This is a genomic window from Kosakonia sp. 1610, assembly GCF_050435845.1.
Taxonomy (GTDB): domain Bacteria; phylum Pseudomonadota; class Gammaproteobacteria; order Enterobacterales; family Enterobacteriaceae; genus Kosakonia; species Kosakonia cowanii.
Genome location: NZ_JBNDKZ010000001.1, coordinates 1,550,188 through 1,604,130, shown reverse-complemented (window position 1 = coordinate 1,604,130; position 53,943 = coordinate 1,550,188). Strand labels below are relative to the sequence as shown.

The following is a 53,943-nucleotide window of genomic DNA, read 5'->3' as shown; positions in this document are numbered from 1 at the left end:
AGCCTGGCGGATCTTGCCGGCTGGCGGGCGGTTTACCTGACCTCAGCCTGCCTGATAGTGCTGATGGCCTGCGTGGTGGCGAAAGCGGCGCCTGCGCCATCTGTTGAGAGGCGCACCGCGCCTTATCTCTCTCTGCTGCTCTCGGTTTTCAGGCTCTTTATCACCGAGCCGCAGTTGAGAAGAAGCGGTGCGTTCGCGCTGCTTATCTTCACTGCGTTCAGCATATTGTGGAGCGCAATGGTGTTGCCGCTCACTGCGCTGTCGTTATCCCATACGGAGACAGGCTTGTTTGGCCTGGCAGGGGTGGCCGGTGCACTGGCCGCGGCGAAGGCGGGTGCCTGGGCCGACAGAGGCTGGGGGCGCAGCGTCTGCGGTGCCGCGCTGGTCATGCTGACGCTCTCGTGGTGGCCCATCGCATGTACCGAATCTTCTCTGCTGTGGCTGGTTGTTGGCATCCTGATGCTGGACTTCGCCGTGCAGACGGTGCACGTCATCAACCAGAGCACACTCATCGCCGCCAGGCCAGAGGCTGCAAGCCGAATGGTGGGTGCGTACATGTGTTTTTACTCGACGGGCAGTGCAACGGGCGCAATTGTTGCCACCCAACTCTACGCTCACTTTGGCTGGAGCGCGGTCTGTATCGCCGGAGCGGGCGTCAGCGCCTGCGCATTTCTGCTCTGGTGCGTAAAGAGATAGTTTCATCCGCGCGCGCGAAAAATCACCGCAAGTTTCAACACGGCGGACTCAATTTCCCGCTCGTTGTAGGCGGCAAAGCCCATCAGAAATCCTGTTGAGGCAGGTTGGCCTGCATATAACGCGGTCAGCCCGAGCATATCGACATCCGCGCGGCGGGCGGCGAGGGCAATTTCAGCTTCTGCGATCCCCGATTTGAGGTGGCAGGGCATCTGCATGCCACCCGCTGGCGTAGCCCAGGTGACGAAATCAGCGAGGTGCTGCGCTATCAGGCTGGCCAGTTTGTCACGCCGCGCAACATAGACGCCGCGCATCATCCGCACATAAGCGCCAAAATGGCCGCCCTCGATAAATTTAGCCAGCGTCAGCTGGGGAATGGAGGCGGTATGACCATCCATTAATGTGCGCGCTACCGTCAGCGGCTCTACCAGCTCATCGGGAACAATCATGTAGGCAATGCGCAGGCCAGGAAACAGTGACTTTGTGAAGGTGCCGATATAGATCGTCCGGTCAGATCCATCCAGCCCCTGGACGCAGGCCATTGGCTTGCCCTCATAGTGAAACTCACTGTCATAATCATCCTCAATGATCCACGCCTGGTGTCGGTTTGCCCAGTCGATAACCGCCAGCCGCCGATCGAGAGAGAGCGTGGCGCCGCTAGGGTACTGATGAGACGGAGTAAGATAGATCGCCCTTGCCGGTTCGCTCAGCGCGTTAAGTTGCTCAATCGACAGGCCGTTCTCATCGAGTGCAACCGGCAGGGTCTTTAGCCCAGCGGCTTTGAACGCTTTATGCGCCCCTTGATAGGCGGGATCTTCAATCACCACGCCATCGTTGTTATCCATCAGCACGTTGGCGCAGAGCGCCAGCGCCTGCTGGGAACTGGTGACAATGATGATGCGATCTGCCGTAGCGTGCGCGCCACGCTCCAGGTTGACATACTCAGCGATCGCCCGTCGTAACCGTTCCATACCCTGAGGCGGGCTTTGATCGAGAGCCTGGTGACGATACTCTTTCAGCACCTGGCGTTGCAGGCGCTCCCAGGTATGGATCGGGAACAAACGCGTTTCAGGAATACCCGGTGCCAGTGGGCGAGGCCGGGAAAACTCACGCACCCCTCCGCTTTCATAGATAATCTCTCCCCGGGCGCTGAGCGCGGGTTTGCGCGCTCCAGCACTTGAACGGCGCTGCCGGGCATGCGATTTCAACAGCCGGGTACGGGGCGAGACGAAGCTCCCTTTTCCGGTGTGTCGTTCAATAAACCCCTCCGCATGCAGGCGACTATAGGCGGCTTCAATGGTATCCCGCGAGACCGTAAGCGATGTTGCCAGCGTGCGGGAGGCGGGAAGCGCTTTCCCCTCAGACAAGATCCCGTCGAGGATAAGCGTGCGTATCGCCCGCTGGATCCTCTCATGCAGCGGCAATGATCCGTTGGCAGGATCGATCATCCACGCTTTTACCGTTTCAAGTTGTGCATGCTTAAACATCGGCTCTCCCCGCCATGACGCATCTTAACCGCCAGTCTAAAGCAACAGGGGAAAATGCCGAATCTAAATTGGTCTGCTCTGCACGCCAAAATTGGTGGGGCTAAACGTGCCATTGCCTGCTTATAATCATTTCGCAAGCCTGATTAGCTATTTCCATGCAGTAAGTGGGAAATTACCGCCGGGATCTATTTCGGTGCAGCTTATTTGCGCCTGCCGGGCACGTAACAGATATAAAAAAAGAGAGGTCATTACTATGAGTAATACTATTTTTACGATTGAAGCGGTCATCGAGAGTGATTATGAAGGCTGGTTGCCACTGTGGGAGAAATATCAGGAGTTTTACAAGGTAGATATTCCCGAGGCGGTGACCAGACGTACGTGGCAACGATTTTACAGCCCGGTTGAGCCGGTATTCTGTGCGGTGGCGAAATATAACGGCAAGGTGGTGGGGTTTGCTCACTATCTCTTTCACCGCTCAACCTGGGCGGAGAGCGATTATTGCTATCTTGAAGATCTCTATGTGTGCGAATCCGTTCGCGGCCAGCAGGCGGGCAAGCAGCTGATTGAATATGTGCAGCGCGAGAGCAGAAAGCGTCACGCCAGCCATCTCTACTGGCATACCCACGAAACCAATTATCGTGGGCAGCGTTTATATGACTGGGTGGCGAAGAAGAGCGGCATGATTGAATATCGCATGCAGGTGAGATAGCGATATTTTTTGTACCTTTCATATGCCTTAAAAAATAAAGAGCAGCACTTCGCAGCACGCCACGCGCCGCAGCCGTTTTAATGTGAACAGGATGGAAAATAGTGAAGAAGATACTTTTGTGTGGCCTGATACTGGCCTCTGCGTCATGCGCTGATTTCCAGAAAAGTATGCAGGATCGGATGAATGCGGTGAACGCCGCGCTCACACCTAAAGGCTCAAACGTGCCGCAGAGCGCCTCTGGCAGGAGGGTGGGCACCATCACAAACGAGCAGTGCAAAACCAGCATCGGCAAGAGCCGCAGCTATTTCGAACAGATCATTGGCTTCAAACTTAACGAGTCCAACTCCTCCAGCTATACCTCTTTTTCGCAGACCTACAATCTGAAAATATCCGACAGGAAAGATCGCCTTGGCGGTAACTATGCCATCTGCGTCATTGCCATCGATCCGCAAACGAATAAAGTCACGACATTCTCTATGCCGGTTTAATACCGTGCAGAGAGGGTAATAAAACGGGGGCATACACAGGTGCTCCCGTTTCTATATGCATTACGAACCCGGCCAGCTTATATGTCTTGACTGATGGATAAAGCGATTTACAACAAGGCGCTGAGTGCGATAACTAATTGAAATGAAAGAAGCACTAACGCGACTTTAAACCATGAAAGTTGCCGATGTTTTTTAAAACTGAATTTGCCGAATACGCGGTTAAATTTTGATTTTTTAAGTAAGAGTTTACCAATCAGGCAAAGCCAGAAAAAATTCAAAAGCGGGATTGCGATATAAAGCAGCGGAAAAGCGGGTATGGTGTTGTTTTCTATTAGAGCTGCAAGGATTTTTCCCGGCCAAAAAAATACAAAAGAGACTAAGGATAAGAATTTGAACAGCACACTAAGTGAGTGATTGGAGTGCTGGATTGAATACGTCAACCATGTGAGCATCCAGCTGCCCACCGTGCTTAGCACCACACCTAAGATTTTGTCCCATGCACTATCTGATATGCCAGATGATCCCCCTGAGTATGAGCGGTATGAGGATTGTGAACTGTAATCAGTGTTTTGGTTGCTGTACGAAGATGAAGAATCGTAGCTGTTATTATTCTGTTTATAGCTTTGTTCGGCTTCATCTTTATTATGATAAATACCTCCATCCTTTCCTTCAAAGATGTCAGCACCAAAAATATTCTTACCCTTATAATCTGAGCTCATACTTGCCCCTGTTTCGCGATCAACTTTGCCATTTTTGGCAAAGCAAATTAAATCTATCTTCAGATGTTAACTATAAAAATGACAATACATCATACTGAAAACGTTTCCGGGCCGCTACAAAGCATAAAGGCGATCTGAATAAGGCGTGGGGAAACTGAATTCTGTGAAGCGTAGAAAGTAAAAACCCGGCCTTGGCCGGGTAATCATCAGCTGGCGTTTTCACAGCCCGGCTGAGCACGGTCAATGACCTGAGTGCCTTCAACGAGGTAGCCAAATTTGCCAAACAGGAAAGAGTAGTTAAACTGCGTCACGACAATATCTGATAGTGCGACAGAGCAACGATCCTTTTCAATTGCGCGATCAATAGCGGTTTTTACATTAGGAATACCTAACGGGAAAATCACTACCGGGGCAGAATCCTCGGCTTTCACGCGAGCACCTTTTACAAACTTATTTGAGTTAAGGTTATAATTTTTGGTGCTTGCTACTGTCAGGTCTGCCACGCGGGAACTGCACCCGGTTACCATCATTACGCCAACGACTAAAGCTAAGAACTTATTCATCTTATATTTCCAATTATTGCAATCAGAAATATCTTAACATTATTATGGTGCAATTAAAGCTACCATAATTGTCACTATTGAACAGAGAATAGACAGAAAACAATTTCAAGGCTTATTTGAGGCCGCATATGTGAATACGTATTTAATTCCGTACTGACAAGCGCGCAAATAAAACGGGAACCTTAGGGTTCCCGTTTTGCGTACAATGCCAGCCGCCTGAACCCGTCAGGCGAAGCGCAACTTACTGTGTCGAGGTGGTGGTGGTTGTCGTGGTGCCGGTATTTGAACCGTTATTGCCACCAGCCGCCATCAGTGCGAGGCCGGTAATGGCTGTGGCGACGGTCACTCCTGCAATGGCGGCAGACCCCACGGCAAACTCAGAGGCGTTTGCGCCTGCCGCTTCACCGCTATTGATCTCCAGGGCAGAGCCCGGCGCGGCAACAGCGTTACCTGCCGCTGCAAGCAGAACCACGGCAGCAATTGTCATTTTCATCTTTCTCTTCTCCATTTAACGTTTCCTCCATCAGGGCAATGACACCCACCCATACACTATTTTTATTGTTACTTAAGTGAAATTAATAACTGTATCTATATGTTAAATATACGTTTTGTTCACCCGTGATATGACTATCAAACGACTGATTTCCTGACGCCTCGTTTTTAATCTCAGCGGATATTTTCAGACTATCCGCATCCGTGTCCCCGCCGCTGCTGGCGCTTTTAGCGGCGCGGCCTACGCTTAAAAGGTGTGACGCAGCGGCCTGTAACCGGGCTGCGCGAGAGCTGTGGTGAATGGAAAACAGAACAAGGAGCAAGAATGAACATTGCCTGTCTTGGTTGGGGATCGCTGATTTGGAAAGCGGATGGTTTACCACTGGCCAGCCGCTGGCATGCCGATGGCCCACGTTTACCGATCGAGTTTTCCCGCGTCGGTGATGGGGGCGAGCTGGCAACGGCGCTCTGCATCAACGCGCCGGCTGTTCCGGTCCACTGGGCGTTTCTCAATACCGGCGATCTTGAGCTGGCGACTGCGGCCCTGCGCAAGCGCGAACAGATCCCGGATTCACGGGAAGATGGCGTCGGCTCGCTGGTGCTGGCGGGCAATATGGACGGTGCGCTCGCCACATGGGCGGCGGCGAAACAGCTTGATGGGGTGATCTGGACCGCGTTGCCACCGCGTTTCAATGGCATTGAAGGGCGGATCCCCTGTGTCGATGATGCGCTCGCTTACCTGCGCTCGTTAACGGGCGAAACCCTCAGCCACGCGCAGGACTATATCTGCCGGGTTCCCGCCGTGTTCGATACGCCCTATCGCAGAGCGATTCGTGAGCAGCTCGACTGGCCCTGCTGATTCATCCTTTCACGTAACTCATCACATTTTTGTAACACTTTCATCGCACCCTGGTAGCGCTTCGCCAGGGTAGACTCTGCCTGCTCATTGAATATGGAAAAAAGAGAACTTTAAGATGCCATTACGTTCGATTCAGGCGTTGTGTTTGCTCAGCTTTTTTATGGCGGATGTGCGGGATGGTCTTGGCCCCTTTCTGGGGATCTTCCTGATTCACTATCACTGGAGTGCGGAAGCGATCGGCTACGCGATGACCGCAGGCGGCATTGCCGGGCTGCTGGCGACGCTGCCCTCCGGGATTATGGTGGATGCCTCGGCGCGTAAACGGGCGATTATCGCCGTGGCCGCGCTGCTGATTATGGCGGGCACGCTGCTGCTGTGGTTCTTCCCCGGCTCGTTAATGGTTTACGCAAGCCAGGTAGCAACGGGCATTTCAGCGGCGTTTATCGGCCCGGCAATGGCCGGTCTGACGCTCGGCCTGGTGGGGCAGAAGCGCTTTGCTCATCAACTGGGGCGCAATGAGGCTTATAACCACGGCGGCAATATGCTCTCGGCGCTGCTGGCCGGTGTTGCCAGCTGGTACTGGGGCATCGGCGCGGTCTTCCTGCTGATGCTGGTGATGGCCTTTGGCGCGCTGATGGCGGTGCTCGCGATCCGTGAAAAAGATATCGATCACCGGGTCGCGCGTGGGCTGAATCCTGAAGAGGCCCTCGGTGAGATCCCCTCGCTCTTTACGCTGCTAAAAATCCCGGCGCTCACCATTACCGGGCTCACCCTGATGCTGTTCCATCTGTCGAATGCCGCACAGCTACCGATGCTGAGTATGCAGGTGGCTTCAGGCCATAACGCCACACTGTTTAACCCTGGCGCGTATGCCGCAATGACGGTGGTGATAGCGCAGGGCGTAATGATCCCGGTGGCGCTGATGGTCTCGCGTTATGCCCAGCGATATGGCTATGAAAAACTGATTTTGATCGCGCTGATTATCCTGCCGGTTCGCGCAATGACCGCCGCGCTATGGCCCTCGCCGTGGGCGGCGATCCCGGTGCAGATTTTCGATGGAATGAGCGCCGGTATTCTCGGCGTGGCTGTGCCAGGCTTTATTGCTTCGCTATTAAACGGCACGGGGCACGTCAATGCCGGGCAGGCGCTGGTGATGCTGATGCAGGGCTTTGGTGCCGCCATCAGCCCCTCGCTTGCGGGAACCGTCGCAACGCACTATTCGTGGCGCACGGCTTTTATCACGCTGGCGAGCATTGCCCTGACGGCGCTGCTCATCTGGCTCGGCTTCGCCAAAAAAGGGTCAACGCAACCCCTTCGCGAGTGACCTCTCCTGCGGCTGATGCGCTGTTAACGGTTCCCGGCGCATCAGATCGCGGCAGACATAAAAGAGCCCAATCATGAAGGGAAACTCATACAGCTCTTCTATCAAATCCTGATAGTCGCGCTTGTGCAGGAAGAAGTGGGCAATTGCGCGATGGTGCTCCACGCTGTCGGAGATCAGGAAGGTGACGACCACCAACGCAAAACTCCAGATAAGCAGGGTTTGATGGCGCAGGCGGTCACTAATCTGCTGGCGTAGTGCACGGGAAAAGAGGGGAAACAGTACCAGCGCGCCAATCAGTAACACCGAGATGGCGCGAAAGAGCAGGCGCGGCTCGTGGGGAAAATAGTCGCGGCCCCAGCTGACGCTGCGTCCGAGCAACACCAGCCACCACGTTGCCGCCCAGAGCCAGAAGCGTTTGCGCTCGGGCGTCAGCGGAGTAGCGAGCGCGAAGCGCAAGGTAAAAACAAAAGCAAACAGCAGCCACAGTGCCTGGACATTTTCTATCACTGATACCGACAGCCCGTGATAAAGGGGCAGAGAAAAGTCGGCGAAAAAGGGAATGATGCAGGAGAAAGCCGCCAGCATCACGGTAGTGGGCGTCAGGCGTTTATCGAATTTCATAATATAGCCACATTGATAATAATTAGCGGGCTAACATAGCGGATGAGGGGTTGTGCTGCTTTGCGATTAGTGGCGTATTGACTTATCAGGATGGGAAACGCACCGGCAAAATAGCCGGTTGCGTTATTTTCAGGCGGCCTGAACGGTATTGATAATCTTATGGATGCGTTGTTTGAAGCGCTTAATTGACCTGTCTATTTTCCGGCGATGAAGAAAGCGGAAATAAGATGAGAGCGGCACAAACTCAGCTTCGCCAATATTATCGATAACGACCAATTCATACTCTTGCGGCGCGGTTTTACGCACCAGCACATTGTACTCTTTCAGCGTCATGGTCGAGATGCCGTACTCAACGAGATGAGCGCGCAGCTCGGCGAGTTTCTCCTCCAGCAGCGGCAGAGAAAGACGCTTGTTCTTCAGGTAGAACTCCAGGCTTTTGGAAATTTTCCCATCGTAATCGGTGACCAGATCGAAAACATGGCCGGTACCAAAATTGGTCTGGATTTTACCGTAGTAGTTGGGAATGGCCTGGCATGCCTGAATAGAGCCTGATTTTTTGCGGTAGTAGCGCGTTTCGCGCTTCACCTCTTTTAACCCACCGTCGTCGGGGTTATAGAGGGTTTTGACACATTTTTGTCTATCAAACGGGTGCTGGTAACACCGGCGGTGGCGACCGCTACCTATATTCTCTTTTAGTATCAGCATGGTTACTCTCCTTGCCGGGTACTATGAGATTGCGCGGTTAAATATTTCCTAAACGAGGGAAATGCTTTGATACATTTGCCCGGAAGGCCGGGAATAAGCGCACCACATGTTAAATTTGGTCGCCCGGCGGGGGGAAAGAGCGACCCTGAAATAACGCACGGCGCGTATCACGTCATTGACGTTTACTCCTGAACCATCCACATATCTGCCTCTTCAAACATCTCTTCCAGCATGCGGTTGAGCTTTTCGCGATCGCTTTTGCTGGCATCGCTGTTCAGGCCGTTAGCCTGCATCGGTTTTACCCGCACATCGGCGTCCGGGAAGATGCGGTGTACGCGCTTTGTCAGTTCAGTGAGGATAATCTCGCGCGCGCCGGGTAAACCTTCAACATTACGCTTGTCGTAAACCAGTTCAACAAACACAGGGTCGTCCTATTCAGTCTGAATTTTTCGTGCAGCATTTATACTGGATAAAAAATCAGTATTCAAGATTAAAGCGTGTAAGAGAGGCGCATTCTGCGTACAAGCCCGTAAACCGGGCATATTGGGCAGAGCAGGGGGTGTTTTTTTAGCAGGGGGAAGAAATAAAGGATGGCAGTTTCGACATCAAAACTGCCAGCGAAGAGAGTACAAATTGTTTAAGCGTATATCCGTCACTTGCGCACTTTATAACCTGGTGCCCAACGCGGCACAAACGCAAATTTTTCGCTAGAGAGATTTATAAAATTGATGATCCGTGTATTAATCATCACTTTAATAATTAGTCTGCCCTTATGTTGGCTTTTAACAGTAGGCCAGCGTGTTATCTCTCCAGGCGATGATGAGGATCGGCATGGAGCTGTGCCAGCAGGCGCCAGGGCTTGCTGTCCAGCAGCCAGGCGGGAATATCCGCCGCCGGTAACGGGCGGGCAAAAAGATAACCTTGCGCCTCATCGCAGCCATACTCTTCAAGCATGCGCGCGGTTTCCAGATCTTCCACCCCTTCCGCCAGCACTTCGTAGTTCAACTCTTTAAGCATCATGATCACATTGCGCGCGATGATGCGGCTGTCGTTATCGGTAGCGATCTGGCTGACCAGCGAGCGGTCGAGCTTGATCATGTCAATGGGGATGCGCCGCAGGTAGCTGATATTGCTGTAACCTGCGCCAAAATCATCAAGCAGAATGGTAAAACCGAGCGCATCGAGGCGGTTAAGCTCGCGCAGGGCGGCATCGCTCTCCAGCACTTTCTCTGTTTCCAGACACTCAATGTGAATATCGGCAGGTGTAAGCCCGGCATCGATAATGTGCTGCGCCAGTTCATCGGCGAAACCGCTGCGCGAAAAGTCACTCACCGTGACGTTAATGGAGACAGGAAGAGCGATGCCGATCGCCTTCCATGCTTTGACCTGGGCAATAACCGTTTTAATCACCCAGCGGGTGATATCCGCCATCAGGGTCGTTTTTTCCGCCAGCGTGACGATCACCGCCGGCGAAATCGGCCCAAGCTCGGGGTGGGTCCAGCGCAGCAACGCCTCCACGCCCTCGGTCTTTCCTGTACGCAGTGAGACTTTAGGTTGATAGGCCATATGGAGCTGATCGCCCGATTTGATCGCTTCACTCAGATCGTACAGCAGGCGGAAATCGGTATTACGCTGCTCATCAAGGGCCTGGTTGAAGTGCAGCACCGGAATGTTTTCGCGGATCGCCTCATGCAGGGCGCTGATCGCCTGGCGCACTACCTCCTGCACGCTGTCCGTCTGCGGCGTAAAGGGGACATAACCCGCGTGAATAGAGAGATTGATATTGATATCGGCACCAATGGTCGCCTGAAAACCGTGCATGCTTTGAACCCGCTTAGCCAGCCTGAGCGCCGCGTTACGCTCGGTCAGCACCGCAAAGCGCCCGGTGGCGAAGGCGTAAAGGGTTGTTGCCTTGTTAAGCCGCAGGCGCATCTGTAACAGCGGGCCAAAGCTGCGCAGCAGCGTCTCCAGCGCCTCAACGCCGAGATAGCGGGTCAATTCATAGGCACGGGGAATATCAATACAGTCAAAAATGATCAGCGCATAGTCACCGGTCGCATTTTGCTTCAGGCGCGTCATCTCTTTGATTAAACAGGGGCGATTCGGCAGGCCGGTCAGTGCATCGACGAGGCCAATGTTGTAGCAGGATTCAAGGTAGAGCGTGGCGAGCGCCGCGATGCGCTCAAAACTGGCGAGCTGCCGGGCAGTGGGTTGGTGAATATCCGGATGGGTGACGCACAGTGTGCCGAGCACCGTGCCCTCTTTGGCGATCAGCGGCGCCGAGGCATAAAAGAGGATATCGCCACCTTTGACCAGCGGCTGATGGGAAAAGCGTGCGTCGAGGCGGGTATCGATACAAACAATCGTCTGGCGATCGGCCAGCGAATACTGGCACATGGTGCGATCGATGGCGATTTTATCATGCTCAATCGGCACGTTTTCGACGAACTTGATGTACTGAAACTTATCATCAAAGGTGGTAATAAAGCAGCCTGCTACGCCCATCACTTCGCTTGCCAGACGCGCAAATTCTGCCAGCGCCGCATCGCGGGCCGTATCTGCCTTACTCAATAATTCGAGCGCGGCCAGCTGTCTGCTTTCACTTTTTTTAAGACCCGTAAACATGGTGCGCTCCTGGCCAACAAGTTAAAACAGGGTGTCTTACTCTGAGAACGCCATCAGCGTGACAGGCCCCGGGTTACCCGATGCAGCCGCGTATCACTATTTCCACCAGCCAAGCTGGGTGCCGACCACGGCGATAATTGCGACGATCAACATAATGATGGTGGTCTTTTTCATAGGGGCTCCTCGGTCAGCGGCATGCGCCGACCCTGTTAAGTGTATATGAAAGCGAGGCCATTAAGATTTGCCTCATGTCAGCAACCGAGAAAACGCCATTAATTGAGCTGCTGGAACGCTTTTTTGCTTTTACTCTTCTTCACCCGATACATCACTTCATCGGCCGCGCGCAGGGCGCTGTCCGCATCGTACTGCTCAGGGTTAATTTCAATCACGCCGACGCTGGCGCCGGGGTAATAAAGATGGATATCACCGAGTTGATACTCACCGGCAATCTGCTTATCGAGGCGCGTTTTTAGCGCGCTGAGCAGCACGCCCTGCGGCTGGTGGAGCGGGCCGCCGGGGCAGGCGAGTAAAAACTCATCGCCGCCGAGACGACCAATAATGTCATCTTTACCGCGATCCTGCGTCAGCCGCTTGCCCACTTCAATCAGGAACCGATCGCCAGTCTCATGACCAAACTGATCGTTAATCCCTTTGAAATTATCGAGGTCGATAAAGGCGATAATGACGTGGATTTTGAGATGGCGGGCGAGGGAGAAGAGCGTCGATAGCGACTCAAACAGCGAACGGCGATTGGGCAGGCCGGTCAACACATCGGTATAGGAGTGGGCGATCAGCGCGGCGTTGGCTTCGCGCAGCTGGTCAACCAGATGCTCTTTTTCAATGTATTGCGCGATCAGGCCGGCAAACAGGCGCAGCACCTGCTCGCCGCGCACGCTGAGCATCTTTTTCTGATTGCTGGCCGCACACAGCGTGCCATAGAGCGAACCGTCCGCCAGCTGCACCGGCTGGCTGAGATAGGTGGTGATCCCCAGCGCCTGGGCGGCTTCGCAATCGCGCCAGCGGGTTGCCACATCATTGGCAAACAGGCAGTTATCATCCAGCGCGCGTTTGCACAGGCTGTCGCCAAAGGGGAGAGAGAAGCCTTCAGGGATCTTAAGCTGCTTGCTGTTACGGGAGTAGACAATGTGTTGCTGGCGGGGGTCGTCGCTGATTTTGGTCAGATAGGTCGATTCCATATCGGTCACCATCTCCAGCATTTCCAGAAACTGGCGGACTAAGCTTTCCAGCGAGTGCTCTTTCGACAGGGTTTCCGATACCCGGGCGAGAATGAAATCGGACATGAATATTGGGCTCCGGTGCGTGGGTACCTCGTTGACCCGGCACGTTATTGCTGACTATTTCGACGGCGCGCCATTAAAACATGAACCTAAAAGATTTGATATATCGTGTAACGGACAAAAAAAAGCCCCGCTGATGAAGCGGGGCAAAAACTCATTGATTACGGAATGATGTTCTCTGGTCATGGGTGAGAACAAGGCAGACTATAACGGCGAAAAGTGCATTAAGGATGGAGAAATCATGGAGATATGCTGCTTGCACGGCTATTCTGAAGAGCGTTGTTGGTCACTGTAAGGAAAAGAAGATGCGTTATGGGTTACTCGTTTTACCGCTGCTGGTCTCTGCCTGCACCTCATCACCTGCTCAAAAACCGGATCATCCGCAGGTTGGCATGGCTAACCCGGCGGCAGTCTACTGCCAGCAGCGCGGCGGCGAGCGCGTGCCGGTGCAGAGCCCGCAGGGTGTGCGCACCGAGTGCAAACTACCGGGCGGCGAGGTGATCGACGAGTGGGCGCTGTGGCGTCGCGATCATCCGACACCGGGATCGTGACAGCGGCAGAAAAGCCCGGTAAACTTCTCTTTCAGAATTATCTCATATTCAGCTTTAACGAGATCACGCGAGAGAAGCATGTTTCAGTTACGACCGGGCAGCCAGGCATTAGTCATCGGCGCCCAGACCGCCAGCGGGCGGAGCAATATCGGTAAATCCGTTGAGTTATTTGGTCTCTGCCAGCCGGGTGAGCGCTTTCTCAATCCGGTGAATGGCGTGGTTACCGAAATGCCGAGTACCGCAGCGCGCGCGCTCTGGCTGGTGACGGGCGATGTGACCGCGTTTGACGGTCAGCACGGTTTCGCCTTTGTACGCGCCGAGCACCTGATGCCCCTGCAGCCGGACAGCGCGCCGCAGGACGAGCGCTCGCAGGTGATGAGCTAACGCAGCGCGCGCAGCCACTCCGCCAGCACGACGGCGTGGTTTTGCTCCCTATCTTTTGCCGCATATAACAGCGTGACGGTGCCGTTTTTCCCCCGCGCCGCCAGCTGTTCTCCTGCCTCTTTTTGCGCCTCAAGCTCTTCCCGGTAGCTCTTCTTAAAGGCGGCAAAATCGATCGCCTCGCCGTGAAACGCTTTGCGTAGCTCCGTTGACGGAGCCAGCGTTTTGCACCATTCGTCATAAGCCAGATCGACTTTCTTTATGCCGCGCGGCCAGAGCCTGTCGACCAGCACCCGGTAGCCATCCTCTTTGCTGGCGGCGTCGTAAACACGTTTACACTGGATCATCGCGTTCTCTCCCTATTCGTCTGGTCATTGATTTTAAAGTGTTGTGATTAATGTTAAAGACGTCTAGTGTGATGCGCCTTATGTTAGCCATTATCTACCACGGCATAGGGGCACTTCTCCATGAACCACATTCCGCCTAAAAAGACACTACGCATTGCGCTGATCGGCGACTATAACCACGACACTGTTGCGCATCAGGCGATCCCGCTTGCCATTGATGATGCCGCGGCTGTGCTTGAGATCACCGCTGATTATGACTGGCTGGCAACTCGTGAGATCGACAATCCTGAAGATCTGGTCGGTTATGACGCCATCTGGGTCGTGCCGGGCAGCCCGTATGAGAATGCAGCAGGGGCATTTATCGCCATCAAATATGCGCGTGAAAACGCCATTCCGTTTCTCGGCACCTGCGGCGGTTTCCAGCATGCGGTGATCGAGTACGCCCGCAATGTGCTCGGCTGGGAGGATGCCGCCCATGCTGAAACGCAAACCGCAGGGCAGATGGTGATTACGCCGTTGACCTGTTCGCTGGTGGATCAAACCGCTGCCATTGAGTTAAGACCCAATACGCTGATTGCCCGTGCCTATGGGCGCAATGAGATTGATGAAGCCTACCGCTGTAGCTTTGGCGTATCCCCGGAGTTTGCCAGCGAGCTGGAGCGCGGCGATCTGCGGGTGACCGGCTGGGATGAAGAGGGTGAGGTGCGGGCGGTGGAGTTGATCACCCATCCGTTCTTTGTCGCCACGCTGTTCCAGCACGAGCGCGGCGCGCTGGAAGGTCGCCCGGTGCCGCTGGTGCATGCGATGCTCCGCGCCGCAGGCGAATAAGTCGATTGTGCCGGCTGGCAGAGCATCGGTGCCACCTTCCGACCCGGTACCGCTTTTGTAGGCCGGATAAGGCGCCAGCCGCCATCCGGCAGAGCATAGGTGCCACCCTCCGACCCGGTACCGCTTTTGTAGGCCGGATAAGGTGCCAGCCGCCATCCGGCAGAGCATAGGTGCCACCCTCCGACCCGGTACCGCTTTTGTAGGCCGGATAAGGCGTCAACCGCCATCCGGCAGAGCATGGGTGCCACCCTCCGGCCCGGTACTGTTTTTGTAGGGCGGATAAGGCGTCAACCGCCATCCGGCAGAGCATGGGTGCCACCCTCCGGCCCGGTACTGTTTTTGTAGGCCGGATAAGGCGCCAGGCGCCATCCGGCAGAGCATAGGTGCCACCGTCCGACCCGGTACCGCTTTTGTAGGCCGGATAAGGCGCCAGCCGCCATCCGGCATTTACCTGCCACCCGGTATCTACCCGGAAACAATCTCCCGATCCCGTCCGGCAAACGCGCCGCACAGCGCCATCACCACCGACAAGAGCGCACAGGCGATCAGCGGCAGATGCCAGTCGCCGCTGGCGTCATGCACTTTCCCCATCAGCGGCGGCCCGCAGGCGGCGAGCAGATAACCCACCGACTGTGCCATCCCCGACAGCGCGGCGGCCTGATGCGCCGAGCTTGCCCGCAGGCCAATAAAGGTGAGGCCAAGGATCATCGTCGCCCCGGAGCCAAATCCGTACACCACCGTCCAGATCGCCGCATGACCCGGCTGTAGCCACAGTCCCAGTGCACCCGCAGCACACAGCAGTGCGACCAGCGCCGCGATAGCCCGCTGATCCCGCAGGCGGTGCAGCACCAGCGGCACCAGTAAACCGGGCGCGGCGGTAGCCAGTTGCAGCACGCCGTGCAGCGAGCCGGCCTGCGCCTCGCTGAAGCCCTGGCTTATCAGAATCGATGGCAGCCAGCCGATCACAATGTAGTAAATCAGCGAGTTGATCCCGAGGTAGAGCGTCACCTGCCAGGCCAGCGCCGAGCGCCATATACCGCGGCTGTGAAGTGCTCCGCTGGCACTGAGCGCAGCCGGCGCACCGTGTCGCAGGCGCGGCAGCCAGAGCAGCAGCGCCAGCAGCGGGAAGATCATTAGCGTCAATAACGCGCCGTGCCAGCCCGCGCCGCTCTGCGCAATCGGCACCATTGCCGCGGATCCGAGCGCCGCCGCCGCGCCCATGGTGAGCGAATAGGCTCCGGTCAGTTTGGCGACATGCTGCGCAAAATCTCGCTTCAGCATGCCGGGCAGCAGCACATTGCCAAGCGCAATGCCGCAGCCAATCACCGCCGTACCGATAAACAGCAGAAGAGAAGAGGGCAGCGAGCGCAGGGCGATGCCAGCGCAGATCAGCAGCAGCGCGGCAAACAGGCTGCGCTCCATACCAATCCGGCGCGCCACGCCCGCCGCCAGCGGCGAAATCAGCGCGAACGCCAGTAGCGGCAGCGTGGTGAGCATGCCGGTTTGCGCCGTGGTTAAGCCATAGTCGGCGCGAATGGCATCCAGCAGCGGTGCGGCGCCGGTGAAGGTGACGCGCAGCGTGGTGGCAATCATCAGGATGCCAATAATCAGCAGCACACGCTGTTTGCCGTTTAAAGAGGGAGTGGTCATGGTGTTCTCATTAATAAACAGAGGACACTACGATAGCGTTTTTCACCGCTGTTTGAATCAAGCTAAAATGACACTTTATCGCTAAATTCGGACAACTTTATGCAGGACTTAGCCTTATCGGGCTTCGATCCCGACAGCCAGCAGGAAGCCGCCGTCGCCTTTCACATCCGCATGGCGGCGCACGAGCAGCGCATTCCCGCGCATCATCACCGCAAAGGGCAGTTGATCCTCGCCTTAAAAGGGGCGATCACCTGTGAAGTGGAGAATGCCCGCTGGATGGTGCCGCCGCACCACGCCATGTGGCTTCCGGGTTTTGTGCCGCACAGCAATCACGCCACCGCCAATGCGCAGCTCTGCTTTCTGTTTATTGAAAGCTGGGCGGTGGTGATGCCGGAGCACTGCTGCACCCTCAAAATCTCGCCGCTGGTGCGCGAATTGATCCTGCAACTTGCTGCCCGTTCAACCGCTGCACGGCGTGAGCCGCAGACCCAGCGCCTGATCCAGGTGCTGTTTGATGAGTTACCCCGTCAGCCGCAAATGCAGCTCCAGCTTCCCGTCTCCATGCACCACAAGATCCGCCAGATGGTCGAGACGATGGAGCAGGCCCCGGCGGAGCGGCAGACGCTGGCGCAGTGGGCGCAGCGTTTCGCCATGAGCGAGCGCAACCTTGCTCGCCTGGTGGTGAAAGAGACAGGGCTGAGTTTTCGCCGCTGGCGACACCAGTTGCAGCTGATCCTCGCCCTGCGCCTGTTGATTGAGGGGCATAGCGTGCAGCATATCGCCCAGGCCTTGGGTTATGACTCAACCACGGCGTTTATCACCATGTTTAAAAAGGGGTTAGGGCAGACGCCGGGGCGTTATCTGGCAACGCTTGGCGAGCAGTAATATTTTTTCCTGCCAAGTCCACTTATGTTGTGTGGACTTAAATCGTTTATAGCGCCCGAAACAAAAGGATAAGTCATTAATATCGCGAAACTGTTTTTAATAACTTTTTCAGATATTCAATGCACTTTTTGATATTTGTGTGATGAAAAACCTTATGTGACTTTAACGCGGCAATAACACAATAACCGGGCATAAGGATTAGCATGGCAACTTCATTACACACAAAAAACATCGTTGCGCTCAGCGCGCTGGCGCTGCTTTCGGCGCTCTCCTTCTCCGCGCAGGCAGACAAGCTGGCAGATATCAAAGCCGCAGGCGTCGTTAAAGTCGCCACCTTTGACGCTAACCCGCCCTTTGGCGCGATCGATCCTAAAACCCACGATATTGTTGGCTACGACGTCGATTTTGCAAAAGCGCTGGCGAAAAGCCTCGGCGTTAAGCTGCAACTGGTTGCCACCAACCCGGCGAACCGTATTCCGCTGCTGCAATCCGGCAAGGTCGACCTGATTGTTGCGGACATCACCATTACCCCTGAGCGAGCGCAGGTGATTGATTTCTCTACGCCTTACTTTGTCACCGGCCAGCAGTTTCTCGTTCCGGCCTCTTCACCAGACAAGCTTGATGCCTATAGCAAAGCGCGCATCGGCGCGGTAAAAGGCACCACCGGCGAGCAGGCGCTGCATCAGCGCTTCCCGCAATCCCGCGTGCTGGCCTACGACGACATCCCGCTGGCGTTGACCGCACTGCGTAACGGCAACGTGCAGGCGATCACCCAGGACAGCACCATTCTGGCGGGGCTGCTGGCGGACGCGCCGGACAAAGCGAAGTTTAAGATCCTGCCCGATCTGCTGTCGAAAGAGGAGATTGGTGTCGGCGTCAGCAAAGGGGAGAGCGCCCTGCTGAACAAAGTTAACGAAGAGCTGGTGAACCTCGAAAAGAGCGGTGAAGCAGCGAAAATTTATGACACCTGGTTTGGCCCGCAAACTAAAACTCCGGCTCCGCGTAGCTTTACCATAGAAGCGAAATAACGATGTTGGCAGGTCTCTTCTCTTCCTCTGCGGCAGATGCCGCAGGGGCGTTGCCCGTGCAAAAAGGCACGGTAGTGTTTCGCCAGGCGAGCAAACGCTTTGGCGACAACGTGGTGCTGAAAGCGATTGATTTACAGGTTGCGGCGGGAGAAGTGGTGGCGGTATGCGGCCCTTCCGGCTCCGGGAAATCGACGCTGATCCGCCTGATTAACCAGCTCGAAAACCTCTCCAGCGGCGAGATTTTTGTTGATGGTCAGCCCACCAGCCAGCTCACCGGCCGTAAGTTGCGTGAGTTGCGCCGCCATGTTGGCTTCGTTTTCCAGCAGTTCAACCTCTACGCCCACCTCACCGCGCTTGAGAATATCACCCTCGCGCTGCGCCACATTCACGGCAAAAGCGCTGCCGAAGCGCAGCAGATTGCGCTCGCGCTGCTGGCGCGCGTTGGCCTGCAGGAGAAAGCGCAGCACTACCCGGCGCAGCTCTCCGGCGGTCAACAGCAGCGGGTAGCGATTGCACGCACCCTGGCTGCCGACCCGCACATTATCCTGTTTGATGAGCCGACCTCGGCGCTCGATCCGGAGATGATTGGCGAAGTGTTGCAGGTGATGAAATCGCTGGCGCACAGCGGCATCACCCTGATTGTGGTCACACACGAGATGCAGTTTGCGCGCGAGATCGCCGACCGGGTGATTTTTATCGACGGCGGCGAAATTCTTGAGCAGGCCGCGCCCGCTGACTTCTTTACCGCGCCGCAGCATCCGCGCGCGCAGCGTTTTCTGCAAAAGGTGCTTAACCCGCTGCATGCCGATAACAAGGAGTTGTAATGGCACTGCATCTTGACTGGGCGGGTGTGCTCAGCGGCCAGCCCGCAGCGTGGATCCTCTCCGGCTTTCTCACAACCGTATGGGTCACGCTGGTGGGCATGATCCTCGCCACCCTGCTTACCGTGCTGCTGCTGGCGCTGCGTCTGGCAGGGGGCCGCGTGGGACGTGGCGCGGTGGCGGCATGGGTGTCGCTGTTTCGTAACACACCGCTGCTGGTGCAGCTGCTGTTCTGGTATTTCGCCGCGTGGAACGTTCTGCCGCTGGCGGTTCGCCAGTATGTAAACGACGAACACGCCTTTAGCATTCTGCCGGGCGATGTCTGGTGGTTTACGCCGGAGTTTCTCTCCTCTGCCTGGGCGCTTGGGCTCTTTACCGCCGCCTTTCTGGTGGAGGAGATTCAGGCCGGGCTGCTCGCTGTGCCGCGCGGTCAGGTGGAAGCGGCGCAGTCGCAGGGCTTCAGCCCGCTTGCGATCTTTCGTTGGGTGCTGTTGCCGCAGGGGCTACAGAATGCCTGGCAGCCGGTGGTGGGGCAGTATCTCAATCTGATGAAACTCTCCTCGCTGGCGACCGGGATTGGGCTGGGCGAACTCACTTACCAGACGCGGCAGATTGAGAGCTTCAACGCCCACGCGCTGGAGGCGTTTGCCGTGGGCAGCGCGCTCTATCTGCTGCTTGGTCTGCTGATGAGCGTGCTGTTTAACCTGCCGCGCCACTGGCGCTCACTGCGCCACGCCACGGAGGTGCCGCATGATCGCTAATATCACCGTCATTACCGATAACCTCGACTACCTGCTGTGGGGCAGAGCCGCGCAGGGTGAGCCAGGCGGCGTGCTGCTGTCGCTGTTAATGACTATTGGCGCGGCGGCACTGGCGTTTCCCGGCGGTATTCTGCTGGCGTGCTGCGCCTGGCGTTTTCGCGGCTGGCCGCGCAAGGTGCTGTTTCTGTGGGCGGAGCTGATTCGCGGTATTCCGCTGATCTTCGTTATCTTCTGGCTCTGGTTTTTACTGCCGTGGATGACCGGAGCGGATCTGCCCGGCGCGGTAACGGTCACGCTGGCGCTGGCGTGGTTTACCTCGGCCTCAGTGATGTACTCGACGCTGGCAGCGCTGGGGGCACTCCCGCGCGGGCAGTATGAAGCAGCGCTGAGCAGTGGTTTTTCCAGCGCACAGATCCTGCGTCGCGTGTTGTTGCCGCAGGCGTTACGCAACGCGCTGCCGTCGTTTATCGGCTTGCTGATCGCGCTGCTGAAGGACACCTCGCTGGCCTTTATTGTTAACGTCCCGGAGCTGACCACCGTCGCCGGGCAGGTGAACAACCGGGTGCAGGTCTATCCGGCGGCGCTGTTTATCTTCACCGGGCTGGTCTACTACCTGCTGTGCAGCGCGCTGGAGTTTGGCGTGAAGCGCTGGCAGCGGCGGCTTTCACTGCCGGCCAATTAGCAGCGATACCAGGCCTGCGGCAATCAGTGGCCCGACCGGTACGCCCCGGAACAGGGCCACGCCTAACACCGTTCCCACCAGCAGCCCTGCGACCAGCGAGGGCTGCGAACTCATCAACGTAACCCCGCGCCCGCCCAGCCATGAGACAAACACCCCGACGGCAATCGCCACCAGCGATTTCCAGTTGGCAAAGGAGTGCAGCAGCGTCGAGGGCGGCAGCGATCCGCTGGCAATCGGTGCCATCACGCCAATCGTCAGAATGATAATGCCGACCGTCAGCCCCTGCTTTTCGATCCAGGGAAAGAAGGTGTTGAGCGGTGTGACGCGCACAATGATCAGCACCAGAATCGAGACCGCAACGGTGGTGTTATGGCTGACAAAGCCGAGCGCGGCGAGGGCGAGCAGAATAAACAGCGTGGTATCAAACATGCAAAGCGTCCTTACTCTGCGCTCTCGCGCCTGAAATCGACCAGCGCTGGCTGGGCGATGCGCAAATAGTCGTGGGTATTCATGATCACTGATTTTTCCAGCAGCCCGGCGTTAAAGGCGATCTCATCGAAGCGCTGAAACAGCACCGGGTCGGCAACCAGGTCAAGGTCAGGGTGGAAAGAGAAGGGGGGAATGGCACCAAAAACGCAGGCGGTGAGGGCATCGACCTCGGCCGGGCTTGCCAGTGACGCTTTCAGGCCGCCAAAGTGTTGCGCTAAGCGGCTGAGATCGGCCTGCAGGTCGGCGGCCAGGATCGCCAGCACATGTTTTTTCACGCCGTTGCCTTTGATTTTACACACCAGCGCTTTAGCACCCTGGCCGAGGGCGGTACCGCGAATTTCACTTACTGCTTCACATTTGCCGACGGCATCATGCTCAACCACGCGAAAGCGTGCCTGTTGCTCAGTAAGAAGTTGGAGTAGATGCGCGTGGATATCGCGGCTGGCAATCTCAGACATGGTCGCTCCCGGAAAATGTAAAGAAGTTTACATTACCTCACATCGCGGGGGCTGAAAATAAAAATGCCGCCCCGGGGGGCGGCCAAAAAATACAAGCACTACAAACAATTCGTTGTGTGTACGGAAAAATCGGTTCTAAGCCCTGGTGGGCTTTACTCGCTCACATTACCCGCCGCAGCCATGACTTCCGCTGCGCCTCAAACTTCAATGACGATAATGTGCCACATGCTGGCGGCGGCAAGAGGGTAAATAAACCCCGTTTTTACGTCTATTTCTGCCTATCACCGGCAAATTTCGCTTATGTTACGCCAACTTAGGCACAGCTCTGACAAAAATGGCGATCTCAGGTGGCTTAACTAGACTTAGAGATTCACTTATCCACATCGGGAGTGTGACTATGGCTAATGTATATCAGTCATGCATTGATGCCTGCTATCAATGTGCTGAAGCCTGCGATCGCTGTGCGGTCTCCTCTCTGCAGGAGCCGCATCTTGAGATGATGAGAGCGTGCATTAAAGCGGATATGGAGTGTGCTGCGCTCTGCCGGGTGACGGCGCAGCTATTAAGCCTTGAGAGCGAGCAAGCGAAGCAGGTGTGCCGCATTTGCGCGGACGCCTGCCGCGCCTGTGCCGAAGAGTGCTCGAAGCACCAGCACGATCACTGCCAGCAGTGCGCCGCAGAGTGTCGCCGCTGTGCCGAAGTCTGTATGCAGATGACCGCTTAAGCCAACGCGGATCAACATGGAACGGGAGGGTGGCGTCAGCAACGCGCCACGCCCTACGCCCCGTGGCTTTTAAGCCTCTCGTTCACCTTGAATAGATTGTGGTAGAACTCGCCCTCTTTTTTAATCTCCGCCAGACGTTCACTGACCATCTGCCTGAAGGAGTCACCCTGGTGATTGCGCAGATCCGGGTCAGCACCCTTATCCAGCAGAAGCGCGATCTTGTCGAACTCGGCACCATAAAACGCCTCGGCCAGCAGTGTGTTGCCGAGCGAGTCACGGCTGTTTACATCCGCGCCGCGTGCGAGCAATAGCGCCAGCGTGGCGTTGTTTTTTGCCCTGATGGTCGAAAAGATTAGCGGCTCAGCGTAACGCTTCTCGCGGGCGTTAGCATCCAGCCCACCGTCAAGCATCGCTTTCAGCCAGATATCCTTATCGCCCATCGCCACCATTTCTGCCGGGCTCCAGGATTTATCCTTCTGCGGCTGCAGCGGGTCTGCACCCAGGCGCACCAAATCCGTGACGATCTGCAATCGCTCAGGCGGGTTGCCGTTATAAAAAGACTCATTGAGGGCAAAAAAGAGGATCGTCAGGTCTTCATTTCCCGGCGTGCTAAGGTCCGTCTTTTTTGCCAGACGCAGGATGGTGTAGCGATCTCCAGCCTGAATCGCCTTTGCCAGCACCAGCTGCGCGCCCGAAAAGTGCTTTTCAGGCTCGATTTTTTTCAGGCTCTTACAGCCGGGCAGCAGCGTACACAGCAGAGTGAGCAGGAGAGTGGAGAGTAATTTTTTCATGTCGTTTCCCCCGGAGAGCGGGGTTTACGTCCTCTACGAGTGCTTTTTGGGCTGTAGCAGCGCGACGGCCTGCACGTAAACCGCCTTTGCGGCACCGACGGCTTCACCTTCGCAGGCAATAAGCTGCGCCAGAATATTACCCTTGTTTAGGGTGCGCCCGGCGCGAAGCAGCGCTTGTGCTGCGTTGCCTATTGCGGCATGGACGGCGTCGTTGTCGTCTGAGTGGGAAATTGTCACGCTCTGTTCCTCGGGATGCTAATCCAGTTGGTGGCTTATCTGTGCGCCGGTGTTTATGGTGCGTAGCCACTGGTCGCCTCGCCTGAGGCACAAAAAAATGTGTCAGGGCAGAGCTTTTAAAAGTTTTTCACGCAGCCCGCTAACCCGGGTTGCCAGGTCAGATAACTCTGCAAACGGTGTGTCCATTACCGAGATCATATCGGCGGGGACACCGGCGGCGTCGATCTTTAACTGCTGCCCCTGTTCGGTCAGGGTGATCAGCACCCGCCGCTCGTCGCCTTGCGTATCGCGTTTTCTGGCGACCAGACCGGAGGCCTCAAGCCTTTTCAGTAGCTGGCTTAGCGTGCCGGAGTCCAGCTGGACGCGCGCGCCCACTTCCGACACCGTCACGTTATCTTTTTCCCACAGCGCCAGCAGCACCAGGTACTGCGGGTAGGTCAGCCCGAGCGGTTTCAGCCGTGACTGGTAAAGCCGGGTCATCGCCAGCGAGGCGGAGTAGAGCGCGAAGCAGAGAAACTGATCCACGGTCACCGGCGCATTGCCCGGGGCCGGCAGGTCATCACTCTTATCGCTGTCGTTATTTGCGTCGATACACATAAGCAATATGGGCCTGTAGCAAAGATGGAATTCTCTCTCTGAATAGCGGCAACGGATTCAGGGAGGCTGGCACGTTCACGTCGGATTAAAAGAGGCGCAGGGGAAGAGGAAAAAACGGCCTGCGCGTCGGTTGTCAGAGCGAAGTATTGAGTCTAATTATGTTGACGTCAACCTAATTAAGGCTGGTGTATGAATCAGAGGCAAAACCGCGCCGCCTTTACGCACTTTTCAGGCGGCGCGCTGTGCGCGATTAGAGGCGGAAAGTGTCCACCATGCCGCGCAGGGCATGCGCCTGAGCAGAGAGCGACTGCGACGCGCTGGAAGACTCCTCCACCAGCGCGGCGTTGTTCTGCGTCACGCCGTCCATCTGGCTGACCGCCAGGCTGACCTGGCTGATACCCTGCATCTGCTCCGAAGAGGAGAGGGAGATATCATCCATGGCGTCCGCCAGATCGCCGACCATGCCAACCACCTTCAGGATGTTGTCACCGGTGTCGGCGGCTTCAGCGACGCCATCTTCTACCTGGGCTACCGCCTGTTCAATCAGCGTTTTGATATCCAGTGCCGCACTGGCACTGCGCTGCGCCAAGGTTCTCACTTCGCCTGCGACGACGGCAAAGCCGCGTCCCTGATCACCGGCGCGGGCCGCTTCGACCGCGGCGTTCAGCGCCAGGATGTTGGTCTGGAAGGCGATGCCTTCGATTACGCTTGTGATCTCACGTACTTTTACCGCGCTCTGGGAGATGGCGTTCATGGTCTGCGACATGCGCCCCAGCTCCTCACCGCCGGTGCGGGCAAGGGTGGCGGTGGTGCGGGCAGTGTCAGCAGTCTGGCGCGCGCCGTCGGCATTGCTTTTTACCGTAGCGGTCAACTGCTCCATGCTGGCGGCCGTCTCCTGCAGGGCAGCGGCCTGCTGCTCAGTACGGGATGAGAGTTCGGTGTTGCCCTGCGAGATCTCATCGGCCGCCGAGGCCACCGAGACGGAGGCATCGCGGATATCAGAGACCAGGCTGCGCAGATTGGCCTGCATACCGGCAAGCGAAGCCAGCAGGCTACTGGTATCGTTGCGACGCAATGCTACCGGCGAGCTGAGATCGCCCCCGGCAATCGCCGCCGCAAGGGTCTGCGCCTGGGCGGGTTCGCCGCCGAGCTGGCGCATCAGCACGCGCACCGTAATCATACAGGTTGCCACTGCCAGTAAGATCGACAGCCCTGCCAGCCCCATCAGGATCATCGCCGTACGGGAGATATTTTCACCGTTCTCCGCGAGCGTATCGCGGCTTAACTTCATCTGCACATCCGTCAGTGCATTAAGGGCGTCCAGCAGCGCTTTTTGCGCCGGGCGGGCGGTGTTCATCAGGTAGGTGGTGGTCTCCTCCTGGCGATTTGACAGCCCCAGTTTTCCCGCTTCCATCAGCGTCGACAGGGCCGCAGGCTCTGCGGCAACAATGCGTGAAAGCGCCGCTTTGCCTTCGTCGGAAACATTTGATGCCATGCTCTGCTCCAGCAGTTCACGGTTATGGATGAAGAGTTCGCGCTGATCGTTCAGTCGCTTCCACTCCGGCTGCATCTGAGCCGGGTCTGTCAGCAGGGCGAGGTTACGCACGGCGATAGCCATATCGCGCGCGCTGCCCCGCATATCCAGCACCAGATCGTAGCGCTTCATTTTGGAGTTAACGGTGTCGTTCATACTGTCGCGCGCTTGCCACAAGCCCTGCAGTGCGGTTGCCGCACAAAGGATAAATAACACAATAATCAAGCCAAACCCTACGCTCAGGCGTGTAGAAATTTTCATCAGTTTTCTCATCCTATTTATGGTGTGGAGCACTATCGGCAAGCAGACGAGAAACCATTAGGGTTGAAATCAATCAAAATGTGTTCAATTGTGTCGCGCGTTAATTAATTGTGGGTTTTGTATATTTTGAGGAGGGTTAAGAAAGCTAAGTTATTGCGTAAGCAGGCTGGAAAGCAGCCAGTTATTTTCATTTAACTGGCTGATTTAGCGGTTAATTTTAAGCATTTCTAACAAAAGGCCGAAGTGACAGGGGGTAGCGATGTGCCAGAAAAAGACGTTGCTAATAGCAGCTTGTGTTAATTAATGGAGAGCAGAGCAACCAACAAACAAAAGGAGAAGAGGATGCAAATCAAGTTTTGGGTGTTGCTACTCGCGGTGCTTGTGCCATTGACATCGACTGCAGCAAAAGGAAGTTTGGTTTTTAATAAATGAAAGCAAACCCCTTAAGTTACCTGGCCATAATACAAGCGTTCTCCCGTGAACCATTCAGCAGCAAGGCTACGATCATCGAGCAAAACGGAAGCACCATTTTCAGAACGACCTTCAGTTATGAAGCCTCGATAATACTCTTCGGAGCGATAAATACAGACCTCACTTGTAAACATATCTGGAAGACATACTGAGGCGATAATCCGGGAACTGTAATTCATACCAGTCGTGGCCGTAATGAGGTTTGAACATGCATTAATTAAAGCTTGCGCACAAGCTTTCTGCTAAGTCGTCTACTCATGAATAATTCACTTTTTAGCTGTTCGAAGGGGGCATGTTCTGCCCCAACATAAGAGCACTCTATCCTAAGTTGCTTAGTTTATCGTTAAGTCTGCGCTTTAATGCACCGCAATCGGCTTGCGAGAATTTATATCCGCTCCTCGCTCTAAGCCGACAAAGGTAAATCCTGCTAAAGCTCGTTCATGTTTGGAAAAAGCCGCCCGGAGGCGGCTTGCCATTATTTCCGTGGTTTACCAGCATCCGAGCGCTTTTCCCGAACTCGACCATCATTGTTACGATCGCGGGGCTGTGTACCACCGCCGGGTTTAGGAACAACTACGCCTGGATTAAGTGGTCTTCTGTCAGCCATATTTGCGTTTCCTAAAAGAATGGCAAAGTTGCCGTCTCTCTTGATACGCCTGGTAGCGTGACCTTTCAATCCTTATGGGATGATCCGTTGCGCAACATCAACTTTTCACTTATTCAACTCAAAGGGAACATTGCGCCTATGACCCTTCTCTGGGCCGAGGGCATAAGTTGTTTGCCTCATGCAATTCCGATGGATATGCTTTAGGAACTTTTATATTAAAAGCTTCTGGAAAAAGAAGGAGTTATTTATGCGGGAAATAGTTGTGGTGCCATACGATGAAAAATGGCCTGAGCTGTTTAATGCTGAAAGTTTTCTGATAAAGAGACTGCTGGGTGAGGTGGCTAAAGATATTCATCATATTGGCAGTACGTCAGTGCCTGGCCTCTCAGCAAAGCCCGTGATTGATGTCCTGGTGGAAGTTTCAGATATCAATGAATTGGATCAATGTACCCCTGCAATGGTCAACGCCGGATACGTTGCTCGCGGTGAAAACGGTATTGCGGGACGTCGGTACTTCATAAAAGAGGGTAATCAGCGTAGCCATCAAGTGCATGCGTTTTCAGTAGGGGATAGACAGATACTAAGGCATCTTGCTTTTCGTGATTACCTGAGAAAACACACTGATATTGCAATGGCTTACGCTGAGGTGAAGCGTACAGCACAATTGCTATATAAGAACGATGCACAGGGTTATAGCGCATTCAAGACTCCCTTTATAGAGCATCATCTGCAACTTGCGTTGAATGGCTGGAACGATAGATGTTGAGTTTGTCACTGCGAACTATTTTTAAATACAATGCATTGCTCCGCATGCAGCAGCTGGGTTGGATATGATTGTTTTAACTGGGGGCAGAGATTGAACGGTCTGTTTTGTGCCAGAAATGGATCTGTTGTATGTCAAAAATGGGCGCAGGTCGCATCAGCACATCTATAAGTCTATTCCTTCATCTGCAACATAAATCACCTCTTTCACTTCATTTGGCAATGACTCATATTTCAACGGTGTTTTTGGTTTCGCAATTAATTTATATCCACCTTGTTCATAATCGTAACTGAACACGCCTTTTCTTGACATATCAACAAATGAATGTAGATAGCAAACACGTTGCTGCTCATTTGAAAATGCAGGCAGATTGGCTTCTATAACATAGACCTCCGACATGGGGACCAGCGAGTAAACATAATCAAAGATAAAATTATAGTCCTCGACAGAGGCTTTGATCCTTTCAGGAACCGGCCCCTGGCCTGCTGTTGCAAAATGCGCCAGGTACCCATCCGGGCTGGATAAAAACCAGTCCAGATCATTTTCTAAAAAGCCATCGTCCATTTCCGTCATTCTTTAACACCCAATATCTTTGACCGTTTCTCACAACGTAAAATCACATCGCTATTTCCTAATCCGATACGATGACCTACCCCCGTTTGATCAGCCATGCCAGTGTTACTCCTGCATTTTATGCACAATAGTTTAAAATCCCCGATTTAATTCCACCCCCCCCACACATCAACAAGTAAGCTTTTAATATTGTTAGGTATTTTTTGGTGCTTAAACATGAGGAAACCAGCCAGTGGAAGCAATTTAACTGGCTGATTTGTATGCGAGTTATATCTTAATTTGCATTTTGCTTATGAAACAGCTCGCGGAATACCGGGTAGATATCATCCTGGTCGCGAATATGCTGGATAGCGAAATTATCAAACATTGTTTGCAGATGTTCATATTCGCGCCACAGCGTCTGGTGCGCCCGACGTGTGATCTCGATATAGCTGTAGTAACGCACCACCGGCAGGATTTTCTTCGCCAGAATTTCGTGACACAGCGGTGAGTCATCCGCCCAGTTATCACCATCGGAGGCCTGCGCAGCGTAGATATTCCACTGCCCCGGGTCGTAGCGCTCCTTCACCACTTCATCCATCAGTTTCAGGGCGCTGGAGACAATGGTGCCGCCCGTCTCCTGCGAGTAGAAGAACTCATGTTCATCCACCTCTTTTGCCTGCGTGTGATGGCGGATATAGACCACTTCAACGTTTTTATAGGTCCGGCTCAGGAAGAGGTAGAGCAGGATATAGAAGCGCTTGGCCATATCTTTGGTGGCCTGATCCATCGAGCCTGAAACGTCCATCAGGCAGAACATCACCGCCTGGCTGGAGGGCTCCGGGCGTTTTTCGTAGTTCTTGTAGCGTAAGTCGAAGGTGTCGATAAAGGGTACGCGCTCGATTTTTGCCCGTAGCTCGGCAATCTCTTTGCGCAGACGCTCCTCCTCCAGCAGTTGCGCCGGTTCGCTTTTGGCGACGGTCTCCAGATTGCTCTCCAGCTCGCGCAATTCGCGGCGCTTGCCGGCCGTCATCGCGGTACGGCGGGCGAGAGAGTTTTGCAGGGATCGCACAACGCTGATGTTTGCCGGTACACCGTTGGCGGTATACCCGGCGCGGTGCGTTTTGTACTCGTTCATCTGCCGCTGCTGGTTTTTTTGCAGGTTTGGCAGGGCAAGATCTTCAAACAGCAGATCGAGATACTCATCTTTCGAGATCTGGAAAACAAACTCATCCTGGCCTTCACCATCCTGGCTGGCGTCGCCCTGGCCGCTGCCTCCGCCACCGCCGCCGCCCTGCGGACGTTCGATGCGATCGTTGGGCACAAAATGGTCGTTCCCCGGGTGAACGCGATGGCGTAAACCGCCGCGTCCCTGGTGGAACATCGGTTCGCTAATATCTTCCGTCGGGATTGAGACAGACTCGCCGCTCTCGACATCCGTGACCGATCGTTTATTGATCGCCCCGGAAATGGACTGCTTTATTTGCGCTTTGTAACGGCGTAAGAAGCGCTGGCGGTTCACCGCGCTCTTGTTTTTGCCGTTCAGACGCCGGTCAATGAACCAGGTCATAGTTCCCTCCCGCTGCGTATGCCAACTTTGCAACAGACCGCGCACGGGGCGCGGCCGGGGTGGTGCTGTTATGAGGATTTACGAACCCGCAGATACCATTCGCACAGCAGGCGTACCTGCTTGCGGGTATAGCCTTTCTCCATCATGCGGTCGACAAAGTCATCATGTTTTTTCTGCTCGTCGGTCGAGGTTTTGGCGTTAAAGGAGATGACCGGCAGCAGCTCCTCGGTATTAGAGAACATTTTCTTCTCGATAACCGTGCGCAGTTTTTCGTAACTGGTCCAGTTCGGGTTGCGTCCGCTATTATTCGCGCGGGCGCGCAGCACGAAGTTGACGATCTCATTACGGAAATCTTTCGGGTTGCTGATCCCGGCCGGTTTCTCAATCTTCTCGAGTTCCGCGTTAAGGGACTCACGGTCAAACAGCTGGCCGGTGTCGGGATCGCGGTACTCCTGATCCTGAATCCAGAAATCGGCGTAGGTGACATAACGGTCGAAAATGTTCTGCCCATACTCCGAGTAGGATTCGAGATAGGCGGTCTGGATCTCTTTCCCGATGAATTCGGCGTATTTCGGGATCAGGTAGCCTTTGAGGAACTCGAGATAGCGCTCGGCCTGCTCCTGCGGGAACTGTTCGCGCTCAATCTGCTGCTCCAGCACATAGAAGAGGTGCACCGGGTTGGCCGCCACTTCCACATGGTCGAAGTTGAATACCCGCGAGAGGATCTTAAAGGCAAAACGCGTTGAAAGGCCGTTCATCCCTTCATCGACACCGGCGTAATCACGATACTCCTGGTAGGATTTCGCTTTCGGATCGGTATCTTTCAAACTCTCGCCGTCGTAAACCCGCATTTTGGAGTAGATGCTGGAGTTTTCCGGCTCTTTCAGACGCGACAGGATAGAGAAGCGCGCCAGTGTCTCCAGCGTCCCCGGCGCGCACGGCGCGTGGGAAAGCTCAGAGTGATTAAGCAGTTTTTCGTAAATCTTCATCTCTTCCGAGATGCGCAGGCAGTAAGGCACCTTGACGATGTAGACACGGTCGAGGAACGCCTCGTTGTTTTTGTTGTTACGGAACTGCACCCATTCCGATTCGTTGGAGTGGGCGAGAATAATGCCGTTAAACGGCAGGGCGGAGATCCCCTCTGTGCCGTTGTAGTTCCCCTCCTGGGTGGCGGTCAACAGCGGGTGCAGCACCTTGATTGGCGCTTTAAACATCTCGACGAACTCCATTACCCCCTGGTTGGCGCGGCAGAGCGCGCCGGAGTAACCGTAGGCGTCCGGGTCGTTTTGCGCGTGGTTTTCCAGTTTGCGGATATCGACTTTACCCACCAGCGCGGAGATATCCTGATTGTTCTCATCGCCCGGTTCGGTTTTGGCGATGGCGATCTGCTCCAGAATCGACGGCCACACTTTAACGACGCGGAATTTACTGATATCGCCGCCAAACTCATGCAGCCGTTTTGCCGCCCACGGCGACATAATGGTGCCGAGATAGCGGCGCGGCACGCTGTACTCTTTTTCGAGGATCTGCGCGTCTTCCTGCGGGTTAAACAGGCAGAGCGGATGGTCGTTGACCGGGCTGCGTTCGCCGTTGGCGCTCAGCACGTAGATCGGCACGCGCTGCATTAAGGATTTCAGGCGTTCAGCCAGCGAAGATTTACCGCCGCCGACCGGGCCGAGCAGATAGAGGATCTGTTTCTTCTCTTCAAGCCCCTGCGCGGCGTGCTTGAGGTAAGAGACAATCTGCTCGATAGCTTCTTCCATACCATAGAACTCTTCAAACGCCGGGTAGCGTCCGATAACCCGGTTCGAAAAAAGACGGGAAAGCCGTGGCTCCTGAGCGGTGTCAACCATCACGGGCTCACCAATGGCCATCAATAGCCGTTCTGCCGCGTTAGCATAGGCACTGCGATCTTGCTTACAGATGGCAAGAAACTCCTGCAGTGTGAACTCTTCGTCCTTGGCAGCTTCATAGCGCTGGCGATAGTGATCGAATATATTCATGGCATGCCGTCCTTTCGTTTTTTAGCACAGGTTAAGAGCCGTTCGTATGAGTAATGGAGGCTCCCGGAAGCGTTAGCTGAACGACGCATTTAGTCACCGAGCAACCCTTGTGCCAGGTTGCATGCCAACAACTGAGCGCGGATCAGGTAAATCATCTTCTTAATTTAAGCGTAGAAGGCTTTGCAAATCTTGCATGCGCCCCAAAACCAATTTCAATGGCATATCAATAACTCATCCTAAAAATCCTGTTTTTGTCATAAGCCGCAGCCAGCGCTTTCATCGTTGTTTCATAACGCTGTAATGGGAACGTCATAACCCGGCTTCAGAGTAGAAAGTTAATTTTTTGTAATCTTCAGACAAAAAGAGTTGGGCGGGGTGCGCGGGGCGACTACACTTCATCCGCCAATTATTTGACGAACAGGAAAGAAAGGACTGTGACCAAATTCAAACTCCTGGCACTGGGCGTAGTGACGGCGATCTCTGCCTGCGCGGCCAATGCAGAAAGCAATTTTTCTCTCGGCGCGGGTGTGGGCGTGATGGAGTCTCCTTATAAGGAGTACGACACGCGCGTCACGCCGCTTCCGGTTGTAACCTATGAGAGCGATGACTTCTGGTTCCGCGGCATCGGCGGCGGCTACTACTTATGGAATGACGAAGCGGACAAACTGTCGGTGATGGCATTCTATTCACCCTGGCAGTTCAAGCCGAAAGATAGCGACAACATCCAGCTGCGCCAGCTGGATCGCCGCAAATCAACGGCAATGGCCGGTTTAAGCTATATCCATAATACGCAGTATGGTTTCCTGCGCACCACCCTTGCCGGTGACGTGCTGGATAACAGCAACGGCGTGGTGTGGGATCTGGCCTGGCTTTACAACTACACCAACGGCGGTCTGACCGTAACGCCGGGTATCGGCGTCGAGTGGAGCAGCGATAACCAGAACGAATACTACTACGGCGTATCGCGTTCAGAATCGCGCCGCAGCGGGCTGTCGAGCTACGATCCGGACAGCAGCTGGGATCCGTACCTCGAGCTGACCGTCAGCTACCGTTTCGCGGACAACTGGAGCGTTTACGGCACTGGCCGCTACTCGCACCTCTCTGATGAGATCAAAGACAGCCCGATGGTGGATAAATCCTGGTCTGGTCTGCTCTCAACGGGTGTGACCTACCGCTTCTGATTGTGCACGTCTACAGTGCATGTTGTGCATTCCAACAGGGCCTATGGCCCTGTTTTGTTTTATGGTGGTGCGTTCAACCCAGGAGGAGAAGATGGCAGAAAAAACGGTACGTCTCGGCGGCACGCTACTGCCCGCCATCGGGCAGGGCACGTGGTATATGGGTGAAAACGCCCGTTCCCGGCAGCAGGAGGTTGCTGCACTACGCGCGGGCATCGATCTTGGCCTGACGCTTATCGACACCGCAGAGATGTATGCCGATGGCGCGGCAGAAGAGGTGGTCGGCGAGGCATTGCAGGGTGGCCTGCGCGACAAAGTGTTTCTGGTCTCGAAAGTCTACCCGTGGAACGCGGGTGGTGAGAAGGCGATTGCCGCCTGCGAAGCGAGCCTGCGACGGCTGAAAACCGACGCGCTCGATCTCTATCTGCTGCACTGGCGCGGGAACTATTCGCTGGCGGAAACGGTTGAGGTGATGGAGACGCTTATCCAGCAGGGGAAAATCCGCCGCTGGGGCGTCTCCAATCTCGATTACGGCGATATGCAGGAGCTGATGCAGGTGAGCGGCGGCGATGCCTGTGCCACCAATCAGGTGCTCTATCACCTGGCTTCGCGCGGCATTGAGTACGATCTGCTGCCGTGGTGTCAGCAGCAGGCGATGCCGGTAATGGCCTACTGCCCGCTGGCCCAGGCCGGGCGGCTGCGCGACGGGCTGATGGAAAACCGCGTGGTGCAACAGATTGCCGAAGCACATCGCGCCAGCGCGGCGCAAATCTTACTGGCGTGGGTAATCCATCATCAGGGTGTGATGGCGATTCCGAAAGCATCAAGCATTAAGCATGTGGAAGAGAATGCCGCAGCGCTCGCTATCGTGCTCAATGATGATGAAATGCGACAGCTCGACGCGGCGTTTCCGGCGCCGAAGGGGAAAACCCCGCTTGATGTGGTGTAAGGCAGGCAATTCCCTCTCCCGGCGGGAGAGGGGAGGCAGGACGATCAGCGTTTAACGACGCGGATGGTCTGCGCAAGGCGGGAGGGTTTCTCTTCGCTCGCTTTCTGCGCCACGGTCGCATTGACCGACTCGACGCAGACAAAGGTTTTATAGCCATCATCCGGCATGTCCGCCATGCTGACGGAGAGCGCCGGGCCCGGGTTCCAGGCAACAACGTTGGCATTGTGGTGATGAGTCACTTCAATCGCGCGGTTCAGCTTCGCGTCGTGGATCAGGCTACAACCCTCGGCGTTAAGGTAGACGCGGTCAACGCGATCCGGGAAGGTCTGCACGCCGTCGGTCAGCACATCCTCTTTGGCGTCGTTCACTTTATCGATAAAGCGATCGCCGAGGCCGCTTACTTTAACATCTGCGATATCGCCAACGTTAAAGTAGGTGTGCAGCGCAGAGGTGGTTTCAAACTCACCGTGCGCTTCCAGCTCCATTTCGCAGGTTGCCGCCAGCTTGAAGCGGGCATAGAGAGTGAAGTCGTGCGGCCAGTGCTGGCGCGACGCGTCGCAGCTTTGCAGTTCGAAGGTCAGCACCACGCTGCTCTCATCTTCGTTATGCGCCTGCAGTGCCCACGGCAGGTTACGGGCAAAACCGTGTGCCGGCATACCCTGCTCTTTCGCCGGGCCGAACCACGGCCAGCAAATCGGCACGCCGCCGCGGATCGCCACACCCTCTTTAAACGGCGTATTGCCGCTCAGCCACAGTACCTCTTCTTCACCCTGCGGTTTCCAGCACAGCAGATGCGCGCCCTGGTAAGCAAATGCGGCTTTCACCTGCGGATGGTCGACAACCAGCACGTCGAGGTCATCCATCGTGCGGCGCGAGAGCGTCGGCGTGATTTGTTCGACTACCGGAAGTGCAAAAATTTTAGTAATCATTAACGCAATCCTCTGTCTTCAAAACAAAAAAAGAGCGACCGAAGTCGCCCTTTCAGAAAGCTTACCATCTCAACTTATTTGGAGATGTGAGCGATCAGATCCAGAACTTTGTTAGAGTAGCCGGTTTCGTTGTCGTACCAGGAGACCAGTTTCACGAAGTTGTCGTTCAGTGCGATACCAGCTTTAGCATCGAACACGGAAGTGCAGATTTCGCCGTTGAAATCGGTAGAAACAACGTCGTCTTCGGTGTAACCCAGAACGCCTTTCATTTCGCCTTCAGAAGCGGCTTTGATGGCTTTCTTGATCTCTTCGTAGGACGCTGCTTTTTCCAGACGAACGGTCAGGTCAACAACGGATACGTTCGGAGTCGGAACGCGGAACGCCATACCGGTCAGTTTGCCGTTCAGTTCCGGCAGAACTTTACCTACTGCTTTAGCAGCACCGGTAGAGGACGGGATGATGTTCTGAGCTGCGCCGCGGCCGCCGCGCCAGTCTTTGTGAGACGGGCCATCAACGGTTTTCTGAGTTGCGGTGGTCGCGTGAACGGTGGTCATCAGACCTTCGATGATGCCGAAGTTGTCGTTGATAACTTTCGCCAGCGGAGCCAGGCAGTTAGTGGTGCAGGAAGCGTTGGAAACGATGTCCTGGCCTGCATATTTCTCGAAGTTAGCGCCACGCACGAACATCGGAGTGTTGTCTTTGGACGGACCGGTCAGAACAACTTTTTTCGCGCCGGCAGTGATGTGCTTACGAGCAGTTTCGTCGGTCAGGAAGATACCGGTAGCTTCAGCAACAACGTCAACGCCGATTTCGTTCCACTTCAGGTTAGCCGGGTCTTTCTCAGCAGTAACACGGATGGTTTTGCCGTTAACAACCAGGTGACCGTCTTTCACTTCAACGGTGCCGTTGAAACGACCGTGAGTGGAGTCGTACTTCAGCATGTACGCCATGTAATCCGCATCTAACAGATCGTTGATACCAACGATTTCGATGTCAGAACGCTCTTGAGCAGCACGGAAAACAATGCGACCGATACGGCCAAAACCGTTGATACCTACTTTGATAGTCATATATTCCACCAGCTATTTGTTAGTGAATAAAAGGTTGGCTGTAAAATTACAAAAACCTTACGCAGCGTCAAGCGGAATCGTGTCAATCATTGCGACAAATCAATCATCCGCATGTCCGTGGTCAGACTGATTAATCTCACTTTCCCTTTGAGCATCTTCCCCATATGGGGTGCCGCCCAAGATTTTAAAGGTCACTAAAGATAAAAGTGTGAGGCTCATCACAATTCCCTGGCTGCTTTATCGCAACTGCTAAGTTTAGAACAAAAGTCGAGCCCTGAGTGTTAATGTTTTGTTAGAATCAGGGTGATAAGTTGTCGAATCATGACCGCGAGATGTAAACAAATGGCGAACAATTCCTCCCAGGACGATCTGAAAAACGATCTGACCGAAATGCAGTTCTACGTAACGCAAAATCACGGCACCGAGCCGCCCTTTAGCGGACGCCTGCTGCACAATAAGCGCGATGGCGTCTACCACTGCCTGGTGTGCGATGCCGCGCTCTTCAGCGCCGAGACCAAGTATGATTCTGGCTGCGGCTGGCCGAGTTTTTATGAGCCGGTGAGCGAAGAGGCAATTCGTTATATTAATGATTACTCCCACGGCATGCAGCGCGTTGAAATTCGCTGCGGCAAGTGCGATGCGCACCTGGGGCACGTTTTCCCGGACGGCCCGCAGCCAACCGGCGAGCGTTATTGCGTCAACTCTGCCTCATTGAGCTTTACCGATGAAGAGAATGGCGACCAGACTCGCGGTTGAAAAATCGATTCAGCTATTATTCCAGAGAGCAGAGTAAGATGAATATTGATGAGATCGTGAGCAATATGACGCCGGAGATCTACCAGCGTCTGGCAACGGCAGTTGAGCTGGGAAAATGGCCCGACGGCGTGGCGCTGACGCCGGAGCAGAAAGAGAACAGTCTGCAACTGGTGATGTTGTGGCAGGCACGCAATAACGTGCAGGCGCAGCATATGACCATCGATACCAACGGGCAGATGGTGATGAAGAGCAAACAGCAGTTGAAAGAGGTGTTTGGCATCACCCCCAAACCGATCGCCACCTTCAAATCCTGACGATCTGCCGGATGGCGGCATAAACGCCTTATCCGGCCTACGGGGGCATGCTTTTGCAGGACTGATAAGCGCAGCACCATCAGGCAGGTTTTTGGACTCGGTGCAGAGTGCCGCATGGCGGCGTAAACGCCTTATCCGGCCTACGGGGTGGCACGCTTTTGTACGCCTGATAAGCGCAGCGCCATCAGGCAGGTTTTCGGACCCGGCGCGGATTGCCGGATGGCGGCATAAACGCCTTATCCGGCCTACGGGGGCATGCTTTTGTAGGTCTGATAAGGCGCAGCCGCCATCAGGCAGTGCGCCGGAATCAGCAACGCTTACCCCTGCGTTTCCAGCCAGTCCGCCAGCGTATAGAGCGTTGCGCCGCCGCTTGCCATTGCCATAAACGCCTGCGTGCTGTCGTCGGCATGCAGGTTTACACCGCGACAACCATCGGTAATCACACTCACTTCATACCCAAGCTGTAGCGCATCCTGCACCGTAAACTTTACGCAATAATCGGTGGCTAACCCCATCACCACCAGCTCTCGAATGCCATGCGCCTGCAACCAGTCGTGAAGCGCCGTCTGCTGACGGTGGCCGTTATCGAAAAAGGCGCTGTAACTGTCGATACGCGGGTTTTCCCCTTTGTGGAACACCGCATCGATGGCCTGCTGATCGAGCAGCGGATGCAGCGCCGCGCCCTCGCTCCCTTGCACGCAGTGATCGGGCCAGAAGGTCTGCGCCAACCCCTCCAGCTCGCCGGTAACAAACGGCTCAACGCCGTGCTGGCTGGCGAAACTGCCGTGCCTGGCCGGATGCCAGTCCATGCTGGTCAGCACCGGTTCGCCGCGGCTTTTAAACCACGGGATCAGCGTGTTTGCCACATCCACGGTGCTGTCGCCGCCCGCAACGGCCAGCGCGCCACCGGCACAAAAATCGTTTTGCAGATCGACCAGCAGCAGAGCGCGTGCTTTCATCGTTAACTCCTTACTCGTCCGGCGTCAGTTCACCGCGCAGGTTTTGCGTCATCGCGGTGCGGATCGCATTCGCGTCCAGATCCTGACTTAGCAGATAGTGCAGTTTAGTCAGCGTCGCCTCGACCGTCATATCCGCGCCGCCAATCACGCCCGCATGGGCGAGGGCGTTACCGGTAGCGTAACCGCCCATATTGACCTTGCCGGACATGCACTGGGTCAGGTTCACAACCACGATGCCGCGCTCGCTCGCTTCCTGCAATGCTTTAAGGAACTCGCGGTTTTGCGGCGCATTGCCTACGCCATATGAACGCAGGATCAGCGCTTTTACCGGCTGCAGCAGGAAGTTACGCACCACATCGGCAGAAATACCCGGGTAGATAGTCACCACGCCAATCGGTTGCGGAGTGATCGGATGAACGATCAGTTCGCCCACGGTGCTCGGCGCAGGCGGCGTGCCGAGACGGCGAATATGGATACCCGCTTCCAGCAGCGGCGAGAGGTTCGGCGAGGCAAAAGCGTCAAAACCGTCAGCGTGGGCTTTAGTGGTGCGGTTGCCGCGATAGAGACGGTTGTTGAAAAAGAGGGTCACTTCGTTAATCGGGAAGTTCGCCGCCACATAAAGCGCGTTAAGCAGGTTGATCTGCCCGTCGGAGCGCAGCTCCGCTAGCGGAATTTGTGACCCTGTCACAATCACCGGCTTGCCGAGATTTTCCAGCATAAACGACAGCGCGGAGGCGGTGTAAGCCATGGTGTCGGTGCCGTGCAGGATCACGAAACCGTCATACTCTTCGTAGTGCGCTTTCACATCATCCGCAATATGCTGCCAGTCCTCTGGCGTCATATCGGAGGAGTCCATCAGCGGGGCATATTCATGGATGGTGAAGTCGGGCATCTCCGGACGATGGAACTCTGGCATCAGCGCCAGCTGGCGCTGCAGATGACCGGAAACCGGCACATAGCCATGCTCTGAACGCTGCATGCCGATGGTGCCGCCCGTGTAGGCTACGTAAATGGATTTTTTTTGCATGGTAAGTAGGTTCTGACTGAATCAAAAAAATCCCCTCCGGCGGAGGGGATGCGTAAGAAAATTAGCGAACGGTGGCGCAGTTCAGGCACAGCGCATAACGGTTCTGCGGATCGTTAAACACCGCCAGTTTATCCGTTTCGGCTTTCACTTCCTGCGCTGCGCTGGCCAGCGGTGCCGGCAGGTAAGCCTGCAGCGCCTGCGGCAGCATTGCGCGCACCGAGCCGGTCATGCTGTCCACCACGCGGTCCAGTAAGCCTGGTTCCTCTTCGTAGTAATCAACATGCCACTGTTTCAGCTTCGCCAGCTCTGCGGCTTTAGCAATCGCGTCATCGAAGTCGCCCAGCGCATCGACCAGACCGTTGTTTTTCGCATCCTGACCTGTCCAGACATGGCCCTGCGCGATTTTATCCACCTGCTCCGGCGTGCTGTTGCGCGACTTCGCCACCAGCGTGATAAAGCGCTTATAGCCGTTCTCGATGCTCAACTGCATCATCTGCTGAACTTCATCAGGCAGCGCTTTGGTCATGCTCACATCCGCCAGCGGTGAAGTGGCAACGCCATCCGTATGCACACCGATGCTGTCGAGGCTGTTCTCCAGCGTATTGATCACGCCAAAGATGCCGATGGAGCCGGTCAGTGTGCTTGGGTTGGCAACAATGTAGTTGGCTGGCGTCGAGATCCAGTACCCACCGGAGGCTGCCATGCCGCCCATCGAAACGACAACCGGTTTGCCTGCCGCACGGGCAGCGGCCAGTTCAGCGCGGATCACCTCGGAGGCGCTGACGCTGCCGCCCGGGCTGTTGACACGCAGGACAATCGCTTTGACCTTGTCATCCAGACGCGCATCGCGGATCTGCGCTGCGGTAGTATCACCGCCCACATTCCCCGGGGTCTCTTCGCCATCCATGATGGCGCCGTTAGCAAAGATCACCGCCACGGTGCCGCCCACGTCGGCTGGCGTTTTGGTTTGATAGTCATAGAAGCTGATGGCGCGGAAGTTTTTATCTTCTTTGCTCCAGCCAAACTGTTTCACCATCGCTTTTTCTGCGTCAGCGGCAGAGCCCAGCTCATCAACCAGCTTGTTATCAAGCGCATATTTCGCCGTATCGCCGTCCACTTTACGCAGACCGTCGAGCATCGCTTGCGCGCCAGGGAAGACCTGCTGGGCGGTGATCTGGCGGTTAGCTGCCACGGTGTTGAGGTAGTTTTGCCACAGCTCGCCGATCCAGCGGCTGTCCGCTTCGCGCGCGGCAGGGGACATATCATCGCGAATGAACGGCTCAACGGCGGATTTGTAGGTGCCGACGCGGAAGACGTGGGTCGTCACTTTCAGTTTGTCGAGCAGCGCTTTGTAGTAAAGGCCGTTGGTAGCGAAACCATGCAGATCGACCACGCCCTGCGGCGAGAGCCAGATCTTATTGGCAAAGCTTGCAAGGTAGTACTGACCCTGGCTGTAGTTATCGCCCACCGCATAGACCGGTTTGCCGCTGTCGCGGAATTCGCGCAGCGCTTTACCGATGTACTGCATCGAGGGCTGATCGGCACCGGCGAAATTCTTCAGATCGAGCACAATGCCGGTAATGTTGCGATCCTGCTGTGCCTGACGGATGGTTTCGACGATATCGAAGAGTGAGTTCTCCTGCAGACGATCGGAACTGGCGCCGAACAGCTGGCGACCCAGTGCGCCGAGGCGACCGCTGGCGGAGGTTTTATCGACCACCACGCCGGAGATATCCAGCAGCAGCGCACCGCGCCCGCTGTGCTCCGCTTTGCTGTCACTCATCTGCACCCATACGCCGACTGCGACCAGTATCAGCAGGATGAAGACAATGTTCATCACCAGGTTGCGGGTAAAGTTCAGCAGTCGCCAGCACCACTTAAAAAATCCGGCAATAATGCGCCAAAGGGTTTGCATGTATTCTCCCTGCGAGTTAACGGCCACCGCTGCCCGAGCGGCAAAGTGTGGTTATCCTAATTATCCCGCTGCCTCTTGTCAGCAGGAATCGCCTCCGGCGCTGTAACAATTTCTACGCCCATGTTAATTTTATGAACAAATTTCACAACAAGAGGTTAACTAATGGACGCACTTGAACTTCTCGTCAACCGACGCAGTGCTTCTCGCCTGGCAGAACCGGCTCCGGCAGGCGAACAGCTGGATAACATTCTGCGTGCCGGGATGCGGGCGCCAGACCACGGCACACTGCAACCGTGGCACTTCTTTGTGATTGAGGGGGAAGGGCGCGAGCGCTTCAGCCAGACAATGGAGCAGGCGGCGCGTGCCGCGGGCCAGGATGAAAAAGGCATTGAGAAAGCGCGCACCTCGCCGTTTCGTGCGCCGATGATTATCACCGTGGTGGCAAAGTGCCAGCAGCACCACAAAGTGCCGCAGTGGGAGCAGTTGCTCTCTGCCGGGTGTGCGGTGATGGCGATGCAGATGGCGGCGCTGGCGCAGGGCTTTAACGGCATCTGGCGTACCGGCCCGCTGACAAACAGCCCCGAGGTTCGCCAGGCGTTTAACTGTGGTGAGCTGGATCAAGTTGTCGGCTTCCTCTACCTCGGTACCCCGCAGCTGAAAGCCTCTACCACGGTGACCGTGCCGGATCATACGCCGTTCGTTACCCACTTCTGAGTGCCACTTTTGCCGGATGGCGATAAACGCTAATCCGGCCTGGGCCACCACGCAGGTTTGCAGGCCGGATTAAACGCTGCCCTCATCCGGCAGCAGGGTTACTTATGACTCGCAGCGAACTCCGCTTTGGCTTTTTGCAGCTGCTGCTGGAACGCCGGATTGGTGTGCAGAGTGGCGACAACCGCCGAGCCGACAACGCGCGCGGCGTCAACGTCGCTCTGCCAGTGGTAACCACAAATCACCCGGCTTTGGCCCAGGTCGAAGCCGCGCTTGAGGATCTCATTCTGTCGCTGCGGGTTCACTTCCGCCAGCACCAGCGCCGTAGCCCAGCCAATCGCCGTATGGCCTGACGGGTAGGATCCATTCTTCGACAGCTCATCCTGATCTTTGGTATTGCAGGTTGGCACGTTGTAGAAGGCGAAAGGACGAATGCGCATGTACTTCTGTTTAGCGCCGCGCGTTGCCAGATCGCCCGCATCTTCAATCATATTGGTCAGCAGCTTGTGCAGCTGCGGCGCATCTTTTTCGGTAATCGGTGAACCGAACGCGCCGGAGAAGGCATTGGCCACGCCGCCGCTGCTCAGGTTGGCGTCTTCAGCGGCAAGCTTGCCGCGCTCGGTATTGCGCAGTAAACGACCCTGCTCATACATCGCCTGATCGTTGAGAAAAGCGATGCTGCCCACTTCCGGCGGTGGCGGCAGCAGCGCCAGGCTATCAATCGCCTGGTCGTTTTTCAGGTAGTAGAGATCCGGTTTGGTGGTGGCATCATTTCCCGTTGGTACAAGAGCAAAGGCGTTGGCAGAAAGTAAACCCGCAAGGCAAAGGGTGATAAGGCTTTTTTTCATTAGAGATTCCTTAGATTTTTGACTGCAACAGCCATAGGTGGCTGTTGTCATATTTCTGTCATAATCTGCGCGAAATAACATTGCGGTGAATCGCAAAACCGCTCCTGCACCGTTCTGCTGCGGTGTGAACGCTTAAAAGATAACCAGCGATTATCACTCTTTCGCTCGCTTAATGAGCAACGGGGCGCGAAATCGGATTGTCACACTTACTACCTTACGGTTTGGGCGCTACCATAGCGCGATTGCAATGACAGGAGATGTCCATGAGCGAGCAAGCTATTCGTTTAACGCAATACAGCCACGGAGCCGGTTGCGGATGTAAAATTTCCCCCAAAGTGCTGGATACCATCCTGCACAGCGAGCAGGCGAAGTTCATCGATCCAAGCCTTCTGGTTGGTAACGAGACGCGTGACGACGCCGCGGTTTATGACCTTGGTAATGGCACCTGCATTATCAGCACCACTGACTTTTTTATGCCGATTGTCGATAACCCCTTCGACTTTGGCCGCATCGCTGCGACCAACGCCATCAGCGACGTCTTCGCGATGGGCGGCAAACCGATCATGGCGATCGCTATCCTCGGCTGGCCGCTTGATAAGCTGCCGCCGGAGGTTGCCCGTGAAGTGATCGAAGGCGGGCGCTTTGCCTGCCAGCAGGCGGGGATTGCGCTGGCCGGTGGCCACTCGATTGATGCCCCGGAACCGATTTTTGGCCTCGCCGTCACCGGCGTGGTGCCGACCGAGCGCGTGAAGAAGAACAGCACCGCGCAGGCGGGCTGCAAACTCTTCCTCACCAAACCGCTGGGTATTGGCGTGTTGACCACCGCTGAGAAGAAATCCCTGCTTAAGCCGGAGCATGTCGGGCTGGCGACGGAGGTGATGTGCCGGATGAACCTCGCCGGTGCGGCCTTTGCCGATATTGAGGGTGTGAAAGCGATGACCGACGTCACCGGCTTTGGTCTGCTGGGCCACCTGAGCGAGATGTGCCAGGGCGCGGGCGTGCAGGCGCAACTTACCTACGCCGACGTGCCGAAGCTGCCGGGCGTAGAGGAGTACATTACTCAGGGCGCGGTGCCAGGCGGTACTCAGCGTAACTTTGCCAGCTACGGCCATCTGATGGGCGAAATGCCGGATGCCGTGCGCAATCTGCTGTGTGATCCGCAAACCTCCGGCGGCCTGCTGCTGGCGGTGACGCCGGAGGCCGAAGCGCAGGTGAAAGCCACGGCGGCGGAGTATGGTATTGAACTGAGCGCCATTGGCGAGCTGGTCACCGCCCGCGGCGGTCGCCCGATGATTGAGATCCGATAAGTCGATGCGGTTATTTATTGCCGAAAAGCCCAGTCTGGCGCGCGCCATTGCCGATGTGTTGCCCAAGCCGCATCGCAAAGGCGACGGCTATATTGAGTGCGGTAATGGCCAGGTGGTGACCTGGTGTATTGGTCACCTGCTGGAGCAGGCGCAGCCGGATGTCTATGACAGCCGCTATGCGCGCTGGAACCTGGCGGATTTGCCCATTGTGCCGGAGAAGTGGCAGCTGCAGCCGCGCCCGTCGGTGCTCAAGCAGATCAACGTTATTAAGCGTCTGCTTGCCGACGCCGACGAAGTGGTGCATGCCGGTGACCCGGATCGCGAAGGGCAACTGCTGGTGGATGAAGTGATTGACTACCTGCAACTGCCCGCGGAAAAGCGCCAGCATGTGCAACGCTGCCTGATTAACGATCTCAACCCGCAGGCGGTGGAGAGAGCGATTGGGCGGCTGCGTGCCAATAGCGAGTTTATTCCGCTCTGCGTCTCGGCGCTGGCCCGCGCCCGCGCAGACTGGCTTTACGGCATTAATATGACCCGCGCCTATACGCTTTTAGGCCGCAACGCCGGGTATCAGGGGGTGCTCTCCGTTGGGCGCGTCCAGACCCCGGTGCTGGGGCTGGTGGTGCGGCGCGATGAAGAGATTGAGAACTTCGTCTCGAAAGATTTTTTTGAAGTGAAAGCGCACATTGTGACGCCCGCCGGGGAGCGGTTTACCGCCCTCTGGCAGCCGAGCGATGCCTGTGAGCCTTACCAGGATGAAGAGGGGCGCCTGCTCCATCGCGCGCTCGCGGAGCATGTGGTTAACCGCATCAGCGGTCAACCGGCGATGGTCACCGCCTATAACGATAAACGGGAATCAGAACTGGCACCGCTGCCGTTCTCCCTCTCCTCACTGCAGATTGAGGCGGCGAAGCGTTTTGGCCTGAGCGCGCAGAACGTGCTCGATATCTGCCAGAAGCTGTATGAAACCCACAAATTAATTACCTATCCGCGCTCCGACAGCCGCTATCTGCCGGAGGAGCACTTCGCCGGTCGCCATGCGGTGCTGAATGCGATTGGCGTGCATGCCGCAGATCTGCTGCCGCAACCGGTGGTTAACCCCGATACGCGCAACCGCTGCTGGGATGACAAAAAGGTGGATGCTCACCATGCGATCATTCCGACCGCGCGCAGCTCGAAGGTGAGCCTTAGCGATAACGAAGCCAAAGTCTACAACCTGATTGCGCGGCAATATCTGATGCAGTTCTGCCCAGATGCGGTGTTCCGCAAGTGCCAGATCGATTTGGATATCGCCAACGGCAAGTTTATCGCCAAAGCGCGTTTCCTGGCGGAAGCGGGCTGGCGTACGCTGCTCGGTGCGAAAGAGCGCGATGAAGATGATGACGGCACGCCGCTGCCGGTGGTAGCAAAAGGCGATGAGCTGTTGTGTGAGAAGGGCGAAGTGGTGGCGCGCCAGACGCAGCCGCCGCGCCACTTCACCGATGCGACGCTGCTCTCCGCGATGACGGGTATTGCGCGCTTTGTGCAGGATAAAGATCTGAAAAAGATCCTGCGCGCCACCGATGGATTAGGCACCGAAGCGACGCGCGCGGGCATTATCGAACTGCTGTTTAAGCGTGGCTTTCTGGTGAAGAAAGGGCGCTATATTCACTCTTCCGACGCAGGACGGGCATTGATCCACTCGCTGCCGGAGATGGCGGCGCGACCTGATATGACCGCGCACTGGGAGTCGGTGCTGACGCAGATCAGCGAAAAAGAGTGTCGCTACCAGGACTTTATGCAGCCGCTGGTCGGCACGCTGCATGAGTTGATCCACCAGGCGCGCAGCACCCCGGTGCGGCAGTTCCGCGGCCTGGTGGCACCCGGCGGCGATAAGAAAAAATCCTTCGCCAAAGGAAAGAGTAAGAAACGCCCGCCCGCGGCGGAAGCGCCTGCCTCGTAATTCCGTCAGCAATGCCCGATGGCGCTGCGCTTATCGGGCCTACAAAAGCGTGCTAACCCGTCGGACGGATAAGGCGTTTACGCCGCCATCCGGCACTCTGCATCGGATCCGAAAACCTGCCTGATGGCGCTGCGCTTATCGGGCCTACAACAGCATGCTAACCCGTAGGCCGGATAAGGCGTTTACGCCGCCATCCGGCACTCTGCACCGGATCCGAAAACCTGCCCGATGGCGCTGCGCTTATCGGGCCCACAACAGCATGCTAACCCGTAGGCCGGATAAGGCGTTTATGCCGCCATCCGGCACTCTGCATCGGATCCGAAAACCTGCCCGATGGCGCTGCGCTTATCGGGCCTACAACAGCGTGCTAACCGGTAGGCCGGATAAGGCGTTTACGCCGCCATCCGGCAATGCGCGGCGGTTAAATCACGCCCTGGGCGATCATCGCGTCGGCGACTTTAACAAAGCCCGCGATATTCGCGCCGCGCACGTAATGCGTCTGCTTCTCTTCACCGCCGTACTCCACGCAGGCCTGATGAATATCCAGCATGATGTGCTGCAAACGGGCATCCACCTCGTCGGCTTTCCAGCTGATGCGTCCTGCATTCTGCGCCATCTCCAGACCCGATGTCGCGACACCGCCAGCATTCGCCGCTTTGCCCGGGGCGAACAGCACGCCCGCGTCGAGGAAGAGATCCGTGGCTTCGATGGTGGTCGGCATATTTGCCCCTTCGGCTACCGCTTTGACGCCGTTGGCGATAAGCGTCTGCGCGGCCTCAACGTCCAGCTCATTCTGCGTGGCGCAGGGCAGGGCGATATCGACCGGCACTGACCACGGCTGTTTCCCTTCCAGATAGCTGAGGCCAAACTCCCGCGCATAATCGGCAACCCGGCCGTCGCGGCTCGCCTTGATCTCGCACAGGCGCGCCAGTTTTTCCGCCGTAAAGCCCGCTTCGTCAACCACCGTTCCCGCAGAGTCAGAGGCGGTGATCACGCGCGCGCCGAGCGACATCGCTTTCTCAATCGCGTACTGGGCAACGTTACCGGAGCCGGAAACCGCCACGCGCATCCCTTCAAAGCCAAGGCCGTGGCGCTCCAGCATCGCCTGGGTGAAGTAGACCAGGCCGTAGCCGGTCGCTTCCGGACGGATCAGGCTGCCGCCAAACGAGAGGCCTTTTCCGGTAAAGACGCAGGCGGTGTTGTTGGAGAGCTTTTTCATCATCCCGGCCATAAAGCCCACTTCACGCCCGCCTACGCCGATATCGCCCGCAGGCACATCGGTGTCTGCGCCAAGGTGGCGATACAGCTCGGTGATCAGCGCCTGGCAGAAGCGCATCACTTCACCGTCGCTTTTGCCTTTAGGATTGAAATCGCTGCCGCCTTTACCCCCGCCCATCGGGAGCGTGGTGAGGGCATTTTTGAAGGTCTGTTCGAAGCCGAGGAACTTGAGGATCGATAAGTTCACCGAGGGGTGAAAGCGCATGCCGCCTTTATAGGGGCCGATGGCGGAGCTGAACTGCACGCGCCACGCGCGATTAACCTGCACCTGGTTACGATCGTCTACCCAGGCGACGCGGAACTGAATCACGCGCTCCGGCTCAACCAGACGTTCAAGCAGCGAAAGCTGACGGTAGCGCGGGTTGGCCTCGAGAAAGGGCCAGAGGGTGCTCATCACTTCGCGAACGGCCTGGGAGAACTCCGGCTGGTGCGGATCGCGTTGATGAACAGTGTCGAGGAATGTTGCAAGAGAGGGGGTCTGATCCATAGATATAAGCGTCTCTTATTATGTTGATGAGTGTTGTTGTGTTTGCAATGCGCAAAAAACGGGCGCTTTTCGACTATAACATCGGCGACAGGCCACGCCGCAAGGGAAAATCTCGCTCATCAGATAAATTAAGAACCTGTTTACGGTCATAATGAAAAACGATGAAGCGGGAAACTAAAGTCCCGGAAAATAGATCCGTTATAGTAATAAGTGCAGTCAATCAAAAAGGAGAGGCTATGAGCCGATTTACAGGCGTTGCCGCCGCGTTATTGCTGATCGCATCGGGCAGCGCGCTGGCGGATCGCTACCCGTCACCGGGTGTGGAAGTGAATGTGCCGGCTGAAGTATTCAGCAGCGGCGGGCAGACGCAAACGACACAGCCCTGCATGCAGTGCTGCGTCTATGGCAATCAAAATTACAGCGAAGGGTCGGTGATCAAAATGGAAGGGGTGCTGCTGCAGTGCCAGCGCGATGAACGCACGATTTCCACTAATCCGCTGGTGTGGCGTCGCGTAAAACCCTGAATGCCTCCAGCAGGGGGATATCCGCCGGAGCCAGCGCATAGGTGAGCGCGTCGGCGGGTGTCACCCACGCAAGCTGGCTGTGATAATGGCGCGTTGGCTCGCCTGCAAAGGTGCGCACGTGCCAGGCGTGAAGTGTAATCAGCCGCCCGGAGACTTCCCGCTGATGGCTGGCAACAAAGCGCGCCGGAACCGCCTCGATACCCAACTCTTCACGCAGCTCGCGCACCAGCGCCTGCGGCTGCGTTTCACCCGCTTCCACCTTGCCGCCCGCGAACTCCCATAAACCGGGTTGATCCGCGTGCGGCGGGCGTTGCGCGAGCAGAATATGGCCGTCGCGCTCAATAATGGCGGCGACCACGTCGATGCTCTTTGTTTTCTGCGTCATCAGAGTTTGAACGTTGCCCAGACCGGCGCATGGTCAGAGGGTTTTTCCATACCGCGAATATCGTAATCGATGCCGGTCTCAATGCAGCGCTCCGCCAGCGGCTGGCTCGCCATCAGCAGATCGATACGCAGCCCGCGGTTATCATCAAAGCCTCTTGAGCGGTAATCAAACCATGAGAAGCGATCCGTGGTATCCGGGTTGGCTTCGCGGTAGGTATCCACCAGCCCCCAGTTTTTCAGGCGTTCCATCCACTCACGCTCTTCCGGCAGGAAGGAACATTTACCGGTACGCAGCCAGCGCTTGCGGTTCTCCTCCCCGATGCCGATATCGAGATCCGTCGGGCTGATATTCATATCGCCCATGATCAGCACCGGGTTCTCGCGCTTCAGTTCGTTATCGAGGAAGTGTTGCAGATCCTGGTAGAACTTCTCTTTTGCCGGAAACTTGGTCGGATGGTCGCGGCTTTCGCCCTGCGGGAAATAGCCGTTAATTACCGTGATATTGCCAAGCGGGGAGGGGATCTCCGCCATGATGATGCGACGCTGTGCCTCTTCGCCATCTTCCGGGAAGCCGCGACGCACCAGAACCGGTGTCTCTTTGGTCAGCAACGCCACGCCGTAGTGACCCTTCTGGCCGTGATAAAAGACGTTGTAACCGAGACGCGCCACCTCTTCGAGGGGGAACATATCGTCATGGACTTTCGTCTCCTGCAAACCAATCACATCGGGCTGGTGTTGTTCGACGATTGCCTGAAGCTGGTGGGGTCTGGCGCGCAGGCCGTTGATATTGAACGAGACAAATTTCATAGTCGCAGCCACTTAATGGGGTGAAAGATGCAGGAATGTTATCAGAGTTTACTTTCAATCACTGCCACTTATTCCGAAGCTCATCGCGTCTGCGCAAAAATCAGGCCAGCTGCCTCTTTTCAGGGCGCGCTGCGCCAAAATGGGGCGCGTTGGCAGAATTAATTTCGCGGACGATCACAGTTCCAGAATTAAATTTCATAAATGCATAAACTATCGCTAAATCCCGCGCTGGTTGGTCGCAATATCTAAAATTATTCACTTTTTATGCATGATAAGTGAATAGCGATCGGTTGTAAGTTATTGAAATAACGTTGTTGCACGCCGTTTATGCATTTTTCCCTCTAGCTGGCACGAAGCGTGCAATCTACATTAAGGGCGAAAACGTCATTTTTATTAACATTTATTCAACCATTTATTTACCGGTGAGGTCGCTATGTCTCTGTCTGTTACGCGTGAAAATTTCGATCAATGGATGCTGCCGGTCTACGCGCCTGCGCCCTTTATCCCGGTTCGCGGCGAAGGCTCACGTCTGTGGGATCAGCAGGGCACGGAGTATATCGACTTCGCCGGTGGCATTGCGGTTAACGCGCTGGGCCACGCTAACCCGGTGTTGTGCAAAGCATTAAGCGAGCAGGCGGCGAAGTTCTGGCATACCGGCAATGGTTACACCAACGAGCCGGCGCTGCGGCTGGCAAAACGGCTGATTGATGCCACCTTCGCCGACCGGATCTTCTTTTGTAACTCCGGGGCGGAAGCCAACGAAGCGGCGCTGAAACTGGCGCGTAAATATGCTCACGACACCTTTGGCGCGCAGAAGAGCGGCATTGTCGCCTTCAAAAATGCCTTCCACGGCCGCACGCTCTTTACCGTCAGCGCCGGTGGTCAGCCCGCCTATTCACAGGATTTCGCGCCGCTGCCGCCGCAGATCCAGCATGCCACCTTTAACGATCTCGCCTCTGCCAGCGCCCTGATTAACGACGACACCTGCGCGGTGATTGTTGAGCCGATGCAGGGCGAAGGCGGCGTAGTGCCTGCCGATCCGGCCTTTTTACAGGGGCTGCGCGAGATCTGCTCCCGCCACAATGCGCTGCTGATTTTTGATGAAGTGCAGACCGGCGTCGGCCGCACCGGCGAGCTCTATGCCTATATGCACTATGGCGTGACGCCGGATGTGTTAACCACCGCAAAAGCGCTCGGCGGCGGCTTCCCGATTGGCGCGATGCTCACCACCGAAACCTTCGGCAAGGTGATGAATGTTGGCACCCACGGCACCACCTATGGCGGTAACCCGCTGGCGGGCGCGGTGGCAGGCGCGCTGCTTGATACTGTCAACACCCCACAAATGCTCAACGGCGTGAAACAGCGCCACGAGTGGTTTACCGAACAGCTTAACGCCATCAACGCCCGCCATCTGCTGTTCAGCGACATTCGCGGCCTTGGGCTGTTGATTGGCTGCCAGCTGGTGCCCGCCTTTAGCGGTAAAGCGAAGCAGATCTCCCAGCTGGCGGCGGCGGAAGGGGTAATGGTGCTGATTGCCGGTGGCAACGTGCTGCGTTTCGCCCCGGCGCTGAACATCAGCGAAGAGGAGGTGCGCATCGGCCTTGAGCGCTTTGCCCGCGCCTGTGAAAAATTCCTCTCGGAGAGCACAACATGATGGTGATTCGTCCGGTCGCGGCAAGCGATCTCGCAGCCCTGATGAAACTCGCTGGCAAAACCGGCGGCGGTTTAACTTCACTGCCTGCCGATGAGGCAACGTTGGCGGCGCGTATTGAGCGCGCCCGCCAGACCTGGCAAGGCACGCTGCCGAAGGGCGAGCAGGGCTATGTCTTTGTGCTGGAAGATACCCAGAGCGGCGAAGTGGGCGGCATCTGCGCCATTGAGGTCGCCGTTGGGCTTAACGACCCGTGGTACAACTACCGCGTCGGCACTCAGGTGCACGCCTCGAAAGAGCTGAATGTCTACAACGCGCTGCCGACGCTGTTTCTCAGTAACGATCACACCGGTAGCAGCGAGCTCTGCACCCTGTTTCTCGACCCCGCCTGGCGTAAGGCGGGCAACGGCTACCTGCTGTCGAAATCGCGCTTTATGTTTATGGCGGCGTTTCGCGATCGCTTCAATGAGAAAGTGGTTGCCGAGATGCGCGGGGTGATTGATGAGCATGGTTACTCCCCCTTCTGGGAGAGCGTTGGTAAGCGCTTCTTCTCGATGGAGTTCAGCCGCGCGGATTATCTCTGCGGCACCGGGCAGAAAGCCTTTATTGCCGAGCTGATGCCGAAACACCCGATCTATACCCACTTCCTTTCGGAAGAGGCGCAGTCGGTGATTGGTCATGTCCATCCACAAACCGCGCCTGCGCGCGCGGTGCTGGAGAAAGAGGGGTTCCGCTACCGCAACTATGTCGACATCTTTGATGGCGGGCCGACGCTGGAGTGCGACATCGACCGCGTGCGGGCGATCCGCAAAAGCCGGCTGGTGGCGATTGGTGAAGGGCAGCGCGCGCCGGGCGAGTGGCCAGCCTGCATGGTCTCGAATGAGCGCTATGACGATTTTCGCGCGATGCTGATCAATGTTGACCCGCAGACGGAACGGCTGCTGCTGTCGGCGGGCGAGCTGGATGCGCTGAAGTGTCAGCCCGGCGATAGCGTCCGGCTGGTGCGCCTGTGTGCGGAAGAGAAGAGTGGTGAGGAGAGAGCGCAATGAGTTTATGGATCAACGGTGAGTGGATAAAGGGCCAGGGCGCACGTCGGGAGAAAACCAACCCGGTGAGCCACGACGTGCTGTGGCAGGGCTTTGACGCGGATAGCGCCCAGGTCGGGGCGGCTTACCAGGCCGCGCGCGCCGCTTTCCCCGCCTGGGCGCGCCAGCCCTTTAGCGCCCGCCAGGCGATCGTGGAGAAATTTGCCGCGCTGCTGGAGAGTAATAAAGAAGAGCTGACAACGATCATCGCCCGCGAAACCGGCAAACCGCGCTGGGAAGCCGCCACCGAAATCACCGCGATGATCAACAAAGCGGCGATCTCGGTAAAGGCGTATCACACGCGCACCGGCGAACAGCAGACGGAGATGGCCGACGGCGCGGCAACCCTGCGTCATCGCCCGCACGGTGTGCTGGCGGTGTTTGGCCCCTACAACTTCCCCGGCCACCTGCCAAACGGGCATATCATCCCGGCGCTGCTGGCGGGCAATACGCTGCTGTTTAAACCGAGCGAGCTGACGCCGTGGATCGGCGAGGCGGTGGTGAAACTGTGGCAGCAGGCGGGCTTACCGGCTGGTGTGCTCAACTTATTGCAGGGCGGGCGAGAAACTGGCCAGGCGCTGAGCGCGCTGGCAGGGCTGGATGGGCTGCTGTTTACCGGCAGTGCCAATACCGGCTATCAGCTGCATCGCCAGTTGGCGGGTCAGCCAGAGAAGATCCTCGCGCTGGAGATGGGCGGCAATAACCCGCTGATTGTTGAAGATCCTGATGATATTGATGCTGCGGTGCATCTGGCGATCCAGTCCGCCTTTGTGACCGCCGGACAGCGCTGCACCTGCGCGCGGCGGCTGCTGGTGAAACGCTCGGCGGCGGGCGATGCCTTCCTGAAAAGGCTGGTGGAGGTCGCCAGCAAGCTGATACCGGCTGCCTGGGACGCCGAGCCGCAGCCCTTTTTCGGCGGGCTGATCTCACCCCAGGCGGCGGAGCAGGTCTATCACGCCTGGCAGGAGCATGAAGCTCGCGGTGGCAAAACGTTACTGGCTCCGCGTCTGCTGGCGGCGGGCACCTCTCTGCTGACGCCGGGCATTATTGAGATGACCGCGGTGGGCAACGTGCCCGATGAAGAGGTGTTTGGCCCGCTGCTCTGCGTCTGGCGTTATGACGACTTTGACGATGCGATTACGCTTGCGAACAACACGCGCTATGGCCTCGCCTGCGGCCTGGTTTCGCCGCAGCGGGAGAAGTTCGATCGCCTGCTGCTGGAGGCGCGCGCCGGGATCGTTAACTGGAATAAACCGTTAACCGGTGCGGCGAGCACGGCGCCGTTCGGCGGTGTTGGCGCGTCCGGTAACCATCGCGCCAGCGCCTGGTATGCGGCGGATTACTGCGCCTGGCCGATGGCGAGCCTTGAGACGGCGGATCTCTCTCTGCCGCAGAGCCTTAGCCCGGGGCTTGGCCATTTGCGTGAGGAGCAGCCATGAGCGCGCGTGAAGTGAACTTTGATGGCCTGGTCGGGCTGACGCACCACTACGCGGGTTTATCCTTCGGTAATGAAGCCTCGACTAAACACCGCTTTCAGCGATCCAACCCAAAGCTGGCGGCGAAGCAGGGGCTTTTAAAGATGAAAGCGCTGGCGGACGCAGGTTTTCTGCAGGCGGTGATCCCGCCTCACGAACGGCCGAACGTTGCTGCGTTACGCCAGTTAGGCTTTCGCGGCAGCGATGTACAGGTCGTTGAAAAAGCGGCAACCCAGGCCCCGGAGTTGCTCTCCGCTGCCAGCTCCGCTTCGGCGATGTGGGTGGCGAATGCCGCCACCGTCTGCCCGTCGGCAGATGCCGAGGATGGCAAAGTCCACCTGACGGTGGCGAACCTGAACAATAAGTTCCACCGCTCAATCGAAGCGCCGACCACCGAAGCGCTGCTGCGGGCGATTTTCCGCGATCCGCACACCTTCAGCGTGCACGGCGCGCTGCCGCAGGTGGCGTGTTTTGGCGATGAAGGCGCTGCCAACCATAACCGCTTCGGCGGCGAGTATGGCGATGGGGGGGTGCAGCTCTTTGTGTATGGCCGTGAAGAGGGCAATGAACTGGCTCCCGGGCGTTATCCGGCGCGCCAGACGCTGGAGGCAAGCCAGGCCGTTGCCCGCCTCAACCAGGTGCGTGCGCATCAGGTGGTCTATGCTCAGCAAAACCCGGCGGTTATCGATCAGGGCGTATTCCATAATGATGTGATTGCGGTCTCCAACCGCCAGTTGCTGTTCTGCCACGAGCAGGCGTTTGCCGGGCAGCCT

General features: G+C 56.4%; 58 protein-coding genes (2 of these 58 cut by a window edge). 27 read left to right on the top strand and 31 right to left on the bottom strand.

Annotated elements, in window-relative coordinates:
- Nucleotides 1-696, top strand: the 3' portion of a protein-coding gene (locus ABIC80_RS07750; RefSeq protein WP_429176353.1) for an MFS transporter. It extends 510 nt beyond the left edge of the window; 696 of the gene's 1,206 nt are visible here — the last part of the coding sequence; its start codon lies beyond the left edge, outside the window; its stop codon occupies nt 694-696.
- 2 nt (nt 697-698) lie between these two features.
- Here the strand turns inward: ABIC80_RS07750 and ABIC80_RS07745 are convergent, their stop codons facing one another.
- Nucleotides 699-2,180, bottom strand: a complete 1,482-nt coding sequence (locus ABIC80_RS07745; protein ID WP_429176351.1) for a PLP-dependent aminotransferase family protein — start codon at nt 2,178-2,180, stop codon at nt 699-701.
- Nucleotides 2,181-2,433: 253 nt separating this feature from the next.
- Between ABIC80_RS07745 and ABIC80_RS07740 the strand changes: the two genes are divergently transcribed.
- Both ABIC80_RS07740 and ABIC80_RS07735 read left to right on the top strand, forming a co-directional pair.
- Entirely contained in the window at nt 2,434-2,889 is a 456-nt protein-coding gene (locus tag ABIC80_RS07740) for a GNAT family N-acetyltransferase (protein ID WP_288877093.1), read from the top strand.
- Nucleotides 2,890-2,990: 101 nt separating this feature from the next.
- Nucleotides 2,991-3,377 (top strand): hypothetical protein, encoded by a 387-nt coding sequence (locus ABIC80_RS07735; protein WP_429176350.1) that lies wholly within the window; start codon nt 2,991-2,993, stop codon nt 3,375-3,377.
- 107 nt (nt 3,378-3,484) lie between these two features.
- On the opposite strand, the gene ABIC80_RS07730 is transcribed toward ABIC80_RS07735, so the two are convergent.
- From ABIC80_RS07730 to yjbE, 3 genes are all read right to left on the bottom strand, one after another.
- Nucleotides 3,485-4,096: a hypothetical protein gene (locus ABIC80_RS07730; RefSeq protein WP_200133205.1), complete on the bottom strand. Its 612-nt coding sequence runs from the start codon at nt 4,094-4,096 to the stop codon at nt 3,485-3,487.
- A 206-nt stretch (nt 4,097-4,302) separates the two neighbouring features.
- Nucleotides 4,303-4,659: a hypothetical protein gene (locus ABIC80_RS07725; protein ID WP_200133204.1), complete on the bottom strand. Its 357-nt coding sequence runs from the start codon at nt 4,657-4,659 to the stop codon at nt 4,303-4,305.
- 241 nt (nt 4,660-4,900) lie between these two features.
- Nucleotides 4,901-5,152, bottom strand: a complete 252-nt coding sequence (gene yjbE, locus ABIC80_RS07720) for an exopolysaccharide production protein YjbE (RefSeq protein WP_429176347.1) — start codon at nt 5,150-5,152, stop codon at nt 4,901-4,903.
- A gap of 324 nt (nt 5,153-5,476) precedes the next feature.
- On the opposite strand from yjbE, the gene ABIC80_RS07715 reads away from it, so the two are divergent.
- A complete protein-coding gene (locus tag ABIC80_RS07715) occupies nt 5,477-6,010 on the top strand; it encodes a hypothetical protein (RefSeq protein WP_429176345.1) in 534 nt (177 codons plus the stop codon).
- 115 nt (nt 6,011-6,125) lie between these two features.
- Nucleotides 6,126-7,334, top strand: coding sequence for an MFS transporter (locus ABIC80_RS07710; RefSeq protein ID WP_094420136.1), 1,209 nt, complete (start codon nt 6,126-6,128; stop codon nt 7,332-7,334).
- Here the strand turns inward: ABIC80_RS07710 and ABIC80_RS07705 are convergent.
- The 6 genes from ABIC80_RS07705 to ABIC80_RS07680 all read right to left on the bottom strand — a co-directional run bounded on the left by ABIC80_RS07705 (nt 7,311) and on the right by ABIC80_RS07680 (nt 12,586).
- Nucleotides 7,311-7,955 carry a hypothetical protein gene (locus ABIC80_RS07705; protein ID WP_429176342.1) on the bottom strand — a complete coding sequence of 215 codons (645 nt, stop codon included), beginning with the start codon at nt 7,953-7,955 and terminating at the stop codon, nt 7,311-7,313. The genes ABIC80_RS07710 and ABIC80_RS07705 overlap by 24 nt on opposite strands.
- A gap of 129 nt (nt 7,956-8,084) precedes the next feature.
- Complete coding sequence (locus tag ABIC80_RS07700) at nt 8,085-8,660, bottom strand: YrbL family protein (protein WP_305205917.1); 576 nt, start codon at nt 8,658-8,660, stop codon at nt 8,085-8,087.
- 182 nt (nt 8,661-8,842) lie between these two features.
- Entirely contained in the window at nt 8,843-9,082 is a 240-nt protein-coding gene (locus ABIC80_RS07695) for a DinI family protein (RefSeq protein ID WP_023481865.1), read from the bottom strand.
- Nucleotides 9,083-9,461: 379 nt separating this feature from the next.
- Entirely contained in the window at nt 9,462-11,285 is a 1,824-nt protein-coding gene (locus ABIC80_RS07690; protein WP_305205916.1) for a putative bifunctional diguanylate cyclase/phosphodiesterase, read from the bottom strand.
- 96 nt (nt 11,286-11,381) lie between these two features.
- On the bottom strand, nt 11,382-11,459 hold the full coding sequence (yoaJ, locus tag ABIC80_RS07685; protein ID WP_071789586.1) for a protein YoaJ: 78 nt from the start codon (nt 11,457-11,459) through the stop codon (nt 11,382-11,384).
- A 98-nt stretch (nt 11,460-11,557) separates the two neighbouring features.
- Entirely contained in the window at nt 11,558-12,586 is a 1,029-nt protein-coding gene (locus ABIC80_RS07680) for a sensor domain-containing diguanylate cyclase (RefSeq protein ID WP_305205915.1), read from the bottom strand.
- A gap of 302 nt (nt 12,587-12,888) precedes the next feature.
- On the opposite strand from ABIC80_RS07680, the gene ABIC80_RS07675 reads away from it, so the two are divergent.
- Nucleotides 12,889-13,134: a putative hemolysin gene (locus ABIC80_RS07675; protein WP_054802910.1), complete on the top strand. Its 246-nt coding sequence runs from the start codon at nt 12,889-12,891 to the stop codon at nt 13,132-13,134.
- Nucleotides 13,135-13,212: 78 nt separating this feature from the next.
- Nucleotides 13,213-13,518 (top strand): hypothetical protein, encoded by a 306-nt coding sequence (locus ABIC80_RS07670; protein ID WP_429176339.1) that lies wholly within the window; start codon nt 13,213-13,215, stop codon nt 13,516-13,518.
- Here the strand turns inward: ABIC80_RS07670 and ABIC80_RS07665 are convergent.
- On the bottom strand, nt 13,515-13,862 hold the full coding sequence (locus ABIC80_RS07665) for a DUF488 domain-containing protein (protein ID WP_429176337.1): 348 nt from the start codon (nt 13,860-13,862) through the stop codon (nt 13,515-13,517). The genes ABIC80_RS07670 and ABIC80_RS07665 overlap by 4 nt on opposite strands.
- A gap of 120 nt (nt 13,863-13,982) precedes the next feature.
- Here ABIC80_RS07665 and ABIC80_RS07660 point away from each other — a divergent pair, with 120 nt between their 5' ends.
- The gene (locus ABIC80_RS07660; protein WP_429176336.1) at nt 13,983-14,690 is read left to right on the top strand and encodes a CTP synthase C-terminal region-related (seleno)protein; all 708 of its coding nucleotides are present in this window, start codon (nt 13,983-13,985) and stop codon (nt 14,688-14,690) included.
- Nucleotides 14,691-15,155: 465 nt separating this feature from the next.
- Here ABIC80_RS07660 and ABIC80_RS07655 read toward each other — a convergent pair whose 3' ends face one another.
- Complete coding sequence (locus ABIC80_RS07655) at nt 15,156-16,340, bottom strand: CynX/NimT family MFS transporter (protein ID WP_429176333.1); 1,185 nt, start codon at nt 16,338-16,340, stop codon at nt 15,156-15,158.
- 99 nt (nt 16,341-16,439) lie between these two features.
- On the opposite strand from ABIC80_RS07655, the gene ABIC80_RS07650 reads away from it, so the two are divergent.
- The 5 genes from ABIC80_RS07650 to ABIC80_RS07630 all read left to right on the top strand — a co-directional run bounded on the left by ABIC80_RS07650 (nt 16,440) and on the right by ABIC80_RS07630 (nt 20,517).
- A complete protein-coding gene (locus ABIC80_RS07650) occupies nt 16,440-17,225 on the top strand; it encodes an AraC family transcriptional regulator (protein ID WP_429176330.1) in 786 nt (261 codons plus the stop codon).
- A gap of 203 nt (nt 17,226-17,428) precedes the next feature.
- A complete protein-coding gene (locus ABIC80_RS07645; RefSeq protein WP_429176328.1) occupies nt 17,429-18,253 on the top strand; it encodes an ABC transporter substrate-binding protein in 825 nt (274 codons plus the stop codon).
- A 2-nt stretch (nt 18,254-18,255) separates the two neighbouring features.
- Nucleotides 18,256-19,077 carry an amino acid ABC transporter ATP-binding protein gene (locus tag ABIC80_RS07640; RefSeq protein ID WP_023481742.1) on the top strand — a complete coding sequence of 274 codons (822 nt, stop codon included), beginning with the start codon at nt 18,256-18,258 and terminating at the stop codon, nt 19,075-19,077.
- Nucleotides 19,077-19,835, top strand: a complete 759-nt coding sequence (locus ABIC80_RS07635) for an amino acid ABC transporter permease (RefSeq protein ID WP_429176325.1) — start codon at nt 19,077-19,079, stop codon at nt 19,833-19,835. The genes ABIC80_RS07640 and ABIC80_RS07635 overlap by 1 nt, the downstream gene beginning before the upstream one ends.
- Nucleotides 19,825-20,517 carry an amino acid ABC transporter permease gene (locus tag ABIC80_RS07630; RefSeq protein ID WP_429176323.1) on the top strand — a complete coding sequence of 231 codons (693 nt, stop codon included), beginning with the start codon at nt 19,825-19,827 and terminating at the stop codon, nt 20,515-20,517. Before ABIC80_RS07635 ends, ABIC80_RS07630 begins: the two co-directional genes overlap by 11 nt.
- Here ABIC80_RS07630 and ABIC80_RS07625 read toward each other — a convergent pair.
- Together ABIC80_RS07625 and ABIC80_RS07620 are read right to left on the bottom strand one after the other, a co-directional pair.
- Complete coding sequence (locus tag ABIC80_RS07625; protein WP_054802901.1) at nt 20,500-20,946, bottom strand: DUF441 domain-containing protein; 447 nt, start codon at nt 20,944-20,946, stop codon at nt 20,500-20,502. The two genes, ABIC80_RS07630 and ABIC80_RS07625, sit on opposite strands and share 18 nt — an antisense overlap.
- 11 nt (nt 20,947-20,957) lie before the next feature.
- Nucleotides 20,958-21,464: a YbaK/prolyl-tRNA synthetase associated domain-containing protein gene (locus tag ABIC80_RS07620; protein WP_200133191.1), complete on the bottom strand. Its 507-nt coding sequence runs from the start codon at nt 21,462-21,464 to the stop codon at nt 20,958-20,960.
- A gap of 397 nt (nt 21,465-21,861) precedes the next feature.
- Between ABIC80_RS07620 and ABIC80_RS07615 the strand changes: the two genes are divergently transcribed.
- Nucleotides 21,862-22,188: a four-helix bundle copper-binding protein gene (locus tag ABIC80_RS07615; RefSeq protein WP_312277161.1), complete on the top strand. Its 327-nt coding sequence runs from the start codon at nt 21,862-21,864 to the stop codon at nt 22,186-22,188.
- A 53-nt stretch (nt 22,189-22,241) separates the two neighbouring features.
- Here ABIC80_RS07615 and ABIC80_RS07610 read toward each other — a convergent pair whose 3' ends face one another.
- The 5 genes from ABIC80_RS07610 to ABIC80_RS07590 form a co-directional block, all read right to left on the bottom strand.
- Nucleotides 22,242-22,979 (bottom strand): ankyrin repeat domain-containing protein, encoded by a 738-nt coding sequence (locus ABIC80_RS07610; protein WP_200579448.1) that lies wholly within the window; start codon nt 22,977-22,979, stop codon nt 22,242-22,244.
- 33 nt (nt 22,980-23,012) lie between these two features.
- Nucleotides 23,013-23,216, bottom strand: a complete 204-nt coding sequence (locus ABIC80_RS07605) for a hypothetical protein (protein ID WP_429176320.1) — start codon at nt 23,214-23,216, stop codon at nt 23,013-23,015.
- Nucleotides 23,217-23,318: 102 nt separating this feature from the next.
- Nucleotides 23,319-23,813, bottom strand: a complete 495-nt coding sequence (locus ABIC80_RS07600) for a MarR family winged helix-turn-helix transcriptional regulator (protein ID WP_042714625.1) — start codon at nt 23,811-23,813, stop codon at nt 23,319-23,321.
- Nucleotides 23,814-24,063: 250 nt separating this feature from the next.
- The gene (locus ABIC80_RS07595; RefSeq protein ID WP_429176318.1) at nt 24,064-25,608 is read right to left on the bottom strand and encodes a methyl-accepting chemotaxis protein; all 1,545 of its coding nucleotides are present in this window, start codon (nt 25,606-25,608) and stop codon (nt 24,064-24,066) included.
- Between the two features lie 443 nt (nt 25,609-26,051).
- Nucleotides 26,052-26,258 (bottom strand): DUF3916 domain-containing protein, encoded by a 207-nt coding sequence (locus ABIC80_RS07590; protein ID WP_413311180.1) that lies wholly within the window; start codon nt 26,256-26,258, stop codon nt 26,052-26,054.
- Nucleotides 26,259-26,933: 675 nt separating this feature from the next.
- Between ABIC80_RS07590 and ABIC80_RS07585 the strand changes: the two genes are divergently transcribed.
- Entirely contained in the window at nt 26,934-27,452 is a 519-nt protein-coding gene (locus tag ABIC80_RS07585; RefSeq protein WP_413311182.1) for a GrpB family protein, read from the top strand.
- Between the two features lie 162 nt (nt 27,453-27,614).
- Here the strand turns inward: ABIC80_RS07585 and ABIC80_RS07580 are convergent, their stop codons facing one another.
- From ABIC80_RS07580 to yeaG, 3 genes are all read right to left on the bottom strand, one after another.
- Nucleotides 27,615-28,022, bottom strand: a complete 408-nt coding sequence (locus tag ABIC80_RS07580) for a hypothetical protein (protein WP_429176315.1) — start codon at nt 28,020-28,022, stop codon at nt 27,615-27,617.
- 274 nt (nt 28,023-28,296) lie between these two features.
- Nucleotides 28,297-29,571: a YeaH/YhbH family protein gene (locus ABIC80_RS07575; protein ID WP_124968526.1), complete on the bottom strand. Its 1,275-nt coding sequence runs from the start codon at nt 29,569-29,571 to the stop codon at nt 28,297-28,299.
- A gap of 68 nt (nt 29,572-29,639) precedes the next feature.
- Entirely contained in the window at nt 29,640-31,574 is a 1,935-nt protein-coding gene (yeaG, locus tag ABIC80_RS07570) for a protein kinase YeaG (protein ID WP_042714617.1), read from the bottom strand.
- A 434-nt stretch (nt 31,575-32,008) separates the two neighbouring features.
- Here yeaG and ABIC80_RS07565 point away from each other — a divergent pair, with 434 nt between their 5' ends.
- Entirely contained in the window at nt 32,009-32,755 is a 747-nt protein-coding gene (locus ABIC80_RS07565) for a MipA/OmpV family protein (protein WP_023481831.1), read from the top strand.
- Nucleotides 32,756-32,846: 91 nt separating this feature from the next.
- Nucleotides 32,847-33,701 (top strand): aldo/keto reductase, encoded by an 855-nt coding sequence (locus tag ABIC80_RS07560; protein ID WP_263752455.1) that lies wholly within the window; start codon nt 32,847-32,849, stop codon nt 33,699-33,701.
- A gap of 44 nt (nt 33,702-33,745) precedes the next feature.
- Here the strand turns inward: ABIC80_RS07560 and ABIC80_RS07555 are convergent, their stop codons facing one another.
- Complete coding sequence (locus tag ABIC80_RS07555) at nt 33,746-34,630, bottom strand: D-hexose-6-phosphate mutarotase (RefSeq protein WP_429176312.1); 885 nt, start codon at nt 34,628-34,630, stop codon at nt 33,746-33,748.
- Nucleotides 34,631-34,704: 74 nt separating this feature from the next.
- Nucleotides 34,705-35,700 carry a glyceraldehyde-3-phosphate dehydrogenase gene (gene gapA, locus ABIC80_RS07550; protein ID WP_042714614.1) on the bottom strand — a complete coding sequence of 332 codons (996 nt, stop codon included), beginning with the start codon at nt 35,698-35,700 and terminating at the stop codon, nt 34,705-34,707.
- Nucleotides 35,701-36,042: 342 nt separating this feature from the next.
- Here gapA and msrB point away from each other — a divergent pair, with 342 nt between their 5' ends.
- The gene (gene msrB / locus ABIC80_RS07545) at nt 36,043-36,456 is read left to right on the top strand and encodes a peptide-methionine (R)-S-oxide reductase MsrB (protein WP_054802950.1); all 414 of its coding nucleotides are present in this window, start codon (nt 36,043-36,045) and stop codon (nt 36,454-36,456) included.
- Between the two features lie 38 nt (nt 36,457-36,494).
- Entirely contained in the window at nt 36,495-36,770 is a 276-nt protein-coding gene (locus tag ABIC80_RS07540; RefSeq protein WP_429176309.1) for a YeaC family protein, read from the top strand.
- Nucleotides 36,771-37,087: 317 nt separating this feature from the next.
- On the opposite strand, the gene pncA is transcribed toward ABIC80_RS07540, so the two are convergent.
- The 3 genes from pncA to sppA all read right to left on the bottom strand — a co-directional run bounded on the left by pncA (nt 37,088) and on the right by sppA (nt 40,671).
- A complete protein-coding gene (gene pncA / locus ABIC80_RS07535; RefSeq protein WP_346439343.1) occupies nt 37,088-37,729 on the bottom strand; it encodes a bifunctional nicotinamidase/pyrazinamidase in 642 nt (213 codons plus the stop codon).
- A 10-nt stretch (nt 37,730-37,739) separates the two neighbouring features.
- Nucleotides 37,740-38,756: an asparaginase gene (gene ansA, locus ABIC80_RS07530; RefSeq protein WP_429176307.1), complete on the bottom strand. Its 1,017-nt coding sequence runs from the start codon at nt 38,754-38,756 to the stop codon at nt 37,740-37,742.
- A 61-nt stretch (nt 38,757-38,817) separates the two neighbouring features.
- On the bottom strand, nt 38,818-40,671 hold the full coding sequence (gene sppA, locus ABIC80_RS07525; RefSeq protein WP_094420113.1) for a signal peptide peptidase SppA: 1,854 nt from the start codon (nt 40,669-40,671) through the stop codon (nt 38,818-38,820).
- Nucleotides 40,672-40,833: 162 nt separating this feature from the next.
- On the opposite strand from sppA, the gene ABIC80_RS07520 reads away from it, so the two are divergent.
- Entirely contained in the window at nt 40,834-41,385 is a 552-nt protein-coding gene (locus ABIC80_RS07520) for an NAD(P)H nitroreductase (protein ID WP_042712397.1), read from the top strand.
- Between the two features lie 98 nt (nt 41,386-41,483).
- Here the strand turns inward: ABIC80_RS07520 and phoC are convergent, their stop codons facing one another.
- On the bottom strand, nt 41,484-42,230 hold the full coding sequence (gene phoC / locus ABIC80_RS07515) for an acid phosphatase PhoC (RefSeq protein WP_042712399.1): 747 nt from the start codon (nt 42,228-42,230) through the stop codon (nt 41,484-41,486).
- Between the two features lie 263 nt (nt 42,231-42,493).
- Here phoC and selD point away from each other — a divergent pair, with 263 nt between their 5' ends.
- Complete coding sequence (gene selD / locus ABIC80_RS07510) at nt 42,494-43,537, top strand: selenide, water dikinase SelD (protein ID WP_429176303.1); 1,044 nt, start codon at nt 42,494-42,496, stop codon at nt 43,535-43,537.
- Between the two features lie 4 nt (nt 43,538-43,541).
- The gene (locus ABIC80_RS07505) at nt 43,542-45,479 is read left to right on the top strand and encodes a DNA topoisomerase III (protein ID WP_094420109.1); all 1,938 of its coding nucleotides are present in this window, start codon (nt 43,542-43,544) and stop codon (nt 45,477-45,479) included.
- Between the two features lie 421 nt (nt 45,480-45,900).
- On the opposite strand, the gene gdhA is transcribed toward ABIC80_RS07505, so the two are convergent.
- Nucleotides 45,901-47,244, bottom strand: coding sequence for an NADP-specific glutamate dehydrogenase (gene gdhA, locus ABIC80_RS07500; protein ID WP_263752444.1), 1,344 nt, complete (start codon nt 47,242-47,244; stop codon nt 45,901-45,903).
- 236 nt (nt 47,245-47,480) lie between these two features.
- On the opposite strand from gdhA, the gene ABIC80_RS07495 reads away from it, so the two are divergent.
- A complete protein-coding gene (locus ABIC80_RS07495) occupies nt 47,481-47,768 on the top strand; it encodes a DUF1496 domain-containing protein (RefSeq protein WP_042713116.1) in 288 nt (95 codons plus the stop codon).
- On the opposite strand, the gene ABIC80_RS07490 is transcribed toward ABIC80_RS07495, so the two are convergent.
- Nucleotides 47,734-48,153 carry a pyrimidine (deoxy)nucleoside triphosphate diphosphatase gene (locus ABIC80_RS07490; protein WP_429176300.1) on the bottom strand — a complete coding sequence of 140 codons (420 nt, stop codon included), beginning with the start codon at nt 48,151-48,153 and terminating at the stop codon, nt 47,734-47,736. The genes ABIC80_RS07495 and ABIC80_RS07490 overlap by 35 nt on opposite strands.
- Nucleotides 48,153-48,959: an exodeoxyribonuclease III gene (gene xthA / locus ABIC80_RS07485; protein ID WP_042713114.1), complete on the bottom strand. Its 807-nt coding sequence runs from the start codon at nt 48,957-48,959 to the stop codon at nt 48,153-48,155. Before xthA ends, ABIC80_RS07490 begins: the two co-directional genes overlap by 1 nt.
- Before the next feature lie 433 nt (nt 48,960-49,392).
- On the opposite strand from xthA, the gene astC reads away from it, so the two are divergent.
- The 4 genes in view from astC to astB are tightly spaced (each overlapping or abutting the next) and all read left to right on the top strand, a layout consistent with a single transcriptional unit that may run on beyond the window.
- On the top strand, nt 49,393-50,613 hold the full coding sequence (gene astC / locus ABIC80_RS07480) for a succinylornithine/acetylornithine transaminase (protein WP_054802889.1): 1,221 nt from the start codon (nt 49,393-49,395) through the stop codon (nt 50,611-50,613).
- On the top strand, nt 50,610-51,659 hold the full coding sequence (gene astA, locus ABIC80_RS07475) for an arginine N-succinyltransferase (protein WP_200133144.1): 1,050 nt from the start codon (nt 50,610-50,612) through the stop codon (nt 51,657-51,659). The genes astC and astA overlap by 4 nt, the downstream gene beginning before the upstream one ends.
- Complete coding sequence (gene astD / locus ABIC80_RS07470; protein ID WP_429176298.1) at nt 51,656-53,134, top strand: succinylglutamate-semialdehyde dehydrogenase; 1,479 nt, start codon at nt 51,656-51,658, stop codon at nt 53,132-53,134. Before astA ends, astD begins: the two co-directional genes overlap by 4 nt.
- Nucleotides 53,131-53,943, top strand: the 5' portion of a protein-coding gene (gene astB, locus ABIC80_RS07465; RefSeq protein ID WP_429176295.1) for an N-succinylarginine dihydrolase. 513 nt of this gene lie beyond the right edge of the window; only the first 813 of its 1,326 coding nucleotides appear in the window; it begins with the start codon at nt 53,131-53,133; the stop codon falls past the right edge of the window. Before astD ends, astB begins: the two co-directional genes overlap by 4 nt.

What these genes read in the sequence shown, in the direction of transcription:
- ABIC80_RS07745 (WP_429176351.1), bottom strand. Translation starts at nt 2,180, where the DNA reads ATGTTTAAGCATGCACAACTTGAAACGGTAAAAGCGTGGATGATCGAT.
- ABIC80_RS07740 (WP_288877093.1), top strand. Translation starts at nt 2,434, where the DNA reads ATGAGTAATACTATTTTTACGATTGAAGCGGTCATCGAGAGTGATTAT.
- ABIC80_RS07730 (WP_200133205.1), bottom strand. Translation starts at nt 4,096, where the DNA reads ATGAGCTCAGATTATAAGGGTAAGAATATTTTTGGTGCTGACATCTTT.
- ABIC80_RS07725 (WP_200133204.1), bottom strand. Translation starts at nt 4,659, where the DNA reads ATGAATAAGTTCTTAGCTTTAGTCGTTGGCGTAATGATGGTAACCGGG.
- yjbE (WP_429176347.1), bottom strand. Translation starts at nt 5,152, where the DNA reads ATGAAAATGACAATTGCTGCCGTGGTTCTGCTTGCAGCGGCAGGTAAC.
- ABIC80_RS07715 (WP_429176345.1), top strand. Translation starts at nt 5,477, where the DNA reads ATGAACATTGCCTGTCTTGGTTGGGGATCGCTGATTTGGAAAGCGGAT.
- ABIC80_RS07710 (WP_094420136.1), top strand. Translation starts at nt 6,126, where the DNA reads ATGCCATTACGTTCGATTCAGGCGTTGTGTTTGCTCAGCTTTTTTATG.
- ABIC80_RS07705 (WP_429176342.1), bottom strand. Translation starts at nt 7,955, where the DNA reads ATGAAATTCGATAAACGCCTGACGCCCACTACCGTGATGCTGGCGGCT.
- ABIC80_RS07700 (WP_305205917.1), bottom strand. Translation starts at nt 8,660, where the DNA reads ATGCTGATACTAAAAGAGAATATAGGTAGCGGTCGCCACCGCCGGTGT.
- ABIC80_RS07690 (WP_305205916.1), bottom strand. Translation starts at nt 11,285, where the DNA reads ATGTTTACGGGTCTTAAAAAAAGTGAAAGCAGACAGCTGGCCGCGCTC.
- yoaJ (WP_071789586.1), bottom strand. Translation starts at nt 11,459, where the DNA reads ATGAAAAAGACCACCATCATTATGTTGATCGTCGCAATTATCGCCGTG.
- ABIC80_RS07680 (WP_305205915.1), bottom strand. Translation starts at nt 12,586, where the DNA reads ATGTCCGATTTCATTCTCGCCCGGGTATCGGAAACCCTGTCGAAAGAG.
- ABIC80_RS07675 (WP_054802910.1), top strand. Translation starts at nt 12,889, where the DNA reads ATGCGTTATGGGTTACTCGTTTTACCGCTGCTGGTCTCTGCCTGCACC.
- ABIC80_RS07670 (WP_429176339.1), top strand. Translation starts at nt 13,213, where the DNA reads ATGTTTCAGTTACGACCGGGCAGCCAGGCATTAGTCATCGGCGCCCAG.
- ABIC80_RS07665 (WP_429176337.1), bottom strand. Translation starts at nt 13,862, where the DNA reads ATGATCCAGTGTAAACGTGTTTACGACGCCGCCAGCAAAGAGGATGGC.
- ABIC80_RS07660 (WP_429176336.1), top strand. Translation starts at nt 13,983, where the DNA reads ATGAACCACATTCCGCCTAAAAAGACACTACGCATTGCGCTGATCGGC.
- ABIC80_RS07655 (WP_429176333.1), bottom strand. Translation starts at nt 16,340, where the DNA reads ATGACCACTCCCTCTTTAAACGGCAAACAGCGTGTGCTGCTGATTATT.
- ABIC80_RS07650 (WP_429176330.1), top strand. Translation starts at nt 16,440, where the DNA reads ATGCAGGACTTAGCCTTATCGGGCTTCGATCCCGACAGCCAGCAGGAA.
- ABIC80_RS07645 (WP_429176328.1), top strand. Translation starts at nt 17,429, where the DNA reads ATGGCAACTTCATTACACACAAAAAACATCGTTGCGCTCAGCGCGCTG.
- ABIC80_RS07640 (WP_023481742.1), top strand. Translation starts at nt 18,256, where the DNA reads ATGTTGGCAGGTCTCTTCTCTTCCTCTGCGGCAGATGCCGCAGGGGCG.
- ABIC80_RS07635 (WP_429176325.1), top strand. Translation starts at nt 19,077, where the DNA reads ATGGCACTGCATCTTGACTGGGCGGGTGTGCTCAGCGGCCAGCCCGCA.
- ABIC80_RS07630 (WP_429176323.1), top strand. Translation starts at nt 19,825, where the DNA reads ATGATCGCTAATATCACCGTCATTACCGATAACCTCGACTACCTGCTG.
- ABIC80_RS07625 (WP_054802901.1), bottom strand. Translation starts at nt 20,946, where the DNA reads ATGTTTGATACCACGCTGTTTATTCTGCTCGCCCTCGCCGCGCTCGGC.
- ABIC80_RS07620 (WP_200133191.1), bottom strand. Translation starts at nt 21,464, where the DNA reads ATGTCTGAGATTGCCAGCCGCGATATCCACGCGCATCTACTCCAACTT.
- ABIC80_RS07615 (WP_312277161.1), top strand. Translation starts at nt 21,862, where the DNA reads ATGGCTAATGTATATCAGTCATGCATTGATGCCTGCTATCAATGTGCT.
- ABIC80_RS07610 (WP_200579448.1), bottom strand. Translation starts at nt 22,979, where the DNA reads ATGAAAAAATTACTCTCCACTCTCCTGCTCACTCTGCTGTGTACGCTG.
- ABIC80_RS07600 (WP_042714625.1), bottom strand. Translation starts at nt 23,813, where the DNA reads ATGTGTATCGACGCAAATAACGACAGCGATAAGAGTGATGACCTGCCG.
- ABIC80_RS07595 (WP_429176318.1), bottom strand. Translation starts at nt 25,608, where the DNA reads ATGAAAATTTCTACACGCCTGAGCGTAGGGTTTGGCTTGATTATTGTG.
- ABIC80_RS07590 (WP_413311180.1), bottom strand. Translation starts at nt 26,258, where the DNA reads ATGAATTACAGTTCCCGGATTATCGCCTCAGTATGTCTTCCAGATATG.
- ABIC80_RS07585 (WP_413311182.1), top strand. Translation starts at nt 26,934, where the DNA reads ATGCGGGAAATAGTTGTGGTGCCATACGATGAAAAATGGCCTGAGCTG.
- ABIC80_RS07580 (WP_429176315.1), bottom strand. Translation starts at nt 28,022, where the DNA reads ATGACGGAAATGGACGATGGCTTTTTAGAAAATGATCTGGACTGGTTT.
- ABIC80_RS07575 (WP_124968526.1), bottom strand. Translation starts at nt 29,571, where the DNA reads ATGACCTGGTTCATTGACCGGCGTCTGAACGGCAAAAACAAGAGCGCG.
- yeaG (WP_042714617.1), bottom strand. Translation starts at nt 31,574, where the DNA reads ATGAATATATTCGATCACTATCGCCAGCGCTATGAAGCTGCCAAGGAC.
- ABIC80_RS07560 (WP_263752455.1), top strand. Translation starts at nt 32,847, where the DNA reads ATGGCAGAAAAAACGGTACGTCTCGGCGGCACGCTACTGCCCGCCATC.
- ABIC80_RS07555 (WP_429176312.1), bottom strand. Translation starts at nt 34,630, where the DNA reads ATGATTACTAAAATTTTTGCACTTCCGGTAGTCGAACAAATCACGCCG.
- gapA (WP_042714614.1), bottom strand. Translation starts at nt 35,700, where the DNA reads ATGACTATCAAAGTAGGTATCAACGGTTTTGGCCGTATCGGTCGCATT.
- msrB (WP_054802950.1), top strand. Translation starts at nt 36,043, where the DNA reads ATGGCGAACAATTCCTCCCAGGACGATCTGAAAAACGATCTGACCGAA.
- ABIC80_RS07540 (WP_429176309.1), top strand. Translation starts at nt 36,495, where the DNA reads ATGAATATTGATGAGATCGTGAGCAATATGACGCCGGAGATCTACCAG.
- pncA (WP_346439343.1), bottom strand. Translation starts at nt 37,729, where the DNA reads ATGAAAGCACGCGCTCTGCTGCTGGTCGATCTGCAAAACGATTTTTGT.
- ansA (WP_429176307.1), bottom strand. Translation starts at nt 38,756, where the DNA reads ATGCAAAAAAAATCCATTTACGTAGCCTACACGGGCGGCACCATCGGC.
- sppA (WP_094420113.1), bottom strand. Translation starts at nt 40,671, where the DNA reads ATGCAAACCCTTTGGCGCATTATTGCCGGATTTTTTAAGTGGTGCTGG.
- ABIC80_RS07520 (WP_042712397.1), top strand. Translation starts at nt 40,834, where the DNA reads ATGGACGCACTTGAACTTCTCGTCAACCGACGCAGTGCTTCTCGCCTG.
- phoC (WP_042712399.1), bottom strand. Translation starts at nt 42,230, where the DNA reads ATGAAAAAAAGCCTTATCACCCTTTGCCTTGCGGGTTTACTTTCTGCC.
- selD (WP_429176303.1), top strand. Translation starts at nt 42,494, where the DNA reads ATGAGCGAGCAAGCTATTCGTTTAACGCAATACAGCCACGGAGCCGGT.
- ABIC80_RS07505 (WP_094420109.1), top strand. Translation starts at nt 43,542, where the DNA reads ATGCGGTTATTTATTGCCGAAAAGCCCAGTCTGGCGCGCGCCATTGCC.
- gdhA (WP_263752444.1), bottom strand. Translation starts at nt 47,244, where the DNA reads ATGGATCAGACCCCCTCTCTTGCAACATTCCTCGACACTGTTCATCAA.
- ABIC80_RS07495 (WP_042713116.1), top strand. Translation starts at nt 47,481, where the DNA reads ATGAGCCGATTTACAGGCGTTGCCGCCGCGTTATTGCTGATCGCATCG.
- ABIC80_RS07490 (WP_429176300.1), bottom strand. Translation starts at nt 48,153, where the DNA reads ATGACGCAGAAAACAAAGAGCATCGACGTGGTCGCCGCCATTATTGAG.
- xthA (WP_042713114.1), bottom strand. Translation starts at nt 48,959, where the DNA reads ATGAAATTTGTCTCGTTCAATATCAACGGCCTGCGCGCCAGACCCCAC.
- astC (WP_054802889.1), top strand. Translation starts at nt 49,393, where the DNA reads ATGTCTCTGTCTGTTACGCGTGAAAATTTCGATCAATGGATGCTGCCG.
- astA (WP_200133144.1), top strand. Translation starts at nt 50,610, where the DNA reads ATGATGGTGATTCGTCCGGTCGCGGCAAGCGATCTCGCAGCCCTGATG.
- astD (WP_429176298.1), top strand. Translation starts at nt 51,656, where the DNA reads ATGAGTTTATGGATCAACGGTGAGTGGATAAAGGGCCAGGGCGCACGT.